Source organism: Gilliamella sp. wkB195 (genome assembly GCF_001690445.1).
Classification (GTDB): domain Bacteria; phylum Pseudomonadota; class Gammaproteobacteria; order Enterobacterales; family Orbaceae; genus Gilliamella; species Gilliamella apicola_E.
In genome coordinates, this window is the sequence record NZ_LZGP01000018.1 from 1 (window position 1) to 57,671 (window position 57,671).

Annotated in this window: 60 protein-coding genes and 1 riboswitch; of the genes, 33 read left to right on the forward strand and 27 right to left on the reverse strand. The window is 37.0% G+C overall.

The window, feature by feature from the left end:
* The first annotated feature begins 217 nt into the window (after positions 1-217).
* From allC to allD, 5 genes are all read left to right on the forward strand, one after another.
* The gene (gene allC, locus A9G08_RS04885) at positions 218-1,444 is read left to right on the forward strand and encodes an allantoate deiminase (RefSeq protein WP_065562616.1); all 1,227 of its coding nucleotides are present in this window, start codon (positions 218-220) and stop codon (positions 1,442-1,444) included.
* Positions 1,445-1,456: 12 nt separating this feature from the next.
* Positions 1,457-2,677, forward strand: coding sequence for an MFS transporter (locus A9G08_RS04890; protein WP_065562617.1), 1,221 nt, complete (start codon positions 1,457-1,459; stop codon positions 2,675-2,677).
* Positions 2,678-2,786: 109 nt separating this feature from the next.
* Positions 2,787-3,566 carry a (S)-ureidoglycine aminohydrolase gene (allE, locus tag A9G08_RS04895; protein ID WP_065562618.1) on the forward strand — a complete coding sequence of 260 codons (780 nt, stop codon included), beginning with the start codon at positions 2,787-2,789 and terminating at the stop codon, positions 3,564-3,566.
* Between the two features lie 20 nt (positions 3,567-3,586).
* Positions 3,587-4,483, forward strand: a complete 897-nt coding sequence (locus A9G08_RS04900; RefSeq protein WP_065562619.1) for a carbamate kinase — start codon at positions 3,587-3,589, stop codon at positions 4,481-4,483.
* 23 nt (positions 4,484-4,506) lie between these two features.
* A complete protein-coding gene (gene allD / locus A9G08_RS04905; protein ID WP_065562620.1) occupies positions 4,507-5,556 on the forward strand; it encodes an ureidoglycolate dehydrogenase in 1,050 nt (349 codons plus the stop codon).
* A 166-nt stretch (positions 5,557-5,722) separates the two neighbouring features.
* Here allD and A9G08_RS04910 read toward each other — a convergent pair whose 3' ends face one another.
* Positions 5,723-7,075, reverse strand: coding sequence for a hypothetical protein (locus A9G08_RS04910; RefSeq protein ID WP_065562621.1), 1,353 nt, complete (start codon positions 7,073-7,075; stop codon positions 5,723-5,725).
* Between the two features lie 1,068 nt (positions 7,076-8,143).
* Here A9G08_RS04910 and A9G08_RS04915 point away from each other — a divergent pair.
* Entirely contained in the window at positions 8,144-8,557 is a 414-nt protein-coding gene (locus tag A9G08_RS04915; protein WP_065562622.1) for a hypothetical protein, read from the forward strand.
* Positions 8,558-8,799: 242 nt separating this feature from the next.
* Positions 8,800-9,792, forward strand: coding sequence for an aspartate--ammonia ligase (gene asnA / locus A9G08_RS04920; RefSeq protein WP_065562623.1), 993 nt, complete (start codon positions 8,800-8,802; stop codon positions 9,790-9,792).
* 46 nt (positions 9,793-9,838) lie between these two features.
* On the opposite strand, the gene tenA is transcribed toward asnA, so the two are convergent.
* The 5 genes from tenA to A9G08_RS04945 all read right to left on the reverse strand — a co-directional run bounded on the left by tenA (position 9,839) and on the right by A9G08_RS04945 (position 13,902).
* A complete protein-coding gene (gene tenA / locus A9G08_RS04925; protein ID WP_065562624.1) occupies positions 9,839-10,483 on the reverse strand; it encodes a thiaminase II in 645 nt (214 codons plus the stop codon).
* Between the two features lie 51 nt (positions 10,484-10,534).
* Positions 10,535-10,623, reverse strand: a riboswitch (TPP riboswitch).
* Positions 10,624-10,659: 36 nt separating this feature from the next.
* Positions 10,660-11,064: a DUF1161 domain-containing protein gene (locus tag A9G08_RS04930; protein WP_065562625.1), complete on the reverse strand. Its 405-nt coding sequence runs from the start codon at positions 11,062-11,064 to the stop codon at positions 10,660-10,662.
* A 135-nt stretch (positions 11,065-11,199) separates the two neighbouring features.
* Positions 11,200-11,433: a hypothetical protein gene (locus A9G08_RS04935; RefSeq protein WP_065562626.1), complete on the reverse strand. Its 234-nt coding sequence runs from the start codon at positions 11,431-11,433 to the stop codon at positions 11,200-11,202.
* A gap of 402 nt (positions 11,434-11,835) precedes the next feature.
* Positions 11,836-12,099, reverse strand: a complete 264-nt coding sequence (locus A9G08_RS04940) for a SemiSWEET family transporter (protein WP_081299490.1) — start codon at positions 12,097-12,099, stop codon at positions 11,836-11,838.
* Between the two features lie 399 nt (positions 12,100-12,498).
* Complete coding sequence (locus A9G08_RS04945; protein ID WP_065562627.1) at positions 12,499-13,902, reverse strand: aminotransferase-like domain-containing protein; 1,404 nt, start codon at positions 13,900-13,902, stop codon at positions 12,499-12,501.
* Between the two features lie 109 nt (positions 13,903-14,011).
* On the opposite strand from A9G08_RS04945, the gene pdxS reads away from it, so the two are divergent.
* The 3 genes from pdxS to A9G08_RS04960 all read left to right on the forward strand — a co-directional run bounded on the left by pdxS (position 14,012) and on the right by A9G08_RS04960 (position 16,205).
* Positions 14,012-14,896 (forward strand): pyridoxal 5'-phosphate synthase lyase subunit PdxS, encoded by an 885-nt coding sequence (gene pdxS, locus A9G08_RS04950; RefSeq protein ID WP_176701519.1) that lies wholly within the window; start codon positions 14,012-14,014, stop codon positions 14,894-14,896.
* Positions 14,896-15,477, forward strand: a complete 582-nt coding sequence (gene pdxT / locus A9G08_RS04955; protein ID WP_065562629.1) for a pyridoxal 5'-phosphate synthase glutaminase subunit PdxT — start codon at positions 14,896-14,898, stop codon at positions 15,475-15,477. Before pdxS ends, pdxT begins: the two co-directional genes overlap by 1 nt.
* Positions 15,478-15,803: 326 nt before the next feature.
* On the forward strand, positions 15,804-16,205 hold the full coding sequence (locus A9G08_RS04960) for a GFA family protein (RefSeq protein WP_081299491.1): 402 nt from the start codon (positions 15,804-15,806) through the stop codon (positions 16,203-16,205).
* Between the two features lie 56 nt (positions 16,206-16,261).
* Here the strand turns inward: A9G08_RS04960 and A9G08_RS04965 are convergent, their stop codons facing one another.
* From A9G08_RS04965 to nlpD, 6 genes are all read right to left on the reverse strand, one after another.
* Positions 16,262-16,702 (reverse strand): pyridoxamine 5'-phosphate oxidase family protein, encoded by a 441-nt coding sequence (locus tag A9G08_RS04965; protein ID WP_065562630.1) that lies wholly within the window; start codon positions 16,700-16,702, stop codon positions 16,262-16,264.
* 4 nt (positions 16,703-16,706) lie between these two features.
* Positions 16,707-17,294, reverse strand: coding sequence for a UbiX family flavin prenyltransferase (locus A9G08_RS04970; RefSeq protein WP_065562631.1), 588 nt, complete (start codon positions 17,292-17,294; stop codon positions 16,707-16,709).
* A gap of 129 nt (positions 17,295-17,423) precedes the next feature.
* On the reverse strand, positions 17,424-18,632 hold the full coding sequence (locus A9G08_RS04975) for an aldose 1-epimerase family protein (RefSeq protein WP_065562632.1): 1,209 nt from the start codon (positions 18,630-18,632) through the stop codon (positions 17,424-17,426).
* Between the two features lie 59 nt (positions 18,633-18,691).
* Positions 18,692-19,267: a thymidine kinase gene (locus A9G08_RS04980; protein ID WP_065562633.1), complete on the reverse strand. Its 576-nt coding sequence runs from the start codon at positions 19,265-19,267 to the stop codon at positions 18,692-18,694.
* Between the two features lie 88 nt (positions 19,268-19,355).
* Positions 19,356-20,108, reverse strand: coding sequence for a 2,3-diphosphoglycerate-dependent phosphoglycerate mutase (gene gpmA, locus A9G08_RS04985; RefSeq protein WP_065562634.1), 753 nt, complete (start codon positions 20,106-20,108; stop codon positions 19,356-19,358).
* A gap of 112 nt (positions 20,109-20,220) precedes the next feature.
* The gene (gene nlpD, locus A9G08_RS04990; protein ID WP_255305724.1) at positions 20,221-21,240 is read right to left on the reverse strand and encodes a murein hydrolase activator NlpD; all 1,020 of its coding nucleotides are present in this window, start codon (positions 21,238-21,240) and stop codon (positions 20,221-20,223) included.
* 371 nt (positions 21,241-21,611) lie between these two features.
* Here nlpD and rsmI point away from each other — a divergent pair, with 371 nt between their 5' ends.
* The 3 genes from rsmI (at position 21,612) to moeA (ending at position 25,034) form a co-directional block, all read left to right on the forward strand.
* Positions 21,612-22,439 carry a 16S rRNA (cytidine(1402)-2'-O)-methyltransferase gene (gene rsmI, locus A9G08_RS04995; RefSeq protein WP_065562636.1) on the forward strand — a complete coding sequence of 276 codons (828 nt, stop codon included), beginning with the start codon at positions 21,612-21,614 and terminating at the stop codon, positions 22,437-22,439.
* Between the two features lie 158 nt (positions 22,440-22,597).
* Complete coding sequence (ychF, locus tag A9G08_RS05000) at positions 22,598-23,689, forward strand: redox-regulated ATPase YchF (protein WP_065562637.1); 1,092 nt, start codon at positions 22,598-22,600, stop codon at positions 23,687-23,689.
* 118 nt (positions 23,690-23,807) lie between these two features.
* Complete coding sequence (moeA, locus tag A9G08_RS05005) at positions 23,808-25,034, forward strand: molybdopterin molybdotransferase MoeA (protein ID WP_065562638.1); 1,227 nt, start codon at positions 23,808-23,810, stop codon at positions 25,032-25,034.
* Here moeA and A9G08_RS05010 read toward each other — a convergent pair.
* Genes A9G08_RS05010 through folB form a run of 4 tightly spaced genes read right to left on the reverse strand, consistent with a single transcriptional unit; the run spans position 25,026 to position 27,093 of the window.
* A complete protein-coding gene (locus A9G08_RS05010; RefSeq protein ID WP_065562639.1) occupies positions 25,026-25,454 on the reverse strand; it encodes an EamA family transporter in 429 nt (142 codons plus the stop codon). The two genes, moeA and A9G08_RS05010, sit on opposite strands and share 9 nt — an antisense overlap.
* Before the next feature lies 1 nt (position 25,455).
* A complete protein-coding gene (locus A9G08_RS05015; RefSeq protein WP_141673930.1) occupies positions 25,456-25,665 on the reverse strand; it encodes a hypothetical protein in 210 nt (69 codons plus the stop codon).
* Positions 25,666-25,704: 39 nt separating this feature from the next.
* Entirely contained in the window at positions 25,705-26,712 is a 1,008-nt protein-coding gene (locus tag A9G08_RS05020) for an MBL fold metallo-hydrolase (protein ID WP_065562641.1), read from the reverse strand.
* Positions 26,713-26,724: 12 nt separating this feature from the next.
* On the reverse strand, positions 26,725-27,093 hold the full coding sequence (gene folB / locus A9G08_RS05025; RefSeq protein WP_065562642.1) for a dihydroneopterin aldolase: 369 nt from the start codon (positions 27,091-27,093) through the stop codon (positions 26,725-26,727).
* Positions 27,094-27,191: 98 nt separating this feature from the next.
* On the opposite strand from folB, the gene rsmE reads away from it, so the two are divergent.
* The 7 genes from rsmE (at position 27,192) to nifJ (ending at position 35,505) form a co-directional block, all read left to right on the forward strand.
* Positions 27,192-27,917, forward strand: a complete 726-nt coding sequence (gene rsmE, locus A9G08_RS05030; RefSeq protein ID WP_065562643.1) for a 16S rRNA (uracil(1498)-N(3))-methyltransferase — start codon at positions 27,192-27,194, stop codon at positions 27,915-27,917.
* A 198-nt stretch (positions 27,918-28,115) separates the two neighbouring features.
* Positions 28,116-29,072 carry a glutathione synthase gene (gene gshB, locus A9G08_RS05035; protein ID WP_065562644.1) on the forward strand — a complete coding sequence of 319 codons (957 nt, stop codon included), beginning with the start codon at positions 28,116-28,118 and terminating at the stop codon, positions 29,070-29,072.
* 4 nt (positions 29,073-29,076) lie between these two features.
* Entirely contained in the window at positions 29,077-29,529 is a 453-nt protein-coding gene (locus A9G08_RS05040; RefSeq protein WP_065562645.1) for a GNAT family N-acetyltransferase, read from the forward strand.
* 20 nt (positions 29,530-29,549) lie between these two features.
* Positions 29,550-30,107 (forward strand): YqgE/AlgH family protein, encoded by a 558-nt coding sequence (locus A9G08_RS05045; RefSeq protein WP_065562646.1) that lies wholly within the window; start codon positions 29,550-29,552, stop codon positions 30,105-30,107.
* Positions 30,108-30,110: 3 nt separating this feature from the next.
* A complete protein-coding gene (ruvX, locus tag A9G08_RS05050; protein WP_065562647.1) occupies positions 30,111-30,530 on the forward strand; it encodes a Holliday junction resolvase RuvX in 420 nt (139 codons plus the stop codon).
* 90 nt (positions 30,531-30,620) lie between these two features.
* The gene (purM, locus tag A9G08_RS05055) at positions 30,621-31,658 is read left to right on the forward strand and encodes a phosphoribosylformylglycinamidine cyclo-ligase (protein ID WP_065562648.1); all 1,038 of its coding nucleotides are present in this window, start codon (positions 30,621-30,623) and stop codon (positions 31,656-31,658) included.
* Positions 31,659-31,968: 310 nt separating this feature from the next.
* Complete coding sequence (gene nifJ, locus A9G08_RS05060) at positions 31,969-35,505, forward strand: pyruvate:ferredoxin (flavodoxin) oxidoreductase (RefSeq protein ID WP_065562649.1); 3,537 nt, start codon at positions 31,969-31,971, stop codon at positions 35,503-35,505.
* A gap of 122 nt (positions 35,506-35,627) precedes the next feature.
* On the opposite strand, the gene A9G08_RS05065 is transcribed toward nifJ, so the two are convergent.
* The 4 genes from A9G08_RS05065 to zapB all read right to left on the reverse strand — a co-directional run bounded on the left by A9G08_RS05065 (position 35,628) and on the right by zapB (position 39,082).
* Positions 35,628-36,152, reverse strand: coding sequence for a C40 family peptidase (locus A9G08_RS05065; RefSeq protein WP_081299493.1), 525 nt, complete (start codon positions 36,150-36,152; stop codon positions 35,628-35,630).
* Positions 36,100-37,458: a DUF3482 domain-containing protein gene (locus A9G08_RS05070; protein WP_065562650.1), complete on the reverse strand. Its 1,359-nt coding sequence runs from the start codon at positions 37,456-37,458 to the stop codon at positions 36,100-36,102. Before A9G08_RS05070 ends, A9G08_RS05065 begins: the two co-directional genes overlap by 53 nt.
* A 1-nt stretch (position 37,459) precedes the next feature.
* The gene (locus A9G08_RS05075) at positions 37,460-38,761 is read right to left on the reverse strand and encodes a DUF2868 domain-containing protein (protein ID WP_065562651.1); all 1,302 of its coding nucleotides are present in this window, start codon (positions 38,759-38,761) and stop codon (positions 37,460-37,462) included.
* 75 nt (positions 38,762-38,836) lie between these two features.
* The gene (gene zapB, locus A9G08_RS05080) at positions 38,837-39,082 is read right to left on the reverse strand and encodes a cell division protein ZapB (RefSeq protein WP_065562652.1); all 246 of its coding nucleotides are present in this window, start codon (positions 39,080-39,082) and stop codon (positions 38,837-38,839) included.
* A 100-nt stretch (positions 39,083-39,182) separates the two neighbouring features.
* Here zapB and tpiA point away from each other — a divergent pair, with 100 nt between their 5' ends.
* Positions 39,183-39,947: a triose-phosphate isomerase gene (tpiA, locus tag A9G08_RS05085; protein WP_065562653.1), complete on the forward strand. Its 765-nt coding sequence runs from the start codon at positions 39,183-39,185 to the stop codon at positions 39,945-39,947.
* Between the two features lie 54 nt (positions 39,948-40,001).
* Here the strand turns inward: tpiA and A9G08_RS05090 are convergent, their stop codons facing one another.
* Positions 40,002-40,229, reverse strand: coding sequence for a helix-turn-helix domain-containing protein (locus A9G08_RS05090; RefSeq protein WP_065562654.1), 228 nt, complete (start codon positions 40,227-40,229; stop codon positions 40,002-40,004).
* A gap of 155 nt (positions 40,230-40,384) precedes the next feature.
* Here A9G08_RS05090 and A9G08_RS05095 point away from each other — a divergent pair, with 155 nt between their 5' ends.
* The 8 genes from A9G08_RS05095 to A9G08_RS05130 all read left to right on the forward strand — a co-directional run bounded on the left by A9G08_RS05095 (position 40,385) and on the right by A9G08_RS05130 (position 48,506).
* The gene (locus A9G08_RS05095; RefSeq protein WP_065562655.1) at positions 40,385-41,071 is read left to right on the forward strand and encodes a LexA family transcriptional regulator; all 687 of its coding nucleotides are present in this window, start codon (positions 40,385-40,387) and stop codon (positions 41,069-41,071) included.
* A 218-nt stretch (positions 41,072-41,289) separates the two neighbouring features.
* Positions 41,290-42,408: a tRNA 2-thiouridine(34) synthase MnmA gene (mnmA, locus tag A9G08_RS05100; protein ID WP_065562656.1), complete on the forward strand. Its 1,119-nt coding sequence runs from the start codon at positions 41,290-41,292 to the stop codon at positions 42,406-42,408.
* Position 42,409: 1 nt separating this feature from the next.
* Positions 42,410-43,060, forward strand: coding sequence for a high frequency lysogenization protein HflD (gene hflD, locus A9G08_RS05105; protein WP_065562657.1), 651 nt, complete (start codon positions 42,410-42,412; stop codon positions 43,058-43,060).
* Positions 43,061-43,088: 28 nt separating this feature from the next.
* Positions 43,089-44,456 (forward strand): adenylosuccinate lyase, encoded by a 1,368-nt coding sequence (gene purB, locus A9G08_RS05110; RefSeq protein WP_065562658.1) that lies wholly within the window; start codon positions 43,089-43,091, stop codon positions 44,454-44,456.
* Between the two features lie 112 nt (positions 44,457-44,568).
* Positions 44,569-45,498: a hydroxymethylbilane synthase gene (gene hemC / locus A9G08_RS05115; RefSeq protein ID WP_065562659.1), complete on the forward strand. Its 930-nt coding sequence runs from the start codon at positions 44,569-44,571 to the stop codon at positions 45,496-45,498.
* Positions 45,498-46,238 carry a uroporphyrinogen-III synthase gene (locus tag A9G08_RS05120; protein ID WP_065562660.1) on the forward strand — a complete coding sequence of 247 codons (741 nt, stop codon included), beginning with the start codon at positions 45,498-45,500 and terminating at the stop codon, positions 46,236-46,238. Before hemC ends, A9G08_RS05120 begins: the two co-directional genes overlap by 1 nt.
* 8 nt (positions 46,239-46,246) lie before the next feature.
* Positions 46,247-47,602 (forward strand): uroporphyrinogen-III C-methyltransferase, encoded by a 1,356-nt coding sequence (locus tag A9G08_RS05125; protein WP_065562661.1) that lies wholly within the window; start codon positions 46,247-46,249, stop codon positions 47,600-47,602.
* Positions 47,603-47,612: 10 nt separating this feature from the next.
* Positions 47,613-48,506: a heme biosynthesis HemY N-terminal domain-containing protein gene (locus tag A9G08_RS05130; RefSeq protein WP_065562662.1), complete on the forward strand. Its 894-nt coding sequence runs from the start codon at positions 47,613-47,615 to the stop codon at positions 48,504-48,506.
* A gap of 39 nt (positions 48,507-48,545) precedes the next feature.
* Here the strand turns inward: A9G08_RS05130 and A9G08_RS05135 are convergent, their stop codons facing one another.
* Together A9G08_RS05135 and A9G08_RS05140 are read right to left on the reverse strand one after the other, a co-directional pair.
* Complete coding sequence (locus A9G08_RS05135) at positions 48,546-48,869, reverse strand: AzlD domain-containing protein (RefSeq protein WP_065562663.1); 324 nt, start codon at positions 48,867-48,869, stop codon at positions 48,546-48,548.
* A complete protein-coding gene (locus tag A9G08_RS05140) occupies positions 48,866-49,561 on the reverse strand; it encodes an AzlC family ABC transporter permease (RefSeq protein WP_065562664.1) in 696 nt (231 codons plus the stop codon). Before A9G08_RS05140 ends, A9G08_RS05135 begins: the two co-directional genes overlap by 4 nt.
* A gap of 170 nt (positions 49,562-49,731) precedes the next feature.
* On the opposite strand from A9G08_RS05140, the gene gmk reads away from it, so the two are divergent.
* Positions 49,732-50,361: a guanylate kinase gene (gene gmk, locus A9G08_RS05145; protein WP_065562665.1), complete on the forward strand. Its 630-nt coding sequence runs from the start codon at positions 49,732-49,734 to the stop codon at positions 50,359-50,361.
* Positions 50,362-50,405: 44 nt separating this feature from the next.
* On the opposite strand, the gene gloA is transcribed toward gmk, so the two are convergent.
* Together gloA and A9G08_RS05155 are read right to left on the reverse strand one after the other, a co-directional pair.
* Entirely contained in the window at positions 50,406-50,813 is a 408-nt protein-coding gene (gene gloA, locus A9G08_RS05150) for a lactoylglutathione lyase (protein WP_065562666.1), read from the reverse strand.
* A gap of 222 nt (positions 50,814-51,035) precedes the next feature.
* Positions 51,036-51,530, reverse strand: coding sequence for a glycine zipper 2TM domain-containing protein (locus tag A9G08_RS05155; RefSeq protein WP_065562667.1), 495 nt, complete (start codon positions 51,528-51,530; stop codon positions 51,036-51,038).
* Positions 51,531-51,693: 163 nt separating this feature from the next.
* Between A9G08_RS05155 and A9G08_RS11655 the strand changes: the two genes are divergently transcribed.
* From A9G08_RS11655 to pgm, 3 genes are read left to right on the forward strand one after another with little or no spacing between them, the layout of a single operon-like run.
* Positions 51,694-51,867, forward strand: coding sequence for a hypothetical protein (locus A9G08_RS11655; RefSeq protein WP_176701518.1), 174 nt, complete (start codon positions 51,694-51,696; stop codon positions 51,865-51,867).
* 21 nt (positions 51,868-51,888) lie between these two features.
* Positions 51,889-52,401 carry a hypothetical protein gene (locus tag A9G08_RS05160; RefSeq protein WP_065562668.1) on the forward strand — a complete coding sequence of 171 codons (513 nt, stop codon included), beginning with the start codon at positions 51,889-51,891 and terminating at the stop codon, positions 52,399-52,401.
* 57 nt (positions 52,402-52,458) lie between these two features.
* Entirely contained in the window at positions 52,459-54,090 is a 1,632-nt protein-coding gene (pgm, locus tag A9G08_RS05165; RefSeq protein WP_065562669.1) for a phosphoglucomutase (alpha-D-glucose-1,6-bisphosphate-dependent), read from the forward strand.
* Between the two features lie 255 nt (positions 54,091-54,345).
* Here the strand turns inward: pgm and A9G08_RS05170 are convergent, their stop codons facing one another.
* Positions 54,346-55,746, reverse strand: a complete 1,401-nt coding sequence (locus tag A9G08_RS05170) for a hypothetical protein (protein WP_141673931.1) — start codon at positions 55,744-55,746, stop codon at positions 54,346-54,348.
* Positions 55,747-56,004: 258 nt separating this feature from the next.
* Positions 56,005-57,507, reverse strand: a complete 1,503-nt coding sequence (locus A9G08_RS05175) for a hypothetical protein (RefSeq protein ID WP_065562671.1) — start codon at positions 57,505-57,507, stop codon at positions 56,005-56,007.
* Positions 57,508-57,671 lie beyond the last annotated feature (164 nt).

A 57,671-nucleotide genomic window follows, 5' to 3' on the forward strand; every position in this document is an offset into this window, starting at 1 on the left:
AAAGATTGTTAAAAAATTTTTTATAATAATAACTACTTAATTTAATTAAATTTCACAAATATAAAAAAGCTAGTTTGATCACATTATTATTTGATATTAATAGTATGGTAAACAAAAAAACATTTAAAATGATCCGTAGTATCGACACGATATGTGCGGTTAACATTAAAAGCAAAATGTTAACGATGATGGAGTTTTAAATAGCAGGTAAATATTTATGAATATTTTATATGATGATGTTGCTAATGCAGTTAAATGGATATCGAGCTTTGGTGGTTTAGAACAAGGCGGAACAACTCGATTACTTTATACTGAACAATGGCTTACTGCCCAAAATGCAATTAAAGAAAAACTCTCACAAATTGGCATGAACACCTATTTTGATGATATTGGTAACTTATATGGTCGATTTGAAGGCAGTAAATATAAAGAACAAGTCATCATGTCTGGCTCGCATGTTGATACCGTTGTTAATGGTGGAAAACTTGACGGCCAACTTGGCATCATTGCCGCTATGCTTGCCATGAAATACCTAAAAGAGAACTACGGCCAACCATTACGCACCTTAGAACTTATCTCCATGGCAGAAGAAGAAGGCAGTCGCTTTCCTTATGTCTTTTGGGGAAGCAAAAACGTATTTGCCATCGCCAACAATGATGATGTTGCCGATATCGAAGACAACAATGGCATTAAATTTGTCGATGCAATGAACAACTGCGGATTTAAATTTAACACCCAAAAAGCACGCACCGATATCAAAGCCTTTTTAGAGTTACACATTGAACAAGGAGGCGTACTTGAGCGGGAAGAAAAAAGCATAGGAGTTGTAACCAGCATCGTTGGACAACGTCGTTACAATATCCGCTTAATAGGTGAAGCAAATCATGCAGGCACCACACCAATGAGTTACCGTAAAGATGCAATCTACGCTTTTAGCCGAATTTGCAACGAATCCATTAACAAAGCAATTAAAGTGGGTGATCCATTAGTATTAACCTTCGGTCATGTTGAACCAAAACCCAATGTGGTTAATGTCGTTCCGGGGGAAGTGATGTTCACAATAGACTGTCGTCACACTAACCAAGAAGAACTTAAAAGCTTTACCGAAGAGATTGAAGCTGACATGATCCGCATCGCCAAAGAACTGGGCCTTGAGATCGAAATAAATCGTTGGATGGATGAAGCCCCAATTCCAATGGATGACAAACTTATAAAAATGCTCGAAAACATCTGCAACCAAGAAAAACTAAGCTATCGCGTAATGCATAGTGGTGCCGGTCACGACTCACAAATTTTTGCACCACGAGTACCGACCGCCATGTTATTTGTACCAAGCATCAAAGGCATCAGCCACAACCCTGCTGAAGATACTAAAACCGAAGACTTAGTTGAAGGAATAAAAGCATTAACTTATGCCCTTTACCAATTGGCTTATCAAGAATAATAAGGAATTAAAATGACAGAAAAAAAAGGTGGCATACAGTACTGGCATAAAATCGTCGCTTTATTATTCCTCGGTTGGTTAGTGATGTGGATTTATCGCCCCGTATTAGCAGCGATTTTTCCTGAAATTCAACAAACTGTAGGACCACAATCAAATACTGAGCTGGGCTTAATTGCTAGCTGTTACTTTTTTTCCTACACCTTAATGCAAATTCCAGCTGGGATCTTAGTTGACAAATATGGTAAAAAAGCCGTCGTGATTCCTGGTTTCATACTCTTTACCATTGCCGCGATCATGATCGGTAATGCACACTCAATGATGATGATCTATATTGGTAGCTTACTGGCGGGTCTTGGTTGTGGCTCTTACTATGGTTCGGCTTGGTCATTATCCGCCGAAAATATTCCAGCTGAAAATCGTAGCTTCGCCTCTGCCATTATCAATACTGGCGCGGCGTTAGGTATGGGTGTTTGCTTATTATCCACCAGCTTCTTAGTTAAAGCGTTGGATATGCCATGGCAATATATGCTCTATATTATTGCGGCCCTAACACTCTGCTTAATTGCTGGATTTGCAATTATCATTAAAGAGCCATCGATTAAAAGCGTTATCGAACAAAAACAGAAAACGGAAACGGCGCCGAAAGAAAAACATAACTTCTTTAGTAGCCCAATGGTTGCTTGTTACATTATGTACTTTGCAACATGCTATGGCTATTACATGGTGGTAAGCTGGTTACCTAACTTTCTTGAAACTGAACGAGGCTTTACTGGCGGAAGCATTGGCTCTGCATCATCCTTAGTCGCATTCGCGGCTATTCCTGGCGCACTTGTCATCAGTAAAATCTCGGATAAATTTCGTGCTAAACGACTATTTTTTATTATCGTATTAGAACTGCTTTCAGCCGGAACACTATTCATGGCAGTCCAATCATCCACCATCACCTTATTATTGATGGGTTTAATCCTCTATGGATTATTTGGCAAATTTGTTGTTGAGCCGATTCTAATATCTCACGTGGCTGACATTGCCCCAAAAAGCAGTTATGGCACAGCATTTGGTGTATTTAACTTCTTTGGCATGAGTTCATCAGTGATAGCACCACCATTAACAGGATTATTAGCGGACATAACAGGAACCAAAATCACGGGGTTCTATGTGGCTATTGCAATATTAGTTATTGCAACAGCATTATTCTTTTTAATTAATTTGCGTAAACACATAACCAACTGATTCACGCAAAAGCATCGACTATTTATCGGTTTTTGATAAATAGTCGAAAAAAGTAGTACTCACGGCAAACCTTGCCTAAATCTAAAGCATATGTTCCAAGGAGATCATTATGGGATATATCAATAACAACATCGGCTACCCAAAAGACCTATTAGCGTCCCGCGCGATAATCAAACGTCATAATTTTGCCTTAATACCGCCTGATGGCTTAGTTAAAAATATCATTCCCGGCTTTGAAAATTGTGACATCACCATCTTAGCCACGCCTAAACTAGGGGCATCCTTTGTCGATTACCTTGTCACCATGCACCAAGGTGGTCAAAACTTACAAGGATTTGGGGATGATGATATTGAAGTATTCGCCTATGTGATAGAGGGTGAGGTCAACGCAAAAGCCAATGACCAATCACACCGTTTACAAACTGGTGGCTACATTTACTGCCCCGCTGGGGTTAAACTCTATTTACAAAATATGACCACTTCATCACGTTTATTCCTGTACAAACGTCGCTACACCCCTATTTCCGGTTATCAAACACGTGTGATTGCCAATCATATTCAACAACTAGAGCTCATGAATTATGAAAATATGGATAACGTATTTATACAAGACCTTCTCCCCAAAGAACTCGGTTTTGATATGAACTTCCATATTCTTACCTTCCTACCGGGTGCAAGTCATGGCTATATCGAAACCCATGTACAAGAACACGGCGCCTACTTACTTAGTGGTGAAGGTATGTACCTACTTGATAACCAGTGGATACCGGTTAAAAAAGACGACTACATCTTTATGGGAGCCTATGCGCTACAAGCGTGTTACTCTGTTGGCCAACAACCACTGAGTTATATCTACTCAAAAGATTGTCATCGGGATGTGGACATCTAAACAAAAATAAAGGACACCGTATGGAACTAATAGTTATTGCATTAGGTGGTAATGCGATTTCAAAACGAAATGAATTACTCTCTATTGACAACCAATACCAAAACATCAACAGCACGACCCAATTTATTGCCAAATTAGCCAATAAATATCGACTTGTTATTGTTCACGGCAATGGACCACAAGTTGGATTACTTGCTCTACAAAATGCCAGCTACCCAAGCGTACCCGCCTACCCGCTTGATGTCCTTGTTGCTCAAACACAAGGCATGTTAGGGTATATGATACAGCGAAGCTTACAGCAATATGTCAACCAAGTTACCTGCGTATTAACACAAGTCGAAGTAGACAGCAACGACCCATCATTCAAAGATCCAACCAAATTTATAGGTCCGGTATATCAACCTGAAGAACAACAAAAACTACAAGTCCAATATGGTTGGCAATTTAAACAAGATGGCAAATACCTAAGACGCGTTGTTGCATCCCCAAAACCGAAAAAAATTATCGAACTTAATACCATCAAAGAGCTAATTAACCAAGATACCATCGTCATCTGCAATGGTGGGGGCGGAATTCCCGTAATAAAAGATAAATCGGGTTATAAAGGTATCGAGGCGGTTATCGACAAAGATCATAGCGCTGCCCAACTGGCAATCGAACTAAAGGCTGACCACTTAATGATATTAACCGATACTGACGCCGTTTATGAAAACTGGGGCACACCTGAGCAAACCGCTCTAGGCAAGGTTGATACCAAACGAATACAACCAATGGCAATCGATGATGGTGCTATGGGACCAAAAATCAAATCCGTTATTGAATTTGTCGAACAAACTGGCAATACCGCCTATATTGGCAACTTAACAGATATCGAATCGCTATTAGCACAAACAAAAGGCACTATCATCACCAAATAGCGACTATAGATAGGAGTGATAAAATGAGACTAGACAGACAAACACTACACAACTTAATTGCCAAAAAACTACATAAAGCTGGATTAACTCAAGAGCACGCCGATATTGCTGCCGATACGCTTGCATTTGCTGATGCACGAGGCATCCACTCGCATGGCGCCGTACGAGTTGAATATTATGCTGAACGCATTGCAAAAGGAGGCATGACTCACTCCCCCAATGTCACCTATAAAGAAACCGGTCCATCATCAGCAATATTAGATTTTGATAACGGATGCGGATTAGTTGCCGCTAAAGTTGGTATGGACAAAGCCATAGAAATGGCGAAGAAAAATGGCGTTGCCGTAGTCGGAATTCGTCGAATGTCACATAGTGGCTCGCTTTGTTACTTTACCGAAATGGCAGCTAAACAAAACTTAGTCGCCATATCCATGTGCCAATCTGACCCAATGGCGGTTCCTTATGGTGGCGCAGAAGAATTTTTTGGAACCAACCCAATCGCATTTGCAGCACCAACGAACGACGAAAGGATTGTCTCATTTGACATGGCAACCACTGTCCAAGCTTGGGGAAAAGTCTTATACGCCAGATCAAAAGGCGCCTCCATTCCCCCAACATGGGCGGTTGATGAACATGGTGAACCAACAACCGATCCCCACAAAGTAAACGCCCTACTACCAATAGCCGATGCCAAGGGTTATGGACTAATGATGATGGTCGATGTACTTTCAGGCATATTACTTGGCTTACCATTTGGTAAAAACGTTTCATCAATGTATGCGGATCTATCCCAAGGGCGCAACCTTGGTCATCTGCATATTGTGATCAACCCACAATACTTTGTTGGACTCGAAATCTTTAAACAAACCATGTCAGCTATGCTTGACCAACTAAAACAAACCAAACCAGCCAAAGGCAATAGTGAAATCTTCTTTCCAGGCGAAAGAAGCAAAAAACGTGAAGCCGATTACTTAAAAAATGGCATAGAGATAGTTGATGATATCTATAATTATTTAATTAGTGATGATATTCATTACAATCGTTATGATCATAAAAATAAATTTGCCGAATAATATCAAGGTTTCAAAAACCCCGCTCCTCAACTTTTTTTGAGATAAAACACCACAAAAATACCCGCCTAGGCGGGTAATTTAAACGTCGCTAAGCCACAAAATCGCTTTTTTATAGCTCAACCACTTTGACTTTTCTAGTCAGCTATCTATTTTAATTCTTTCGTTCTTACCTTATGCAAAGCCCAGAGGCGTGTGAGTAATAGCTATCTGTGGTCATCCTAGCCACTCTGCCATCAGTTATTCTTACAACAAAAAAATAAGGAAAACGACCACCACTACCATACTCATCGCTAGTCCAGAAGTACGATTTGTTGAAGCCAGCGTAATAACGGGTCATATCACCCCACTCAGTGAAAAAACCGGCACCAATATAACGCTGGTAATAATTATCACGTGAGCGAGGTCTAGCTCCAACGGAGTTGTGACAGAGCGTTTCTGAAACGCTATTAGGACAAGATGCATTTGTTAAATCCCTTACCATAGGCATACCGTAACCAAGACTTCTACACCAAGATCTCATAGAATCATAACTCCGATCACCATAACCTCGGTTGACGAACCACCGCTTTATAGTAAAACCATATTTAACAACAGGATTACCTTGACTGTCTTGACCGACCAACTCGAAGGTCTGAGGCAAAGTAGGTATAGAAATACGACCAGGATTGGCTGAATCATGCTGGGATTCGGTAGCGAAAGGACCAGTTAAAGTAACGCGTACACTTGTAGAAGTAGAATTAGACATTGTGACTGTGATCTCCCCCTGAGAAACAGGAGACCAAGACAACGCCTGATTACCCCCGCCAATAAGTAAATCAAAGTACAATCCATTAGCACCAGTAGTAGGAAAGTTTGAAGCATAGCGTGATGGGTCAGTTGATTGAGGAAGAAAACCATTATTTTGGTCCCATATCCTGGAAAGACCAGAATATGGATATGAACCTAAACTCAGACTAGGTCTGGCAAAACAAACCACCGGCGTAGCTTTAGGATTCAAGAAATAAGTCACACTACTTTCATTGAAAGCTCGACTATTAGGAACCCCATAACGTGTGGATAATGTACCACCAGTACTGGATAATGTAACGCGATAAGGTGCCTTACAAATCTCTGGCACAGTACTACGTGATACAGCTTGATTGTTTTTATCAACGATAGATAAACTTAAACGACCAGTAGCACTAACGCCAGAATCTCCATCATCATCACCCCAATAATTATTAGGTGGACCGATAAGAGTACTTAAATCGACTGAATTTGTATCAGTAGGAACGAACATACGAATATCAGCAAAACTCTGACCCGCAGCCGGCAAGGCGATTGGTGCTGAAGAAGATGAAGTATTGGTTGAAGGTGTATATTTAATTCCGTTAGATAGCGTAATCCCAAGCAGACCGTTAGCATCAACCGCACGTGTACGACCACCGTCGAAAGTCAGATACGGTGCACTACCCTGTATCGCATTCCTAGTTGTCTGTGATGTCAATGCGTGACCAGAAAAAGGAAGGAAAAGAGCCACGAAAAAAACAATCTGCCGGGATAATTTGGAAAAGCTGAAGGATCGAAAACAGGATCTGAAAGAGGATCCGGAAAACGATCGGAAAAAAGATCGAGAGGAGGATCGCGGGAGCGATCGCGCGAAAATTCGCGGAATTTCACTTGATTGCGTGGAAAAACAAGTTTCAGTGAAAAATTTAAGCTGAGAGCTGGACTTAGACGAATTTAAAAGATAGGTTGGCCAGGTTGCCTGTTGCCTGTTGCCTGTTGAAAATTATAATGCATTTTGGACTACCCTGTCAAGTAATTTTTTGATTAATTTGCAATTTTACACGTTTCTGTCAAATTTTAGCCCATTAGCTAAAACCGTGTAAAAAGTATAGTGATTGGAAAAACACGATGCAACACTTTTTTTCACTCACTTGCGTTAACTTTCGTAAAGAGGTTCTAAAATGGTTCTAGTTTATAATTATTTAACTGCTGTTTTAATTAGAGATATTGTGATTACAAATCTTTAAAATTAGAGCGATTGATCCTCGAAAATTTTATTTTAGGGCTTTAAATTAGAAATTTAGTGATTTTGATATTTTAATAATTTTTTAAGTGAAATTGAGAACCTCAAAAACCCCGCTCCTCAACTTTTTTGATGGAAAAACACGATAACTAAAGAGTGCCATATTTAGAACGGAATTATTTATTTTAGGCAACATTGCAAAACAAAATTTAGAACCCCAAAAACCCCGCTCCTCAACTTTTTTTGCGATAGAAACCTCAAAAATAAACCCGCGGGTAATTCAAACGTCGCTAAGCCGCTCAATCGCTTATTACGATTTCTTCGACTATTTAATTTTTAAATACATATCCTCTCCCTTTACGAAAGGATTTTATGCAATAACTTATCTGATCATATTTCATCCATTCGTAAGTCTGAATTTTTTCTATATGATAGTTATGATCTCTTACTACATTTCTATTTTAATTAGTTTTTAATAGTTTTATAATCAATCCCCTCAACTTATTAAAATCTTCGATTTTTAATAAAAACAATGTGTTAATTAAGAGTAAATTTTCAACGCAAGGGAGTATTAACATGAATGATGGGTTAAAGCTAGAAAAAATAAAAGCCTTATTTGAAAAACTTGAATTACCTGATTTTAATAGCTCATCAGTAATTTATGGTTCTATCCACCCAAAACTTTGGAGATTTGCACTTTTTCAGGGCGCAGCCGCTTTTGATATTAAACACTACCTTATTTATTTTAAGTCCGATGAAATTATTTTAATTGGCTTAACTCTCGCTGGAGATTTAACGAATGATGTTATTCGAATCCCGGTGACGTCAATTTCAAATTTCAAGTTCAAAAAAGGCTGGATTACCAGCAAACTTGAATTTACTTTGGCTGAAAACAAAAGGTATCCATTTATAGTACCTAATTTTGTGTTCATCGCAAAATGGCAAAAGCCAAATTTAACCCATATTGTTTCCACCTATTTTAATCAATAATTAACTCAATTATCTTTTACCTATATGATGAAACATAATTACCTAATATATTGTATTATTGGGTAATTTAATTTCATTTTTTACGTTTAATGTGTGATGCAGTCCTTGCCCATATCGGGAATCTGTGAATTTAATTATAGTGCTTAGCGCTTTATAAAAAGTCCGTATATGTTCTAACTTGCATATTTCTGTTTTCTAGTTTAATTTATCGTCACTAACCCATTCACTTTTTGAGATGAGACATGACGATATCATTTAAAGAGCAGCAACAACGGATCAATTTTGTTAAACAATTTTTTGCTGAGCAATTAGCTAATAATTTATCACTAATTGAAGTTCAAGCCCCACTTTTGAGTCAAATTGGTGATGGTGTTCAGGATAATTTATCTGGGACTGAGAAGGCGGTTCAGGTTAATATTAAGAGTATTCCTGATGCACAATTTGAAGTGGTTCATTCACTCGCTAAATGGAAACGTAAAATCTTGAGCCAACATAATTTTCCAGTTGGTGAAGGTATTTATACCAATATGAAAGCACTTCGCCCTGATGAAGATAAGCTCTCCCCTATTCACTCTGTTTATGTCGATCAATGGGATTGGGAAAAAGTGATTCGTCCTGAAGATCGGAATCTAGCTTATTTAAAACAGACGGTAGAGAAGATTTATAGTGCTATTAAGGCTACAGAAAAAGTGGTTTCAGAAAAATATCATCTTTCTTGTTTTTTACCAGAGTCGATCACTTTTATGGATAGTGAGCAGTTATTAAAACGTTATCCTAATTTGTCACCAAAAGAGCGCGAAAACGCGATTACTAAGGAGTTAGGCGCAGTATTTTTAATCGGTATTGGCGGTGATTTGTCAAATAAAGAAAAACACGATGTGCGCGCCCCTGATTATGATGATTGGAGTAGCGATAATGAGATGGGGTCTAAAGGATTAAATGGTGATATTTTAGTTTGGAATCCAGTTTTAAATAGTGGTTTTGAAATTTCGTCAATGGGTATTCGCGTCGATCCTGAGACGTTAAAGCGTCAATTAAAATTAACCAATAATGAAGATCGTCTCCAATATGCTTGGCATAAGGCATTAGCTAATGGTGATTTTTTACAGACAATTGGTGGCGGGATTGGACAATCTCGACTAACTATGTTGCTTTTACAACAACATCATATTGGGCAAGTCCAAGCAAGTGTTTGGGATGATGTAACCAAGCAAAACTATCAACAACTTTTATAATTCATGCTCAGCATGTTTTATCTAAAATGGTAAAGCATGCTATTTACTAGTCACTTTTATCCAATGCCATTTGCCAAAAATTTATTTCCAATTGCGTCGCTTGCTTAAATATTTGGCTTAATTGTTTAAATCGGTTTTCACTAATATTAAGTAATTGTCCTTCTATCCAAGCAATTTCTTTTTGTACTGCTTGTTGAAACTCCTTACTAGCATACATCTCAATCCAAGAGCGATATGGGTTGTTTTCGTCCCAACCTTGAATCCAATTGGCAATCATGCCATACCCAATTAAACAGGGCGCCATCGCTATGTGTATATCTAATATATCGCCTTGTAATCCTATATCAAGCACATAACGTGTATAATCGCTATTGGCTTTGGCTTCCTTTAATGTGCTTAGTTCATATTCAGATATGTGCCATTTTTTGCAATATTCAATATGCAGATCGAGTTCAACTTCAACAATGATTTTTAAACTCTCTAATGATTGACGAATTTGAGCAATGTCGTGACTTTTATATACTGCAAGTCCCCAAGCTCGGGAAAAGTTGATTAAAAAAAGATAATCTTGTTTCAGGTAGTATTGAAAACAGGTTAAGTGTAATGTGCCTTTTCCTAATTGTTGAACAAAATCATGTTGAATATAGTGTTTCCACTCGCTTGATTCAATCAGTGAGTTAAATGATGGCATAATGACTCCTTTTTGACAAATTCGCTATAAGGAGTTAAACAGATTTCTATAATAGACGTGTTTTAAACTCCCTTCGTCGGTATTAACCGAATCAGGTTCAACGGGTATAATCTCAGCCTATAGCACCCCGGTTAAACAAATTATAAAATTTATAAAATGGTTACTTAAATTTCCGTTTATTCTGCTTTTTGTTCAGTTTCCTGAGATTCTGTAGAAGTCGGCTCTGGAGTTTGAACTTTTTCTACTGGTGCCGAAGCTGGCGTTTGAACTGGAGCGTTACTAGGGCTGTAGCACTCGACGGGTTGTGGTGTGATTTCAACAGGTGTTTCAGGCTCATCTTTAACTGATTTTGATGATGGTGTACGAATATAAACAATGCTTTGTTTACCTCGATCACATGATCCAACGATTTTACCTTCAATATTTTGTTCATCTTGAGGAACAAGTTTTAATTGGAAGCTATTTTCATTAACACCGTTATTTTTAATTTTTTCGGCGATATTTGCACTAATTTCGTCACAATTGGACGCAGATGCAATAACTGGGAGACCTAATAATAACACTACTGCTAACTTTTTCATGATCTTTCCTTAAGATTATCGAGTAACTGATGCATTATAAAACGATTGTTTAAACTGTCCATATCGTTTTGAATAACGCTGCAAATAAATTTTATCAATAGATTTGAAAAAGCTAGCTTAGTATAGATTTTTTAGTTAATTCTGCTCTTGGTGTTGGTTTTCAAGTAATTTTAATTTATCTAGAACCCATGAGCGAATATCGGATAATTCGGCTTCAGATAATTGATTTACAAAGTCTCTTTTTGCGTGGAGTTGTTTGCGATCTTCTTCAGTCAAAACCACACCTTTTAAATTTAATAATACCTCTTTACGGTACATTGAGTAGATAAAATCTTTTATCAAATCATCGGAAAGATTAATATCAGCCATGGTGATTTCCTTATTTTATAAAACTCATTTGTTAATCATCAAATTTAGTTAATCTTTGTATAAATAACATTCTGATAGATTTTGAAGATGAATCCAGCCTAAAAAATAGGCTGACTTTTACTATAGTCTAATCACTATTAGATAACAATAGTAAATCGATAAATTAGATTAATCGATTAAATTATTCACTTTATTATTTGATAAGTATTTAACAAACCTGTTGATAACTCCATAACAATATAATAATTAATAAGTTATATGCAAGGTTAATTTTTAATCTTCTCTGATTTCTCAATTTTTGAGTAACAATTATCTAGCCTATTTCATAAGAATTGTGATTATAAAAAAATACAGCATATATTATGCTGTATAAAGAAAATATAAGGGAGTTAAAACAAGAATTTATAAAGCAGTAATAAACGCGGTTAAACCAAATAATACCCCTGGAAAATTAGCTATTGCAATTGGCCAATCCTTTTTTTGTCGTAATAAGCCATAACAGACCCATAATGAGCAGTTAATTGCTGCCGCTAAAGGTTGAGTTGGATTAGCTTTAAATCCATGAAGATTGTCGATAATTTGTGGGATATACGATACGTACATTCCTAATGATGCAAGTGTTGCGATAACACCCAAATAGTGAAAAGCTTTTGGAGAAAGATTCAAAATCAGCCTACCTGCTTATATATGAAAGGAGCAAATAATCTAACATATATAGCAAGTGAGTTAAATATTGGTGTACCGTGGTTTCAGATAATATTTTGTAAATAAAATGATAAGATTTTTTATGTGAATCTATTTTAAGTAATCGGATATGGTTTTTAATAATAAATGTTATTGCTACGAATGCCTTATATCAAACGCAAATTGTTATATCATATAATATAGCTAATAAGGCATAAAAACCGCGATTTTTTGATAGTTTTGTGATTATTTAGCTGAGATTCAATCCAATAATGAGATTTGAAGTTTACCGATTAACCCTACCTTGTTTGTCTAGGCAGTTATGATCTATTTATTAACGCCAAATACCTGTTAGAACAATCAATAAAAACTTAGTTCGCTTTATCTCATCAAATCTTTTGCAAAATGACCATAACTTAAACGTATAGCGCCAACTCGATCCCCAAAGTCAGTGCCTTGTGACACTATTATATGCTTTGCTAGTAATTGATTTAAAATAGCCAACTCTTGTGCCTGACTGCTAACGGGCAAATGGGCATATAGATGAAAACCGCCTGTGGGTATCTGGTAATTGATGTCACCTTTAAAATAGTCATCAAGCCAATCTATTAGTTGGTTAGCCTTCTGTTTTAATTGCTGGCGTAACCATTCTTGATGGGATTGGTAGTGATGAGTCAAATATTCTTCAGCTAAAAGTTGCGGTAATATACTTAATCCCGAGTCAATGTGATGCCTTATATTGGCTAGTTTTTCGATAATTTCTTTCGGTGCAATCATCCAACCAATACGTATATTGCGACCAATATATTTGGATAATGATCCTAAATAGATAACTTGATTACTGGTATCATATTTTTTTATCGGGTCGATATGACTCTTTTGATCAAAAGCTAACCCACTATAAGCATCATCCTCAACAATACCAATACACTGCTTTCGACAAAATGCCAATATCTGTTTTTTTCGATGATTACTCATCACACATCCCGTTGGATTTTGAAATATTGGATTTAGAAATAACCATTTAATTTGCCGTTCTAAACTGACTTTTTGTAAACTCTCTAAGGTTATCCCTTCAGCATCACACTCAATACCATATAACCGCAAGCCTGCTGCTTGAAATAGTGGTAATGAATAGAAATATGAAGGTGATTCAATGCCTATTGCATCGCCAGGTTTTAATAATCCTTGAGTAATTAAAAAGAGGGATTGCTGCGTTCCTGAGGTTATTAAAATTTGATCGGTATCAACCATCATACCAAATTGGTTCAACATATAATTGGCGATCTGCACTTTGAGTGTAGGTAGACCCAATTGCAATATGTCGCTTTGCTTTTCATAAGCAACCATTTCATGAGAGGTGATATTGGGTAACATTAATTTGGGCATCATATGAGTTGGTAAATCACCATTAGCCAAATCACAGATGTTCGCCATTTGCTGACGAGTCTGAAATACTTTTTGTTGATATACACTTTTGCGATTTTGATAGAAATGGGCTGGCAGTCGCCAGTTAATGGTGGAGTAAGCTTGAAGCCCCCATTTTTGATCATTAATAAAGGTTCCACTACCCTGCTTACGAACCAATACATTACGTTCAGTTAAGATATCTAGCGCATGGACAATAGTGGAGCGGTTAACGTGCAGATTTTTAGCCAACTCTCGCTCTGATGGTAATCTCTCACCCGCTATTAATACCCCTTGTTCAATGTAATTTTCAATCAACTGGATCACTTTTTTAAATAGTGCTCCGTCAAAAGCCGCTAATTTTTGTTTATTCCACATCGTCTATCAGTTTTTTGATTTATGCATAATTGGATGGGTTAATTATAGTCCAATTGGCTGTTTATTGTAGCAATTTTATTTTGAATAATACTTTATTTAATTAGGAGTAATCATGAAAACAGGTACACAAACAGTAAAACGTGGCATGGCACAGATGCAAAAAGGCGGTGTGATTATGGATGTAGTTAATGCCGAACAAGCAAAAATTGCTGAGCAAGCAGGTGCAGTGGCTGTAATGGCTTTAGAACGTGTTCCCTCTGATATACGCGCTGCTGGAGGCGTAGCACGAATGGCTGATCCAACAATCGTTGAAGAAGTGATGAAAGCAGTTACCATACCTGTTATGGCAAAAGCGCGAATCGGTCATATCGTTGAGGCACGCATTTTAGAGTCCATGGGCGTAGATTATATTGATGAAAGCGAAGTGCTGACACCAGCGGATGAACAATATCATTTATTGAAAGATGAATTTACCGTACCTTTTGTTTGTGGTTGTCGTGACTTAGGCGAAGCACTGCGTCGAATTGGTGAAGGTGCTTCGATGCTACGCACCAAAGGTGAACCAGGAACAGGTAATATTGTAGAAGCAGTAAGGCATATACGTCGAGTGAATGAACAAATTCGTTTAGTTGTTGGTAAATCAAAAGATGAGTTGATGACATTTGCTAAAGAGATTGGTGCACCTTATGAGTTGATATTACAAATCAAACAACTGGGTAAACTACCGGTTGTTAATTTTGCTGCTGGTGGCATTGCTACGCCTGCTGATGCTGCATTGATGATGCAACTTGGTGCCGATGGTGTGTTTGTTGGTTCAGGTATTTTTAAATCGCAAAATCCGGAAAAATTCGCTAAAGCAATCGTTCAAGCAACAACATATTTTGACGATTATCCAAGATTAGCTGAACTTTCAAAAGGATTAGGTGGAGCGATGAAAGGTATCGAAATTAGTAAATTAAGCGAATCTGAAAGAATGCAGGAGCGAGGTTGGTAATGAGCTCAAAAGCAAGTAAAACCATTGGTGTGCTTAATTTACAAGGCGCAGTGACTGAACATTTAAATATGCTTGCAACTATTGATTTAGTCATCCCAATTGCAGTAAAAAAGCCCGAGCAATTGAGTCAAGTTGATGGTTTAATTATTCCGGGTGGTGAATCAACAGCAATAAGTCGTTTAATTCGGCAAAATGGCTTATTTGAACCAATCCAAGAGTTTGCCAAGCAAGGTAAAGGGATCTTTGGTACCTGCGCGGGTTTGGTGCTTTGCGGTAATGAAACAAGCCATAGCGAAGTTGAACAACTGGGTTTGATGGATATTGTGGTTGAACGTAATGGATTTGGTCGGCAAATTGCTAGCTTTGAGACGATGTTAGATATTGCACCTATTGGCAAGCAAGTTCCAGCTGTTTTTATCCGAGCGCCCTATATTGCTAAGGCGGGCAAGCAAGTCACACAACTTGCTTTTATTGATAATCATTGCGTAATGGCAGAGCAAGATAATATTTTAGTCTGCTCATTCCATCCCGAACTAACGACCGATAACCGCATAATGCGCTATTTTATTGAAAAATGCTGACTGTTTTTCTCTTATATAAAAAGATATTCGATTATAGGCACTAATTATTGGTGCCTTTTTCTCCTCAAAAACCCCGCTCCTCAACTTTTTTTCTATTTTTTAAGTTATTCCTAACTTATTTCTGATTTTAATGTATTTGAAGGGAATAAATCGGATAAATAAGTAAATTTAGTTTATTTGATTATTGGCACTAATTATTGGTGCTTTTTTTCCTCAAAAACCCCGCTCCTCAACTTTTTTTATCTATTTTTTAAATTACTTGTAATTTATTTTTATCTGTCTTTATAATGTGTTAACAAATGATAAATAAAAAAGGTAAATAAATTATGATGACAGGAAGTTGTTTATGTGGCAAGGTTGTCTATCAACTAAATAATGAGATTAAAACAATTGTGTATTGTCATTGCTCGCGTTGTCGCAAACAAACAGGTTCGGCTTTTAATGCTGCAACAGCCATTAACAAGGAAGATTTAACTTTTATTAATGGCGAAGAAAAGATAAAAATTTTTTCATGCTCAGGCGTTAATCGCCATTTTTGTGGTCAATGTGGTTCACACCTTTTTTCTAGTCGTGATAATGATAATCATAGTTATCGATTACGTATTGGCCTAATTAATGAACCAATTAATGCAGAAAAGCGTATTCATATTTATACCGGTTCAAAAGCGAATTGGGATATTATTTGTGATGGTTATCCTGAATTCGAAGAAGGAATCCCCCCAAAATAATTCGATGTTAATATCATTCGCTGGATGATGTTTATTTTCGAAAGCTAAGTCTGCTTTTAAAGGCCTTCATTACGTTGCCAATGGGTTTTATGCGCAAAACCCATTAGGTTATTTGTCATCTTGATTTGTTGCAATTGAATAGACCAAATCGGTGCTTTCATCACTCTGGCAAAAGGAAAGGCATGATAATAAAGTTTATAAGCATGACTTGCTTGATTCTCAGCAAGCAATTGAGCGTTGCCCGTAAATTGTATCCCTTGAATTTTGGCAATCGATTTTGGACTAATGCTAATCGTGCCAGCAACATTAGGATTTTTTAGCATCGCTTGTGCGTGTTGGGTTTTCAATTCTGATAAGAAATATAAGCACCAATTAACTTCATCAAATACATAAAATGCGTTGCATGACCAAGGTTGGTTTTCTGCTAATATTAGGCTCAAACTTAACACATGTTGCTGTTTAATAAATTGCACGATTTTATGGTCAGATGATTTCATTATTTTATTCAAATTTTTGATTAAGACTCATATCCTCACCCCAGCGCGGTAAACTAGGTACATCAATATCAAACAGATCAAGCGCTCTGGCAACACTATGAGTGATAATATCATCGACACTTTCAATATGTTGATATAACGCAGGAACAGGTGGAAAAATAATTCCCCCCATTAATGTCACCGCTTCCATATTTTTAATGTGTCCTAGATGTAATGGGGCTTCTCGTGTCATTAACACTAAGCGACGACGCTCTTTTAAAACGACATCAGCAGCGCGTGTTAATAAATTATCAGATAGACCATGAGCTATTGCTGCCAGTGTTCGCATCGAGCAAGGTGCAACTAACATGCCCATTGTTTTATATGACCCACTAGCAATTGCAGCGCCAATATTGTCAACCGAATAGACCATATCGGCTAAAGATTCTAATTGTGCTAACTGGGATTTAGAATGTTCGTAATTCCCGGTTATTTTAGCCGCTTTTGATATGACAAGATGGGTTTGAATGTCCATTGGTTTTAGGAGTTCTAAAGCTTTTATACCATAAGCAAAGCCTGTTGCGCCACTTATACCAACTATCATTCTTCTCATATTGATTCCTACAGTCAAATTTCTGAATTTATTTTAACTTAGATTAGTGCGTTAAGGTATGGGAATTTTTTTAATCGCGGAGTGAAAGTCACCGCTAACCTTTTTGTTAGCGGTGGAATTTGATATAACTTATTCTTTAGCCATTGGTTGTTCAACTACTTTTGTAGTTTGTTTACCTTGGATGGTTTTAATTTTGTCACCATAAGTTTTTACAGCTTCTTTATTTGATAATAAGCTATATGTTAGCTTAAAGTCAGCGCTTTTACCTGGTTCTAATTGAGGAACACGTTTTTGTTCACGTTCAATAGTAACTGGATAGGCAAAGCTTGTACCTGGCTCAATACCGGTCACGTAACCTTGTTTAAGCGTATCGGTGTTTTTCCATAATGTAAGCACTGGTAACTGTTTAGTATTAAATGAAATACCAACCCCTTTATCACCTGCTTTGTTAGCCAACATCACTTGAGTTTGATTTTTTGAATCCGCATAAGGGAAGATGTTATAAACCATTTCGTCAAAGTTTTTTGTTGGTCCTAAATAGGTTTGCCAATTTTTAAGGCCGGTAGCCGCATAATCATTGAATGGTGAAACTTCTTTAACAGGTGCAACAAATTTTGCCCCTTCTTCAAGGATTGGTGTACCAAAATTGCTGTGATAGATAATTTGATAATCACGCGGGTAATCACCTTGGTTAGTCACAGTATCGTGAACAGTAAACTCTTTAGTTCCTGGTACATGAGAAATTCTAACCCAAGTTTCTAAATTGCTTTTTTTGAAAGCTTTTTCTTTGATAAGACCACTAACGGTAATGGTGTATGGTGCTTCGTCTTCAATATCAACAAACAGTTTTGAAACAGGTGTATTTTGCGCACGTCCATGAAGGGTATACATCATTCCATCAGCTTGTACTGCATGACCTGTCCATTCAAAACCACAACGAACCATCATTTCATTAAAACCATCTAACCAACCATTACCACCACGGCTTTCTAAGTTGATATTATTTGGATGAACGATTTCTTCAACCGGGGAATCCCAACCTAAACGGACTCCATCACCTTCAACTGAAAGGATACCTAGACCACGAGTTGGGCTTAATTTAATAGTCAATCCATCACTTTTAATAGTTAAAACTTCAACATCATTTTGAAGCCCACCTCTAAGAACTGTATTTCTTAAATAAAAATTCGGTGCACCTTTTGCATGCTGATCACTTGATACTACCCAGCCACCTTTTCTAATTTGAATGTCGGTGTCAGTAATAATATAATGTGTAGCATTGGCAGAATAGGAGATTGCTCCAAGCGCTAGAGCTAACGTAAGATTTCTAATTTTCATGAGATTAATTCCTTATAATTATAATTAAAATATATATCCATCATAAGCAAGGATATGCGTTAATTGGGTCTTACCTTCCCTGCTTTCCAGTGTTTTCGACAAACTGAATGGTATTCACTATCACCAAGATGAATTGAATTACCAAATTTAACGATTTGTCCGTTTTCACCTTCTAACAGAATCATTGTCGCTTTTTTACCGCACCAGCATACGGTTTTAAGTTCTCTATAATTATCAGCAATTTCTAATAATGTTTTCGAACCTTCAAACAAATGTCCCATATAATCGGTCTTTAATCCAAAAAACATCATTGGAACGCCAAACTCATCGCATACGTCTGACAACTTCCATATGGTATTGGACGATAAAAATTGACTTTCATCAATCAAAATACACGCATAGTTATTTTGTTTGATCTGTTCAATAATACCATCAACAGTATTATCATCAAGTTGTAATGCTTTTTTACGTAATCCAAGTCGAGATACAATCTCAACTGCGGAGTCGCGAGTATCGACCGATGATTTAAGTAATAATGTCTGCATATTATTACTTAAATAGTTATGATCTATTTGTAGTAATTCAGTGGATTTTCCGGCATTCATTACGCCATAAATATAGTAAATTTTAGACAAAATTTGCGTCTCAAAAAGTTAAATAGTAATTATCAGTAACACTAAAAGTAAAAGGTAAGTCTCTCGACTTACCTTTTTGATGAATAAATTATTTGGCTTTACCTTGGTTTGCTACCGCTGCTTGTTTAGCTGCGATTTCATCAGCATTACCTAAGTAGTAATGTTTAACAACTTTCATATTGTCATCAAATTCATAAACTAATGGTACGCCAGTTGGAATGTTAACATCGATAATGTCATCATCACTGATATTGTCTAAATGCTTAACTAGAGCACGAAGAGAGTTACCGTGAGCTGCAATAATAACACGTTCACCTTTTGCAACACGTGGTGCAATAGTTGATTCCCAATAAGGAAGTACACGTTTAATTGTTAATGCTAGGCTTTCAGTTAATGGTAATTCTGATTCTGGTAATTTGCTATATCGTGAATCGTGACCAGGGAAGCGCTCATCTGATTTTTCAAGTGCAGGAGGAGTGATAGCAAAACCACGACGCCATAATTTAACTTGATCATCACCATATTTAGCAGCAGTTTCAGCTTTATTTAAACCTTGTAACGCACCATAATGACGTTCGTTTAATTTCCAGTTCTTTTCAACCGGTAACCATGCTTGATCAACTTCATCAAGGATGTGCCATAATGTATGAATTGCGCGTTTTAAAACTGAAGTATATGCATAGTCAAATGTAAAGCCTTCTTGTTTTAGTAATTTACCTGCTTCAGCAGCTTCTTTGTTACCTTTGTCAGATAAATCAACATCAGTCCAACCACAAAAACGGTTTTCTTGATTCCAAACGCTTTCTCCGTGACGAATAAGAACTAATTTTTTTACTGCCATGAATATAACTCCTTAGTTACGTAAAATAAAATGGTTAAATGAATTGGACTTTCGTTAAAAATGCACGTTTGATTAAGTGCATTTTTAACGTTTTAATCGTTTTAAACACTTATTATTTAGATAAGTATTTTAATGGATCGACTGATTGCGCTTTATAACGAATTTCAAAGTGTAGCCGTACTGATGAAGTTCCCGTTGCGCCCATTGTCGCAATTTGTTCACCTGCTCGAACATTTTGTTGTTCTTTAACCAAAATAGTTTGGTTATGCGCATACGCCGTTAAATAGTCATCATTGTGTTTTACAATGATTAAGTTACCATAACCTGGTAATGCATTACCAGAATAAACCACTCGACCATCCGCTGCTGCAACGACTTTAGCGCCTAATGAACCAGCAATATCTATACCTTTAGTGGCATTAGAAAATTTTTCAATGATCTTACCTTGTGCCGGCCATTGCCATGTAATATTGGCAACATTCGATGTTGAGCTAGATGGCGATGGCGATGTGGTTGAAGCCGGTTCAGTTACAGTTTCAGTAGTTTCAACTGTATTGGTTGGTTTATTAGTACCAGATGTAGTAGTTGTTGTAGTAGTTACTGTTGTTACAACTGGTTTTGTTGAACTAGTCTGAGCAGGAGTATTCGTTGACGTGGTTTTTTTAGTTTCAACGATCGTTGTGCCACCGCTAACATCAAGCACTTGACCTACACTAACAGCAAAAGGTTCTTTGATATTATTTTTAGCAGCTAATGCTCGATAATCATTACCGGTTACCCAAGCAATATAAAACAGTGTATCGCCTCGTTTGACGGTGTAAGTATCACCTTGATAGCCACCTTTTGGAATATCATTATAATCACGATTATAGACAATACGTTCATTAGATGTCACAACACCTTGACTAGTTGAACCGCTAGTCGAATTACGAGATGCTGGCGCCGATGGTGTATAAGTTGATGTAGATGATGGCGCTCGATTACCTTTGGAAATAATTTCAGGCGGTTTTGTGTAAACCGAGGAGGTAGAAGATCTCGATGAATCAGATATATCTTCGATATCAGCTGGATTTGTCTGCGTACAAGCAGAAATCATCAAACTTAAACAACTTAATGTGAGAATTTTTTTCACAATAACACCTTTCATTTATATATATAGTTTTAATACGAACATTTTATCGTTTTTATAACAAAAAGCTATTATATTAATTACCAGCAAGCTAAATCAATAAAATCACAGCTAAAATAGCATTTTTATTGCTTAAAAACTGTAAATTCGGCAAATTTTACAGTTTATGTTGCTTATTGTAAGTTATTTAGGCGATTTTTAGATGAAATCTGTCACCAAATTGAGTATAAAATGATTGCTAAAATTTGGTTTAATAAATGCCCTATTATTCGTCTATGTTTTATTGATTAAGACTTTTTTCGGCACTAGGAGTATGTACATTAAATTTGGTATAGTATATTTAAGACTTAAAAATTTACAGTGATCCCAAAATAATGACTTTATATATTGTAGCAACACCTATTGGTAATTTAGATGATATTACCCTTCGCGCGATTAATACACTTAAGCAAGTTGACTTAATTGCGGCTGAAGATACCCGTCATAGTGGGCTGCTTTTGCAACATTTGGGGATTAAAGCCAAATTGTTCGCCTTACATGATCATAATGAGCAAGAAAAATCACAACTATTAATTGAAAAACTTAAATCAGGATTATCAATAGCGTTAATATCTGATGCAGGCACACCATTAATTAATGACCCCGGTTATCATTTAGTGAAAGCTTGCCGTGAAAATAATATTAATGTAGTACCCATCCCTGGTGCATGTGCGGCCATTGCGGCACTCTCAGTGGCTGGATTACCTTCCGATAGATTTAGTTATGAGGGATTTTTACCGGCTAAAACAAAAGCTCGACAAGATTATCTCACTACGTTAATTGATGAACCACGAACTATGATTTTTTACGAATCAACGCATCGACTTTTAGATACCTTGCATGATATGCAAACCATTTGGGGAAGCGATAGACAGATTGTGTTAGCTAAAGAGCTGACCAAAACATGGGAAACCATCGTCCATTTTTCCATAAAAGATCTGATTGAATGGTTAGAAGAAGATAGTAACCGACAAAAAGGCGAATTCGTTTTAATTGCCGAAGGTGTGAGTAAAACGGATGATGTGATTGATGCAAAAGCAATTAATACACTAAAACTGTTATTAAATGAGCTACCTTTAAAAAAAGCCGCTGCGATTACTGCTGAAATTTATGGAGTGAAAAAAAATCAATTATATCAGCTCGGATTAACCTTTCAAAATTAGCTAACAATCATACTGTTAATAAAACTATTTTGAGATTAAGCATAGTATCGTTTTAAGTGTTGATTTCGATCTTCTTATATCATCAACATTAGCACAATTAGTGCAATTTAGTATATAATCATTGTTTAAGATTTTTATAACACAAGGTAATAAACAATATGGGATTTAAATGTGGAATTGTCGGTCTACCAAATGTGGGTAAATCAACGCTTTTTAATGCACTAACTAAAGCTGGGATTGAAGCGGCTAACTTTCCGTTTTGTACCATCGAACCTAATACAGGCGTAGTGCCAATGCCCGATCCGCGTTTAGATCAATTAGCGGAAATTGTTAAGCCGCAACGAACATTACCAACGACCATGGAATTTGTTGATATCGCAGGTTTAGTAAAAGGTGCATCTAAAGGTGAAGGACTTGGTAACCAATTCTTAGCTAATATTCGTGAAACCGAAGCAATTGGCCATGTTGTTCGTTGTTTTGAAAACGAAAACATTGTTCATGTTGCAGGTAAAATCGATCCAGCTGAAGATATCGAAATTATTAACACAGAACTTGCGTTAGCCGATCTTGAAGCCTGTGAACGCGCTATTACCCGTTTACAAAAACGAGCCAAAGGTGGTGATAAAGACGCTAAATATGAACTTGAGATTCTTGAAAAGTGCCTTCCTCACCTTGAACAAGGTAAAAAATTATTACTTTTAGATTTAAGTAAAGAAGAACTAGATGCGATTAAATATCTTAGTTTCTTAACGTTAAAACCCACTATGTACATTGCGAATGTCAATGAAGATGGTTTTGAAAACAATCCGTTTTTAGATAAAGTGAAAGCCATCGCTGAACAAGAAAAAGCTGTCGTAGTACCAGTTTGTGCAGCTATTGAGGCAGAACTTGCTGAGCTTGATGATGCTGATCGTGATGAATTTATGCAAGATCTTGGTTTAACCGAACCGGGTCTAAATAGAGTTATCCGCGCGGGTTATAGTTTACTTAACTTACAAACTTATTTTACTGCTGGCGTTAAGGAAGTTCGTGCTTGGACTATCTCGGTTGGTGATACTGCACCTCAAGCTGCGGGGAAAATTCACACCGATTTTGAAAAAGGATTTATCCGTGCACAAACCATTGCCTTTGATGATTTTATCAAATATGGTGGTGAACAAGGTGCTAAAGAAGCAGGAAAAATGCGTTCAGAAGGAAAAGATTATGTCGTGCAAGATGGCGATATTATGAATTTCTTATTTAATGTATAATCAAGTTTTAATGGGTGCAGTTTAATACCGCACCCTATTTATTTCAATTTTGTAAAATTAATAACTCGCCAATATCACTCTTCCCTGAATGGATAATCAATTATAAGGAGCTTCATTTATGTTATTAACCTTTGAGCAAGCTAAAAAAAATATACTTGAAGCATCATCATTATACAATCAACTTTCAAGTGAAAAAGTTGCATTATTTGACGCCTTAGATTGTGTTACTGCTGAACCGGTTATTTCTCCAATTAATGTACCAAGTTTTAACAATTCGGCTATGGATGGTTATGCGGTAAGGTTAGCTGATATCAATCAATCGAAATTATTACCTTTAGCCGGTACTATTTTTGCTGGAGATGATATCTCAAATCTGAATTGGCCTTCAGGGAGTTGCTTACGCATTATGACTGGCGCGCCTGTTCCTGAACAAGCTGATGCTGTGGTGATGCAAGAAGAGACAGAGCAAACAGAGTCAGGTATTAATTTTTTAGGTGATATTAAATTAGGTAGCAATATTCGTTGTATCGGCGAAGATGTTAAACAAGATTCGGTGGTGGTGACTAAAGGTACACGTTTAACCATTCCAACACTATCAAGTTTAGCCACGCTTGGTATAACTGAATTAGTCGTCTATAAAAAAATAAAAGTCGCTATCTTTTCAACCGGAAATGAATTAACCGATATTGGTGATCCGCTAACAAACAAAAGTGCAATTTATGATAGTAATCGATTTACGCTAAAATTATTATTATCTAAATTAAATTGCCAAATTATCGATTTAGGTATTATTGCCGATGATCCGAACCGAATTAAGCAATCACTTGAAACAGCGTCTAAACTTGCTGATTTAGTGATTACAAGCGGTGGCGTTTCTGTTGGTGATGCAGATTATACAAAAACAGCTTTAGAAACACTGGGTAAAATTAATTTCTGGAAAATTGCTATAAAACCCGGTAAGCCGTTTGCTTTTGGAAAGATAGGTGATGCGTTGTTTTGTGGATTACCCGGCAATCCAGTTTCGACATTGGTCACTTTCTATCAGTTAGTTCAGCCTTTGATTTTAGCACTGTCAGGAGAGCATTTAACCTCTAACAATCTGTCATTTAAAGTTAAAGCAGCAACGAATCTTAAAAAAAGTGTTGGCCGATTAGATTTTCAACGCGGTGTGTTGCAAGTTAATTCTGAAGGTGAATTAGAAGTTGCTTCAACTGGTCAACAAGGCTCACATCTAACTCAGTCGTTTAATCATGCCAACTGCTTTATCATCCTTGAGCAAGAAAGAGGCAATGTTGCTAAAGGTGAATATGTGACAGTTGAGCTGTTTAATAATTTATTAAAATAGCGCAACTAAAACAGCACCTGCAGCAATCATGGCAACACCAATGGCTGAAAGAAATGAAATTTTTTCGCCAAAGATAATAACAGCAAAAATTACGGCAAAAACAACGCTAAGTTTATCAATCGGGGCAACTTGCGAGACTTTACCTTCTTTAATTGCCATGAAGTAGAATAACCAAGATAATGCTCCAGCGACTCCACTCAATGCGATAATAAGTAATGCTTTCTTATCGTTAAAGAACGTGTTAATTAGATTTAGCTTTCCTTGCACGGCAACCACGCCAACTAAAAAAATCGCCATAACAATAGCCCGTATTGCTGTTGCAGTATTGGCATCAAGGTGTTGTAAACCAATTTTACCTAAAATTGCAACACAGGCAGCGGTAATTGCCGATAGCAAAGCATAAACAAGCCAAGCGCTCATATTAATACCTATCTATTTGGAATAAGTACTGTTGATTGTTTGAATTTTTTTGGCATTGTTCTGATTTATTCATCACCCCTCGGCAATCTTCAAGCACACCGTGAGCTTTTGACCAATGGTACTGTTTGCCTTCATCATTTTTACCACCACAAGCTGTTAAACTTAAACTTAGTGTAAGGCAAGTTAGTGCGATAATTACTGGTTTCATCATATCCCCTCGCAAATATTTAGTTATCCTATAATTTATTCATTATTCTAATGCATTATTAAACTGATTGATAGCAAAGCTATCACCTATTTTTATTACGTGAAAAGCACGACCTTTCTTCAAAGAATTTAATAAAAACGGTGGTTCATCTAACGATTCATCAGCTAATTCAAAAGCTCCCCAATGAATGGCGATCGCTGATTGGCAATTTAATTCATCATACAGTTGCAATGCTTGTTGAGGGTCGATGTGCTGTGATTGCATAAACCAACGCGGTGCATATGCGCCGATGGGGATTAAGGCTAGATCGATTTGCTTAAACCTTTCGCCAATTTTCTTTAAACTGGTTGAATAGCCGGTATCCCCCATAAAGTAGATATTTTTTGATAACGGCGAGTCATCATTCTGCATTATCCAACCACACCATAATGATTTGTTGACATCAAAAGCACCACGATTACTCCAATGCTTTGCTGGTGTCGCAGTAAACGTTATTCCACCAATATTAGAAGATTGCCACCAGTCCAACTCAATAACTTGCTTCGCTCCCCATTTTAATAGTTTGGTTTTGAGCCCTAGGGGAACTAAAATAGTCATTTGTGGAAAACGTTTTACCAGTTGCCTTATACTATTAAAATCAAGATGGTCATAATGGCTATGCGATATCAAAACTACATCAATCGTTGGTAATTTATCGATAGTAATAGCGGGTTTAGTTCGTCGTTTGGGGCCAATAAATTGGAACGGCGAGACTCGGTTGGAAAAAACCGGATCGGTTAATATCCATTTATTATTAAGTCTTATTAACGTAGTTGAATGCCCTATCCACCAGACTCTATCACCTTCTAAATTTAAATCAATTGAGCTACACCAAGTTTGGTTAAATACTTGATATCCCGCTTTTGGGGGTAAGACCTTACGTTTAAGGCGCCAACGTAAAGCGTCAGTCAATTTAATTGAAAAAGGCTCACTATTTTTAAAAGCTCTATGATGTAAATTATCACTTCGCTCATTAAGGGCTTTATCTAGCGTTTCGTTTTTTTTATTCATTAATTTGTTGAGTTAATTAATACTACGTTCAATAATCACAGCAACATTACCTGCATTAGCAATCGCATCTGGTTTTGAAACTTTGATTTTTAACCATTGAACTGAAAATTGTTCAATAACTAACTGTGCAACTCGTTCAGCTACCGTTTCAATAAGCTCAAATTTATTTGCTTCAATAAATGATGTTATTGATTGTGAAACAACGAAATAGTCTAAGCAAAATTCTACATTATCACTCTTTCCTGCTGGCTTATTATCCCAAGCCATTTCTAAATCAAGGACTAGCTTCTGTTTGATGTTTTTTTCCCAATCATAAACACCAATTGTGGTATAAACTGTTAGAGATTCAATTAATACTCTATCTTTAATCGTTAATGTCATATTCAATTCCAAGCATTGATATTGTTTAAAATAGAGATTACCGAATCTTATTAAATTACGCTATAATTTATTTCAAATAATAGTGAATAAAAGATGATATGACTCGAATTTTTCAACCCTACACCATCAACCAAAATAGCCTAATTACCTTGGACGATAATGCTTTTAATCACCTGATCCGTGTATTAAGAATGAAGCCTGGCGAATCAGTGACCTTGTTTGACGGCTCTAACCAAATTACCCCAGCAGTGATCCATGAAGTAAACAAAAAAAACGTTGTTGTAAAAACAGCAACGACTGTTTTTGATGATCGAGAATCACCTTTAAACATTCATTTAGGCCAAGTTATTTCTCGTGGTGATAAAATGGAGTTTACTATTCAAAAATCAGTTGAATTAGGAGTAAGCACCATTACCCCACTACTTTCTGAACGCTGTGGCGTAAAGCTCGATCAAGAAAGGCTTGAAAAAAAGGTTCAACAATGGCAAAAAATTGTTATTTCTGCCTGTGAACAATGTGGGCGTAACATCATTCCTACCATAAACTCGGTAATGAAATTAGAAAATTGGTGTGCAAGTTTAACTGATAGCTTAAAACTCAACTTACATCCAAAAGCAGAAAAAGGCATAAATCAACTGTCGTCTGAGGATAAAAACATTAGTTTATTAATTGGACCAGAAGGTGGGCTATCTAACGAAGAAATTCAGATGACGCATCAATATCAGTTTACAGATATTTTACTCGGTCCACGAGTTTTACGAACTGAAACAGCTGCACTAACAGCCATAACCGCCCTTCAAGTTCGTTTAGGTGATTTAGGTTAATCACCCAAAATGAATGAGTTAACAATTGATTGCTTTGCTTATTAATCGGTAACGAGTATGATAGTTCAAAACTTGATTTTTATTGCTAAAACCACGCTCGGCCTTGTTTTCTCATAAGCGATATTAAATAGGTAGAAAAGTGTGCAAGTCATCAACAGCAAATTCAATGCAATCAGATAAAATCAGTAAGGAGTCAACATGATTAAACTTGGTATTGTTATGGACCCCATCAGCCATATCAAATTAAAAAAAGATACCAGCTTTGCTATGCTGCTTGAAGCACAAAAGCGAGGTTATCAACTCTATTATATGGAGATGAATGATCTATTTTTACGTAATGGTGAAGCAAGTGCAACCACTCGTATACTAACAGTTCATAACAATAGTGAACATTGGTTTGATTTTGGTGACGAACAAACAATAGCATTAAGTGAACTCGATGTGATACTAATGCGTAAAGATCCGCCTTTTGATACCGAATTTATCTATGCGACTTATATTTTAGAACGCGCTGAAGATAAAGGCGTATTAGTGGTTAATAAGCCACAAAGCTTACGTGATTGTAATGAAAAATTATTTACTGCTTGGTTTGCTGATTTTACGCCGGAAACTTTAGTTACTCGCCAAACATCACAAATTAAGGCTTTCCACCAACAATTTCATGACATTATTTTGAAACCACTTGATGGTATGGGCGGTTCGTCAATTTTTAGAATCAAACAAGATGATCCCAATGTGTCAGTGATAATTGAAACACTTACCGAGCATAATACTCGTTACTGTATGGCACAAAATTTTATCCCAGCAATAAAAGATGGTGATAAACGTATTTTAGTTGTCGATGGTGTTCCGGTTCCTTATTGTTTGGCGCGGATACCTCAAAAAGGTGAAACACGTGGAAACTTAGCCGCTGGCGGACATGGTGAAGTAAGAGCTTTAAGTGATAGTGATTGGAAAATTGCCAACAGTATTGGACCAACATTAAAACAAAAAGGACTTTTATTTGTCGGACTTGATGTAATTGGGGATAAATTAACTGAAATTAACGTCACTAGTCCAACTTGTGTACGAGAAATTGAAAATGCCCATCCAGATTTATCAATCACGGGGCTTTTAATGGACGCGATTGAATCAAGATTAAATAAGAAGAGTTAAAAAAATGATTAGAGAATACCAACCAAAAGATTTAGAAGCCATTATGAAGATATGGCTACAAGGTAATGAACAAGCTCACAACTTTATTGATCTTGAATTTTTTAAACAGAACTACGATATAGTTAAAATGTTGATTCCAATGTCAACTATCTATGTTCAAGATCTTAATGGCGTAGTAGGTTTTATAGGTTTAACTGAGAATTATATTTCTGGACTCTTTGTTGAAGAAGGTTTTCGTCATCAAGGAACTGGAGCTGCGCTAGTTGAAAAAGCAAAACAGCGTCACAATGAATTATTGGTACATGTGTATAAACAAAATAGTGATGCGATTAACTTTTACTTATCACAGGATTTTGAAATTATTGGTGAATCAATTAACGAAGAAACCAATCATCCAGAAGTATTAATGCGTTGTAATGTAGAACATAAAGTCAAAATTGGTAAATGTGCATTATAATTTAACAACAATGTGAGCGTATGAATTTAAAAAATCATTTTATTATTGCAATGCCAACACTACATGATTCAGTATTTAGTCGTTCTGTGGTGTATATCTGTGAACATAATCGTGATGGTGCAATGGGTATTATTTTGAATAAGCCTATTATAGATCTCAATGTTGAAACCGTATTGTCCCGTCTTGAAATCACTGCATCAAAAAGTTGTGCTGAACTTGAGCATCCAGTATTTTGTGGTGGACCACTTGCCGAGGAGCAAGGTTTTATTTTACACACGCCTCATAAGGGGTTTGCATCAAGTATACAGATTTCTGATGATGTGATGATAACCACATCACTTGACGCATTGAAATCGATTGGCTCTCCAGAACAACCAAAAGATATCTTTCTAGCACTGGGTTACTCAAGTTGGCAATCATTACAACTTGAAAGTGAAGTAGCCAAAAATGACTGGTTAGTTACCGAAGCAGATCCACAAATTATTTTTGAAGTGGCTATTGAGGATCGTTGGAAAAAAGCGGCTGAATCATTGGGCATTAATATCAGTACTATTTCTCACCAAATGGGTAATGCATAGACAATGGCAACTATTATTGCATTTGATTTTGGTACTGCAAGTATTGGTGCAGCTATTGGTCAGGACATCACCAAAACCGCTAACCCACTTTGTTCATTTAAAGCTCGTGATGGCATACCTAATTGGCAAGCGATTGAAAAAGTACTTAATGAATGGAAACCCGATTATTTAGTGGTTGGACTACCACTAAATATGGATGGCACAGAACAACCTTTAACCGCTAGAGCTCGCAAATTTGCTAACCGTTTGCATGGTATGTTTGGTTATCAAGTACATCTACAAGATGAACGATTATCCACAGTTGAGGCTAAATCACACATTTTTGCTTCACGTGGTTATCGGGCACTTGAAAAAGGTCATGTTGATGCAACTTCTGCCATTATTATTTTAGAGAGTTGGTTTGAGAACAATGAATCTCTTTAATTAATAAGTTATTTTATTAATAATTAGTCGCCAATAAATTTCATCCTTGCTAAAATATCAAACAATTTTTCTACTGTAAGGACTGCTCCCGTGTCAAATAACAAATCTCTTAGCTATAAAGATGCCGGTGTCGATATCGATGCAGGCAATGAACTGGTAAATCGCATTAAATCTGTTGTAAAAGAGACCAAACGTCCTGAGGTTATGGGTGGACTAGGTGGTTTTGGTGCATTATGTGCAATTCCGCAAAAATATAAGCAACCTATTTTAGTATCAGGTACTGATGGTGTTGGCACAAAATTACGTCTGGCAATGGATTTAAACCGCCATGAATCAATTGGTATTGATTTAGTTGCAATGTGTGTTAATGATTTGATTGTTCAAGGTGCGGAGCCGTTATTCTTCTTAGATTACTATGCAACAGGCAAACTTAATGTTGATGTTGCAGCAACAGTCGTTACAGGTATCGCTGAAGGTTGTAAACAATCAGGCTGCGCTTTAGTTGGTGGTGAAACAGCTGAAATGCCAGGAATGTATCACGGTGATGATTATGACTTAGCCGGCTTTTGTGTTGGCGTAGTTGAAAAAGCAGAAATGATTGATGGGAGTAAAGTACAAGATGGTGACGCTTTAATTGCTCTAGCATCAAGTGGCGCCCACTCTAATGGCTACTCTTTAGTTCGAAAAATAATTGAAGTGAGTGGTGTAAATCCAGCTACTGAACAATTAGATGGAAAACCATTAGCTGATCATCTACTTGCTCCAACCAAAATTTATGTCAAATCTGTTCTCGATTTGATTTCCAAAATCGAAGTTCATGCAATTGCCCATATTACTGGTGGTGGCTTTTGGGAAAACATCCCTCGTGTTTTACCGGATAACACTCAAGCGATTATTGATGAATCAAGCTGGCAATGGCCGTCAATCTTCAATTGGTTACAACAAGCAGGTAATGTCAGTCGCCAGGAAATGTATCGTACTTTCAACTGTGGCGTTGGTTTAATCATCGCTTTACCAAAACAGTTAGCTGACCAAGCCATCAATTTGCTTAATGAGCATGGTGAAAAAGCCTGGCTACTAGGTGAAATAAAAACATCATCATCAACTGAGCGTGTAATTATTAAATAATACTATTCGTTTATATTATCCAACTGTTTGGATAATATAAACTTTTTATCCAATCAATACTATTGATACTACTCATTGGTAAGCTTTCAAAAAATCTTCAACTTAAATAACTTGTCAAGTTAGCTTAATCATCAACTTTTGGAATTCGATTTACCAATGATAATTCGCTTGGTCATGATTAAAAACAGATAGTCATAACGGAAAAATTTAACACAAAAATAACTAAAAGCTATCTTACTTTCTGGTACAATAGTCAAAAAAATATAATAACTAAGTAATGTCATAAAACGATAAAATACAAGGTTTTTTAATGATAATATCAGATGCTAATAGTGCGGTGTCATCTGTCGCATATCGTGCAAACGAAGTCATTGCTATTTATCCAATTACACCGAGTTCATCAATGGCTGAGCAAGCCAGCACATGGGCAGAATTTAATAAGCCCAACGTATTTGGTGATACCCCAAAAGTAGTTGAGATGCAATCCGAAGCTGGCGCAATCTCGACCGTGCATGGCGCATTAATGACTGGCGCACTAGCAACATCATTTACCTCATCACAAGGTTTACTATTAATGATTCCTTCGCTATACAAAATAGCGGGAGAATTAACACCATTTGTTTTACACGTTGCTGCTCGTACCGTTGCAACTCATGCATTATCTATTTTTGGTGACCATTCAGATGTCATGTCAATCAGGCAAACTGGTTTCGCCATGCTTTGTTCTAGCTCAGTACAAGAAGCTCAAGATTTAGCGTTAATTTCACAAATAGCAACACTCAATAGTCGTATACCATTTGTCCACTTTTTTGATGGATTTAGAACCTCACATGAGGTCAATAAAATTTACCCAATCAGTGATGAACAAATTCGTAACTTACTACCTAATCAAGCTATTGAAGCTTTCCGTGCTCGCGCATTAACACCAGATAAGCCGGTAATACGCGGAACATCAGCTAATCCTGATACCTACTTCCAATGTCGTGAAGCCATTAATCCCTATTATGAAAATGCTTACAACCATGTTGTTGATGCGATGCAGGCATTTGAAAAAGAGACAGGTAGAAAATACCAGCCTTTCGAATATTATGGCGCAGAAGATGCGCAACGTATTATTGTCATTATGGGATCGGGGGTCAGTACCACCAAAGAAGTGGTTGATCATCTAATCAAAAATGATGAAAAAGTTGGCGTAGTCATCGTCAGATTATACCGCCCTTTTTCAGCAAAACATCTGCTTGATATTATTCCTCAAACCGTAAAAAAAATCGCGGTGATGGATCGCACCAAAGAACCAGGCGCTCAAGCAGAACCACTTTATTTAGATGTAATGACAGCATTTGCTGAAAGTTTTTCTCGCGGTGAACGTAGCCATTTACCACAAATTATTGGTGGTCGTTATGGTCTATCTTCGAAAGAGTTCGATCCTCGCTCGGTATTAGCTATTTTTAATGAATTAGCAACTGAGAAGCCAAAACCTCGATTTACTGTTGGTATTTACGATGACATAACTGGATTATCATTACCATTACCAGAACAATCAATACCACAAAAATCGGCACTTGAAGCATTATTTTATGGTTTGGGAAGTGATGGAACCGTATCTGCAACAAAAAATAATATTAAAATTATTGGTGATAACTCACCATTTTATGTTCAAGGTTATTTTGTTTATGACTCGAAAAAGGCAGGCGGTTTAACCACCTCTCATCTTAGAGTCAACCTCGAACCAATTGACTCACCGTATTTAATCACCAGTGCTCATTTTATTGGTTGTCATCAAGATCAGTTTATCGACAAATACCAAATTGTTGAAAGATTAAAAGACGATGGTATCTTCTTGCTTAATACACCTTATAGTAAGAATGAAATCTGGCATAGATTACCTAAAGAAGTGCAAGTTCAATTAATCAAGAAAAGAGCGCACTTTTATATTATTAACGCGGCTAAAATTGCTCGAGAATGTAACTTAGGGGCAAGAATAAACACCGTAATGCAAGCCGCTTTCTTCCATTTATCTGAAATATTTAAAAATGATTTCAGTATCACTCAACTGAAAGAAGTTATTGCCAAAAGTTATAGCAGTAAAGGGCAAGATATTGTTGAAAATAACTGGAAAGCGCTTGATTTAGCCATCGCATCACTTGAACAAATTCCATTAAGTTGTGTTGATGAAAGTAGCCCATTGCGCCCATCAGTCGTACCAAGCAATGCGCCTGATTTTGTTAAAATGGTTACTGCAACAATGTTAGCCGGCTTAGGTGATACTTTACCCGTTTCGGCGTTCCCGCCCGATGGAACATGGCCAGTTGGCACCACTAAATGGGAAAAACGCAATATTGCGGAAGAAATTCCAATTTGGAAACCCGAACTTTGTACCCAATGTAACCATTGTGTAGTAGCTTGTCCTCATGCGGCTATTCGAGCCAAAGTGGTTAGTGAAATAGTTAATGCACCAGAATCGTTAAGCTCACTAGAAGTGAAAGCGCGAGATATGAAAGGTCAACGCTACGTATTACAAGTTGCGCCTGAAGATTGTACTGGATGTAATTTGTGTGTTGAAGTTTGTCCTTCACGTGACCGCAATAACTTTGATATCAAAGCTATCAATATGCAGTCGCGCATTGATAATCTTGAAACACAGCGGACTAATTATGAGTACTTTACTGCACTACCAGATCGTGAAATAAAAACCCTCGAACGTATAGATATACGCACATCGCAACTATTAACACCATTATTTGAATATTCTGGTGCATGTGCGGGTTGTGGTGAAACACCTTACATCAAATTATTAACGCAATTATATGGTGATCATCTCGCTATTGCTAATGCCACCGGTTGTTCATCAATTTATGGGGGTAACTTACCGTCAACACCATATACCACCGATCGCAATGGCCGAGGACCCGCATGGGCAAATTCATTATTTGAAGATAATGCCGAATTCGCCCTTGGCTATCGAATTACCTATAACCAACATAAAAAACGAGCATTACGTTTGTTGGAACATATTGCAGGCGAAATTTCACCAGAAATTGTAATCAATTTACAATCTCCAGATCTTTCAATTGATGAAAAACGTACGCAAGTCAATTTACTTCGTCAACAATTAGCTCATTTAACCTCATCGGAAGCTAAAGAGCTAATACAAGATGCTGACTACTTAATTGATAAATCAGTATGGGCAATTGGTGGTGATGGTTGGGCATATGATATTGGGTTTGGTGGATTAGACCATGTAATGAGTCTCACTGAAAACGTAAATATCTTAGTTCTTGATACTCAATGTTACTCAAATACTGGTGGTCAACAATCGAAGGCTACGCCAATGGGAGCTGTATCAAAATTTGCTGATTTAGGTAAAAATAAAGCTCGTAAAGATCTAGGTGTGAGTGTGATGATGTATGGTCACGTTTATGTCGCTCAAGTTGCCTTAGGCTCACAACTAAATCAAACCCTAAAAGCTTTACAAGAAGCTGAAGCCTATAACGGCCCTTCTCTCGTTATTGCTTATAGTCCTTGTGAAGAACATGGTTATGATTTATCTAAATCTCATGAACAAATGAAAGATTTAGTAAAATCTGGTTTTTGGCCACTATACCGTTATGATCCTCGTCGTATGCAAGAAGGAAAACCGGGTCTAGTGCTAGACTCAAAAGCACCAAACAGTGAATCATTATCTGATGTGTTACTCAAAGAACAGCGATTCCGTCGTTTAGAAACACTTGAGCCAGTGATTGCTAATACCTTGCATGAACAATCTGCAAAAATGGTTAATTCCAAATTTAAATTCTTGCAGATGCTAGCAACCTATTCCGATATAGAAACGCCAGCTGACAGCTAAATCTAAAAACGGATTAATTAGTTAAATTAATCCGTTTAATCTCTTTAATGAAGATCTAATTTTGGGGAATAAAAAAAACTCTCTAAATATAGAGAGTTTTTTATTATATTTATTAAACTTTTTTAACGACCGGTCACACGACGTGTCATCCAGTAATGTTTTTTCCAGTAATCTTCATTCAGATTTGAATAGATAACACCTTTTGAAGTTGAAGCATGTAAGAATTTACCATCTGCATAATAAATACCAACATGTAATCCGCTACGACTACGTCCAGTTTTGAAGAAGACTAAATCACCCGCTTTAGGCGTGGTAACTTTATAACCTAATTTAGCTTGTTCAGCAGCACTTCTTGGAAGGGTCTTTTGTAATCTATTTTTGTAGAAGTTCATAACTAAACCAGAACAATCACTACCAGCTAAAGTAGTACCACCATAACGGTAAGGTGTTCTCTTCCATTTTGAGTAGTGCTGTTCAATTTTGGCTAACATCACAGGATCAGATTTAACTGATACTTGGCTATGACTGCTACTACAACCAAATAATACGAATAATGATAAAATTAGTGAGCTTACTAATAATCGCTTTTTAACGCTACCGCAGCTGCTGCGCAACTTCGTTAATAATCGATTGTCTTTTCTTGTCATTTCTTCTTGTTCCTTTATTCAACGTAGACCACTGCGAATAACGTCTTGCTACCTTTAAACTTTTAGGTAAAACGCCTTTTTGCCACTTATTCTCATCAAGTTTAGACAACTTAATTGGGCTAAGGTTCGCGTGGCTGCGAAAATTTAAACTCTCTTTAAGCTGAACTAATCGTAAAGAAAGAAAACAAATGATCACATCATCAACACTTAGTTTACTAAATCCAGAAAGCTGATAGCGCATTCTCGATCCATAATGCTTAGCAGTTTGCATTAAACTACCAACGGCTGCACCTATTAACGCAGCTGAACCAAATGATAATCCACCAGTTGCTAAATCAATGCTAGCACCGATTGTAGCGCCCGACACAAAACCTTTGGTCAAGTGAACCCCCATCGTTTTTAATGCATCAAGATTAAACAAGTCTGCATTATAACGGCCTTTGATTAAAGGCAAATTCTCTTCACTCTCTTGAGTTGAATCGAATTGATAGAGCTTCAATAAATCATTAATTGCTTTCTGTTCACGTTTCCTGACTTTATTTTGCATGTCAGCGACAGCTTGCTTATCATCAGATTTTGCCATTTCATAAAAAGCAGTCACATCAACTAATGCTTCTGCAATGATTTGGTTAGCTGTACGATTACGTGATTCACGAGTTTTAGCAATATTAACTAGCCAATTATCCAATATTTTTTTTGCTGGTTCAACCAATAACGCCAAGCTATTGTACAATTTTTCTTCACCGTCTAAGGGTGGAAAAACAGCGTTGAACCCAATGATAGCATGAATCCCCATTCTTGAAAGCAATCTTTTCCATTCCTTTTCATTCTGTTCCTCAGCTGAAATGAAGTTAAGTACTGCAAGAATCGGTTTATCGCTATTGGCTAAGATAGCTAATTCATCGTGATATTTAGGTAGAACGGGCTCTCGCACGTCGATCACATAGATAGCAGCATCACAATTTAACACCTGTCGGATTACTTTTGCTTCTTGATTGAAGAGGTTTTCAGCTTCTGGGCTTTGTAAAAAAATCGTTAATTTATCGACTCCATCAAGCTTACTATTTGGCGATACAAGTTGATTGATATAGTCATAAAGCGCCAAACTGTCTTCAAATCCAGGTGTATCATAAAAAGTGATGTCGGTGTTATCCGCTAGTGGAAGTTTGATTGACTCTACATGTCTAGTAGTACCTGGTTTATCAGAAACATCACCAAAATGACTATCTCTTATTAATGCACGCAAAAGTGAAGTTTTACCAAAATTTGCATGTCCAACTATCGCTAATTTCAATGAAGTTATCATATTAATTATCCTGATCTAACCAACTAGGATTAGCTAACGGTAAAGATAACGATTGCCAATTATGTAATTGTTTACCTTGATTAATAAACCATATTCGACTTTGCTGTGATTTATTCATTAATTGTTGAACAAAATTTAATACCCCGCGATCTGGTGCTCGATCAGTATCGATTGCAATTAACACTTTATACGCTGGTTTTAATTGCAAAAGATCTAATATTGCATTTCGCTGCTCACGAGTATTTAAAAATCCGTAAAAATGCCCTTCATACGGTGGATTCCAACTCTCATCTACATCCACAGCCACTAAATAGACACCACTTCCTTCTTCAATCTGTGAGATTGGTAGTTGCCATTTAGGTTCGCCTAACTTATCTTCATCCACCATTTGGGTTAAAAGTGGCTGTAATTGTTGGGATAGGATTTGAAAGTCAGGATCATCCAAATTTAATTTAATTTTTCGGCTACTCACAACCCAAGCGATGCCACAGAAAGTCATTAATAGAAATCGAACGGCTAATCCATAACAGAAAAAAACACCTAATAGCCAAATCGCCCAAGAAGAACGAATGTCACCCTCACTTAAAGCGTGTTCACTAAGCTTAATCACATCATCATTTGGAATCGGAAAACCAAACAAAGATGGAACATAACCTAAATAATGAGTTAACTTAATAATGGTATCAGAACTTAATAAAGTGGTTTTCCACTCAAAACTGTAGTGCTGAGTTGAAAATAACATCACTAAAACGAATAAAGCACTACATAAAATAACGACCCAAAAAAGATTCAGAACAAAACCAAGCAACCAACGGATTGAAGAACCAAATAAAGTGATAAAAGCCGGTACAAGCTGTTGCACGGTCTTTTTTTGATAGAGCTTTTGGGCTATCCATAACCAACAATGGATTAATAAACTACCACCAAAGCGAGAAAAGAAAAAAAATGAACTAATCCAAATAATGAGCGTAATAAAATGAACACCTAATAAACACAATAGCGCCCAATACAAATTGATTGGATTTTGACTCAAAGCGCTAAATGTTAATGAACCACCTAAAAAAATCGAAATTAACAGTAATAAACAGAAAGAAATTTTAATAGAACGTAAAATAACCTTTTGCGCAGAATATAAACCATTTTGTTTAGACAGTATCGTTGCACGTGTAATGATACGGTTAACCAAAGAGGTTGGCATAGCTTTAACTTGTCGATTAATATCTTGATCAGCAAATCGACCTGATTCGGATTCTATTAAATGAATGGTTTGAGTAAGCCATAAAGATTTTAGCTGTTCGCGCATTTAAATATCATCTTCACATTAATTAGTCGTCATAAAAGAAACGCGACCTAAGTCGCGTTAAAAAAATTGAATCATTTACTGGGTTATTTCACCAATTTTGCTTAAAAGGGTTTGAATACGTTGTTGCCAAACTTGTTGATCTTGTTTTAACTTCTCATTTTCGTCACGTAATGCTTTCATCTCATCTGAACTATCATTAATTAATTGTTCAAGTTCATGATTGCCTTGCTTTAATCTCGAAATCTCTTCTTTCAAGGTATTAATAGTGTTTACAGTGTTTTGAATTTTAGTTTCTAATTGATTCAATATTTCTAATGACATATTTTTCCTCAAGCTCAATTTATTTGGTGTATAATAAGGAGTATTATAACGAATTCATTCTGAAATCAACACCTTTTTAAATCTTAAGTTGGAGAAAATTATGCGAAAACCACTCGTAATGGGTAACTGGAAACTCAATGGAAGTATCGAAATGGCTAAAGACTTAGTTGCAGGACTAAGAGCTGAGCTATCAACTGAAGCAAACTGCGATATTGCAATTGCACCACCGACTGTGTACTTAGATTTCGTTAAACATCAATTAGGCGGCTCAACTATTCTTTTAGGCGCACAAGATGTTGGTGTTCATCTTTCAGGTGCTTATACTGGTGAAGTCTCAGCCACTATGTTAAAAGAAATCGGTGTGACTCACGTGATCATTGGTCACTCTGAACGTCGTACTTATCATAAAGAATCAGATGAATTTATCGCTCAAAAATTCGGCGTATTAAAAGAAGCTGGACTCGTTCCTGTACTATGTATTGGTGAAACAGAAGCTGAAAACGAAGCAGGTCAAACTCAAGCAGTATGTGCTCGTCAAATTGATGCAGTAATTAATGCATTAGGTGTTCAAGCATTTAATGGTGCAGTAATTGCTTATGAACCAGTTTGGGCAATTGGGACTGGAAAATCTGCAACTCCAACTCAAGCGCAAGCAGTACATAAATTTATTCGTGACCACATTGCAAAACAAGATGCCGCTGTCGCTAAACAAGTTATAATTCAATACGGTGGTTCTGTAAATGACAAAAATGCAGCAGAACTATTCACTCAACCAGATATTGATGGTGCATTAGTTGGTGGAGCTTCATTAAAAGCAGATGCTTTTGCAGCGATTGTTAGAGCAGCAGAACAAGCTAAAAAATAAGAATTAAAATAAAAAAGACGCCTATAAAAGGCGTCTTCTTTTAAACTTTGTAACTTATTTTTTAACCTTATTTTCATACCTAGATGGCCAAATTTTTTCAACAGGCACTTGCAAATATTCAGAGATAATACGTTCATATTTTGGACAATGACGATATAAAGCATTACGTAAAGTATCAGCCTGTAAACCACTTGAACGTGAAAGCGCCCTTAAATTTCCGCCTCGAATTTTAATTTCACCTACAACTCTTGATGGTGTCCAGTCTTGATCTTGTTCTCTCATTATGAGATCCTCTATTGGTTAAATTTTTTGCTATTGTAAAGATTATCGGTATTACGATTCTAGAACGATAAAAAGTTACCGGCAAAGAATAGCACATAAAAAAACGAATTAAAATAATAAAAACAAAAAAAACACCGAAAATGGAATGAAATATAATGGAAACTAAAGAAAAAAAACAAAAAACCAAAGAAAAAACACGAACACTTAACGATACTTGTATTGAAACTTTTAAAAACCGATTAACTCTCCTATTAGAAGGTCGCTCAGGCAATGCATTTGCCAGAAGTGTTGGTATGTCCGAAGCCGTAATCCGTGATTACTTAAGTGGAAAAACCTATCCATCACTCAGTCGGTTGGCTACTATCGCAGATAAATGCGATGTGTCAATTGAATGGTTAGCAACAGGTAAAGGTGAATGTCGATTACTACCTGAAACGCTAAGCCGAGGTACAGTGAATGTTCCGTTTCTTAATAAGAACGAAACCATTAACGCATTCACAATTTTAGATACGATCCCATTTGATCTCACTTTAACTAAACATCAAGGTTGTGAAGCAGGTGATCTTGCTGCTGTTTGGGCTAAAGGTGATTGTATGGAACCAACTATATCCAATCATGATATAGTCATTATTAATACAGCAAATAATAAACCAGTTGATGGTTTCCTCTATACTGTACAATATGACGATCAAATTACTATTAAACGAATTCAAAATCAAGGTTCAAATCTGTTATTGATTTCAGACAACCCAAAATACCCGACTATTACGAAAGCGAAAAATGAGCAAAAAGATTTTAAAATAATTGGTCATGTAATCTATTTATTGAAAAATCTCAATTAATATTGCCATAGCGCTTTTTTTTATTTTTACTCCACTGATGCAAATCAATGGAGTTTTTTATCACTCGATATTACATTTTTTTCTGCGAACAACATTGTAATAAAAATGTCATTAACAAAATTAAGCAATCTAATCACATTCCACATAGCATAACCTTATACATTTAGCCTTAATTATGCTAAAATCACACAAAATTTTTGCCCATTAATTTAGTTATTATGCCAAATGTAAACACTCGAAAAAAAGTCGTTGTCGGCATGTCTGGCGGCGTAGATTCTTCCGTTTCTGCTTATTTATTACAACAACAAGGCTATGATGTTGTTGGTCTATTTATGAAAAATTGGGAAGAAGATGACACTGAAGAATATTGCTCGGCAGCAATTGACCTAGCCGATGCACAAGCAGTCTGTGACAAATTAAATATCAAACTCCATACCATCAACTTTGCTGCAGAATATTGGGACAATGTCTTTGAACATTTTTTGTCTGAATACAAAGCGGGGCGAACACCAAATCCAGATATATTATGTAACAAAGAGATCAAATTTAAAGCATTTCTCGAATATGCAGCAGAAGATCTAAATGCCGATTATATTGCGACAGGTCATTATGTTCGTAAACGCGAAAATGGCGACAAAGTTGAATTACTCCGTGGAATCGACAACAACAAAGATCAGAGTTATTTTTTATATACGCTTAGTGAAGACCAAATTCGTCAAAGTTTATTTCCTGTCGGCGAACTTGAAAAACCACAAGTAAGAAAGATCGCAGAGCAACTTGGCTTAGCAACCGCAGCCAAAAAAGACTCAACAGGTATCTGTTTTATCGGAGAACGAAAATTCAGTGACTTCTTAGCGCGTTATTTACCTGCACAATCAGGCGTTATTCGAACCGTAAATGGTGAAGTTATTGGTCAACACCAAGGATTAATGTACCACACATTAGGTCAACGCAAAGGGCTTGGCATTGGTGGACTAAAACAAGCCGACGACACACCATGGTACGTCGTTGATAAAGACATTAAAAATAATGAATTAATTGTTGCTCAAGGTCATGACCATCCTGCACTATTTTCAGATGGTTTAATTGCTCAACAACTGCACTGGGTTGATCGTAAAATTGTTACCCAACCATTTCACTGCACAGTAAAAACGCGCTATCGTCAACAAGATATCTCTTGTTGTGTTACGCCACTAGGTGAAGATAAAATTGAAGTGATGTTTGACAAACCTGTTGCAGCCGTTACACCAGGACAATCAGCAGTGTTTTATCAAAATGAAGTTTGCCTTGGTGGCGGAATTATTGAGGAACGAATTATCAGCAGTAAGGAGCATTAAAGTGAACAGTAAATACCATCATATTGCCATAGCTCTTGCAGGCGCGACGCAAAGCGCAACACTTATCCCCCAGCTTGCTAATACTGGGGTTTGTAATATTACGATTTATCAAGTATCGATAAAAAGCATATTCAACACATCACCAAAAACTACTGATGATGTTTATGATGGTATAAACAATATTAAAACAGGATTAGAGACACTTATTACCCTACTCTCCTCAAATCAAAAACAGCAAGTTGAACTAATTCGTTACCTTTTTGGCACCTTAGGTATTACCAGCAAACTATTAAAAAATAGTGAAGCGTTAGATAAAATCGATCAGCGTTTACAACGAATATCCGGTCTGTATCCTGAAATGAATAATGAAACAATCGACAATCATATTGACGACCTCTCTTATTCATTAGCTGGAATCTATTCTGATATCATCAGCCCGTTAGCAACAAAAATCAAAGTGGTAGGTAAAGCTGAATATCTACAAAATTCATTAGTTCAAGCCAAAGTCAGATCTTCACTATTGAGTTGTGTTCGCTCGGCCATTTTATGGTATCAAGTGGGAGGAAGTCGCTTCCAATTCCTATTAAGTCGCAAACGAATAGCTAATGCAGCGCAAGAGTTATTAAAAGAAATTAATCAACAAAGTTATTAAATTAAAAAATAGCAACGGAGTAAAACCGATGGAATTATCTGCTCTAACCGCCCTATCACCAATTGATGGTCGTTATGGTGACAAAACAACAGAATTACGCACAATTTTTAGTGAATATGGTTTATTAAAATATCGCGTTCAAGTTGAAGTACGTTGGCTACAAAAATTAGCTAGCCAAGCAGATATTCTGGAGGTTCCAGCTTTAAGTGAGCTTGCCACTAAACACCTTAACCAAATTGTAGAAAACTTTGATGAACAAGATGCATTACGCATTAAAACCATCGAAAAAACCACAAACCATGATGTTAAAGCGGTTGAATATTTCCTAAAAGAGAAAGTAAACAGTAACGAAGAGCTACAAGCTATTAACGAATTTATCCACTTTGCCTGTACCTCAGAAGATATTAACAATCTATCTTACGCATTAATGCTAAAAACAGCGCGAGATACAGTAATCGTTCCTTATTGGAGTAAATTGATTGATATTATCACCGCTCAAGCTAAAGCTTATCGTGATCTGCCATTGCTATCAAGAACGCACGGACAACCCGCTACACCATCTACCATTGGTAAAGAGTTTGCTAATGTAGCCTACCGTTTAAAAAGACAACTTAAACAACTACAGTCAATTGAAATTCTAGGTAAAATCAATGGTGCGACAGGTAACTATAATGCACACATGGTAGCTTACCCACAAATCAATTGGCACAAATTTAGTGAAGAATTTGTCACATCATTGGGATTACAATGGAATCCATACACCACGCAAATTGAACCACATGATTATATTGCCGAATATTTTGATTGTGTTGCGCGTTTCAATACCATCATGATCGACTTTGATCGTGATGTTTGGGGTTATATTGCACTAAATCATTTCAAACAAAAAACCATCGCTGGTGAGATCGGCTCTTCCACCATGCCACACAAAGTTAACCCAATTGATTTTGAAAACTCTGAAGGTAACTTAGGTATAGCTAACGCTATTATGAGTCACTTGGGTAGCAAACTACCTATTTCTCGTTGGCAACGAGATTTAACTGACTCAACAGTATTACGTAACCTCGGTGTAGGTATTGGTTATGCGATCATCGCTTATCAATCGACCCTAAAAGGCTTAAATAAGCTTGAAGTCAATCAAGAATATCTACTTGAAGAGCTTAACCGTAATTGGGAAGTGCTAGCCGAACCAATTCAAACCGTAATGCGCCGTTATGGTATCGAAAAACCATACGAAAAATTAAAAGAACTCACTCGCGGTAAACGTGTTGATTCACAAGGAATGCAACAATTCATTGACTCGTTAGCTTTACCTGAACATGAAAAAGCACGATTAAAACAATTAACTCCGGCAAATTATATTGGTTATGCAATTCGTTTTGTCGATGAACTTTAAGCGTCACATTTAAACCGTAAAAAAATAAAAATGTCTTCATGCCTAAAGCACTCAAGACTTTAGGCAAATCGACTCAAGAGTTAAAGAAAAGATAAACAAAGATTTGAAAGGAATGGAAACACCATTGAAAATTCGCATCGCCACACGTAAAAGCCCCTTAGCACTTTGGCAGGCTAACTATGTAAAAGAACAACTGACAGCTATCCATAGCGATCTGACTGTGGAACTGCTTCCTATGGTAACCAAAGGTGATGTGCTTTTAGATAGTCCACTGTCAAAAATTGGTGGAAAAGGATTATTTGTAAAGCAACTAGAGCAAGCCATATTAAACAACGAAGCTGATATTGCTGTTCACTCAATAAAAGATATTCCAGCCCAATTCCCTGAAGGACTAACCCTATCAACCATCTGCCAACGCGATGACGTACGTGATGCACTCATATCAAACCAATATCAAAGCTTGGACGATTTACCGCAAGGTGCCATTGTTGGCACTTCAAGTCTAAGACGCCAATGTCAATTGCGAGCCAAATATCCACATCTCATCATAAAAGATTTACGTGGAAATGTAGGCTCTCGTCTAGCAAAATTAGACGATCAACAATACGATGCAATCATCCTCGCCGCTGTCGGTTTAAAGCGATTAGGATTACAAGAACGAATCAAACAATATATAACAACAGATTTAATCTTACCGGCGGTTGGGCAAGGTGCGGTTGGCATTGAAACCCGATCAAATGATGACACGATTCTTAAATTACTTGCACCTCTAGACGATAAAAACAGCCGAATTTGTATCCAAGCAGAAAGAGCAATGAATCAAGCCTTACAAGGTGGTTGCCAAGTGCCAATCGCCTGCTATAGTCAATTAACGAATGATTTATTAACTTTAACCGGGTTAGTTGGTAGTATTGATGGGAGCAAAATCATTAAAGCGACGCTAACCAAATCAGCAACCGAGCCTGAAACCTTAGGTCAACAACTGGCATCAGAATTGTTAGCCAAAGGAGCTGATAAAATTTTAGCGGAAATAATTGATTGATGATTTATATTACTCGCCCTTCCCCCGAAGGGGATAAGCTAACCCAGCAATTAAATCAAGCAAATATTCCGGCAACTCATCTCCCATTATTCAAAATCTTAGCAGGTCACGGACTAAATAACCTTCAACAACAGCTCTACCAACTTGCGCCATCAGATATCGTAATTGTGGTATCGCCACAAGTCAGCTATATGATAAAAGAACATCAACCTAATCTAAGCTTTCCTAAACATCTACGCTATTTTGCCATTGGCAAAAAGTCAGCTCAATTGTTTAGTCAACAAGCTGACGTTCACGTTGATTATCCAAGTGAGGAACATAGTGAGGGATTATTACCACTATTGACTGACTTGCAAGGCCGTTCCGTTTTAATTTTGTGTGGAAACAATGGACGGCAATTGCTCTCTCAAGAGTTGCAACAAAAAGCAAACGTGACCTCAATACAATGTTATTTTCGTCAACCAATTCAATATCCAGCCAACATACTAACTGATGATATTGCTCAACAAATCCTACTCGTAACAAGTGTCGATCACCTACTCCAACTCGACACATATTGCCAAAATAAACATAAATATGAAGCACAATTGGTGGTAACTAGCCCACGGATATTCGAAAAAGCCAAGCAACTAAATTGGCATAACGTTTTACAAATTGTTAGCGCAAATAATGAATTTTTATTTAAAACAATGATAACTCTATGTCATAATGCGGAAAATATTTCTCAAAAATCTAAATGAGGTAATTTATGCCATCTAGATATTATGGTGCCAATGCAACACTATCAAACATCAGCACCACTTCATTTAGCCAAATAAAAAAGACAGAAGCGAATAATATGATGAATATAAATAAAAAAGAGCCAAAACCTTCTAGTCCTCAACCTGAGCCATCAGTCAATACGCTAAAAGCGCCAGTATCAAAACTCTCAATACTCGCCATCGGATTAACAGTTTGCTTAGGTGGATTGATCTATTTTCAAGGTTATAGACAGCTCCAAAACCAAACACATGAAATCTCAACGCTACAAACTGAAATTGCCAATTTAAAACAAAATACCAAAGCAAATATCATTAAAGATCTTCAAAGTAATATTGATGATGCCATCAATAAACAAAACCAACAGTTTTCATTATTAACACAACGCGTTGACCGTCAATTAAGCGACAACCAAAAAGCTCAACAGCAACTTACTGAACAAGTTAATGATACCAATAAATTAAACGAGCAAAACCTAAATAGCCTAAACGAACGTTTAGCAGCCGTATCGACTCTGGATAACAACGTTTGGCTCATCTCGCAAGCAAACTACCTAGTGCATTTAGCGGGAAGAAAAATCTGGAGCGATCAAGACTACACCAGCGCCCGTTTATTACTCAAAAGTGCAGATGAAAGCTTAGCGAAAACAAATGATCCAAGCTTACTCCCTGCTCGACAAGCGATCACCAAAGATATTAACTCACTATCTCAAGTCACCTTTGTTGACGCTGATGGCATAATCCTAAAATTACTTGGTTTAACTGAATCAATAACAGAATTACCATTAGTTGGAAACTATAAAGATATCGATCTGGGCATGAATCAATATGACGATACTCTTGCTAACAACGCCAATACTTCAGCAGATAATGTCACCCATTCAACAGATGATTGGTCAGATAATTTACTTGCTAATGCTTCAACATTTATGGATAAATTCATCAAAATTGAAAAATTAGATGTAAAAGATAACCATTTTTCTGAGTGCCTAGACAAAGCTGGAAGTGACGAAAAGCAAATTGTTAAATGCCAGATCCTAAAAACACCACTTAGTGCAGAACAATCACTTTACCTGCGCGAAAATATCCGTTTCCGTCTATTAATTGCTGCTCAAGCAGTACCAAGACATCAAGAACTCATTTATCAACAAGCGCTAAATGATACCGCAATTTGGGTCAATGCGTATTTTGATGGTAATGCCCCAAGTGTAAAAGCATTCATAGATGAACTTGAAAACTTACAAAACCAACCAATCAGTAACCAAAATATACCTGATAAACTCGACAGCATTACTGAACTTGAAAAATTAATGCAAACCCGCGTTAAATCGATATTAGGTAAATAGGAGAATAATAATGTTCAAAATACTCATTATATTCCTAGTATTAGTTGGTGGATTTTTCCTTGGGCCATTGTTTGAAGGCCACCAAGGTTCTGCGGTATTCGAAGTTGCCAAATATCGTATCAGCATGTCATTTAACTCATTTATGATATTGCAAATCATTGGCTTGCTCTGCCTATACCTAATCTATAAATTATTCTCTAAAATCTTCAATACCAAATTGGGTAATTGGTTTAGATTACGATCGCCAAAAAAATCAATTAAACGTATTGAACAAGCGCAATTTTATTTATTAGAAGGTGATTACCGACAAGCAGCAAAACTATTTATGAAAAGTGCCAAAGGAGCAAAAAGTTCGACACTATCTTACTTACTTGCTGCTCAAGCACAAATTGATGATGACCAACTTATTGCCGCTAATCAATCTTTAGAGCAAGCAGCTAAAAGTTGCCAACCAAATGAATTATTTGCTTTTCAGCTTGTACAAATTCGGTTACAAATCAAAAATCACGAATATAGCTCAGCCAAAATCACAATCGAAAAACTGCTAAACGAAAAACCGCGTAACATTGAGCTCCTAAAATTAGCAGACCAGCTATATTATGAATCACAAGATTATCAAGCGGTGATAGAACTGTTACCGATCTTATACAAAACCAAAGCTTACCCTGATTCGCAACTCGATCAGTTCAAACAAGCGGCTTATATTGGTCGTATAAAACAGTTATCTACGGATATTGATCCTTTAGCTTTAATAAAATGGTGGAAAAAACAACCAAAATCTATCATTAACAATCTTGCCAATCAAAAAGCAATGGCCAACTACCTAACTCAATTAGGTCAAACGGCCGAAGCTGAAAGACTAAAAAGAAACATCATGCGATTAGAGCAAAAAGAACAATGTTGACATAAAAAACAGGGCAATCGCCCTGTTTTTTATTTATCGCTAGAGAATAAAATACCGAATCAAAGCCATACAACTCATGCCAGTAATCACCACCCACATCAGGTTTCGTGTCAATATCGCCACGATAATAGTTGGCACAGCGGCTAAACAATATTCCAAATTAAAAGAAGGAAACTCACCTTGCTTAACAATAAACAAATTTTGCACAAATAGCGCAGTTAAAATACAGATAGGCACATAAGATAGAAAACGAATCACGATTTCAGGCAATTGCAATTTTCTAACTAATAAAAATGGAATAACTCGCGGTAACCAAGTCACCACACCACTCCCCAAAATAATCAACAAACTATACAAACTCATGCCTTACGCTCCACAATAATACCCATAAAGCAGCCAGCAAAAGTACTAAATAATATTGCCATTTCTGACGATACAAATCGAAATAAAAAGACCAACACCACCGTTACAGTTAACATTGCAATAATCAGATTTCTAATGGTTTTTGTTTTATCACCAGTTAACTGCAAATATAATAAACCAATAAACATCGCAACTAATGCATAATCTAAACCAAACTGAGCAGGATTCGGCAACCACTCGCCAATCAATGCACCAACTAAACAGGATAATATCCACGCCAAATAAGCAGTAACATTCAGCCCATGCATCCAAGGCGGATTGATCGGCGTTTTATTAGCAATGGCATTCATCGCAACCGCAAAACTCTCATCGGTTAATAAGCTACCAATCCCAATATTATTTAAAAGCGAAAAACGCCGAAAAGCAGGTGCAGTAGCCATACTCATCAAAAAATGGCGTGAATTAACCAAAAAAACAGTAAATATCACAGCCGAAATCGGAGTTGCTACAATCATTAAACCCGTGATGATAAATTGCGATGCACCCGCATAAATGATAGCAGCCATCAAGGTGATTTCTAACACTGACAAATTAGAGGCTTTACCCACTACACCCGCAGCGATACCAATTCCAATATACCCCAATAAGGTGGGAATACAGGCGCGCACACCATCTTCAAACGTTAATGACATCTTTCATTCCTTACAAACTGATATCTTGAATAATTATAATGATAAAGATTAGATTGCAGACAATTAATTAGACTAAAAACAATAAGCCGCATTTTATAATCAAACTTTGCTATAATAGAGTATAACAACGCTCTATTAAAACTATTTATTATATTACGGTAAAATTATTTATGTATACAGGCACTTTATTTATCATTTCAGCACCAAGTGGTGCAGGCAAATCAAGCCTGATTCGCGCCTATTTAGCACAAACTAATCACCATCCGGCTAAAGTTTCAATCTCTCATACAACCAGAAACCTAAGACCGGGCGAAAAACAAGGTGAACACTACTATTTTGTAGACAATCAAGAATTTGAATCGCTTATAAAACAAAATGCCTTTGTTGAATATGCTCACGTCTTTGACCACTACTATGGCACATCCAAAGCTGAAATCGAACAATCATTACAGCAAGGAATAAATGTCTTTCTTGATATCGATTGGCAAGGTGCACAGCAAGTAAGACAGCAAATGCCTGAATCAAAAAGCATCTTCATTTTACCGCCATCACTAAAAGAGCTTGAAAATCGACTGATTAAACGAGGCCAAGACGACGCGAATATCATCAGCAAAAGAATGCACAAAGCTCAATCTGAAATATCGCATTATAACGAATATGACTACATCATAATAAATGATGATTTTGATGAATCATTAACAGCACTTAATGCCATTATGACAACAGCGAGTCTTGAGCAAGCAAAACAAACCATCACACACCAACAACTTATTGATGACCTGCTTGCACCAAAATACTAATAGATTTGAAAAAAATATCGCCGAAAAATCGGCGATATAACGTATTAATTACCTAACGCTTCAGACGCTTGGCTATTTTGAATTAACTCCAGCTTATAACCATCGGGATCTTCAACAAAAGCAATAATCGTCTTACCACCTTTAACCGGCCCCGCCTCACGAGTCACACGACCACCCGCTTGACGAACGTCTTCGCACATCTTAGCCACATCATCAACCCCGATAGCAATATGACCAAACGCCGTACCATGATCATATTTATCCGTTCCCCAATTATAGGTCAACTCAATCACCGAACTGTCAGACTCATCACTATAACCAACAAAAGCAAGCGAGTATTGATATTCAGGATTCTCACTTGTTCTAAGCAACTTCATTCCCATTATACGAGTATAAAAATCAATTGAAAGTTTTAGATCGCCGACGCGGATCATAGTATGTAAAATACGCATTGCAGTACTGTTCCTTATTACAATTAAACATCTAACTTGAGTTTATCTATTTGCACCAAACCAAGCAAATTTTTATGCTGACAAAATAATCAATCAAGAGAATTTAAAAATAGGAAAAATGGGAAAAAAGGAAAAAAAGGAAGAAAGGGAAGAAAAAAAATGCCTTCACGAATCATACAATAAGTGAAGGCGAACAAATCAGTAAGATTTGAAAAGGAACCTTTAATATCTTGAATTATATTTTGGTGCTGCACTAATACGTTTACCGTTAGAGATCAGTTTCACTTTTTGACCAGGATAAAACTGCTTAGCATCACCTTTTTGAACAATAACAATCGTTGAACCTTTATCTTGTTTGATTTCTAATTCAACCGCTGCAGCTTGGCTTGATTTGTTTTCAATCGCATCACCTAAAATTGCACCACCTACAGCACCGGTAGCTGCAGCTAAAATTCGCCCAGTACCATTACCAATTGTATTACCTAAAACACCCCCGATGACTGCGCCGCCTAAAGGACCCGCAACATTGCCACCATTTTTGCCATCAGAGTTAGCTTGAATCTTAACAGCTCTTACAGCAACAACTGTACCATAACTTACTTGTTGAACTTGCTTAGCTTGATCGGTTGTATAAACATCGCCAGAATAAATATCACTATTACTGCACCCAGATAAAATTGCTGCTAGTATAGTTAATGTGACGATTTTTTTCATAATTTATTCCTCATATATTGAGTATAAAATTTTATACCTCTAATAGCATAATATTCTTTTGCAAAAACGACAACATCATTTTCACAATTTTATCAATTGATAATACAAATTATAAGCAACTTAGGTTATACTCAGCTCAATAGTTAATCTACCATACAATAAGTACATGAAACGGTTATTTTTTCCTTTAATATTATCAGTTATGATAACTGCCTGTCATGATGAAAATCAAAAAACAACGACGAAAAATGAAACCGTCACTCATCAATCTAAGCTTGATTGTGTGAACCCGAATTTAAATCTTGACGCCATCGCAGCTGATGGATGTCCAGTAAAATAATTTTATAGGCAAAATAACAGCATGAAAACTATCGAAATCGACGAAGAACTTTATCAATTTATTGCAGGTCAAACTCAACATATAGGTGAAGATGCTTCAAGTATTTTAAGACGATTATTAAAGTTCAACCAATTGTCAGCAATCGAAATTGCCCCATCAGAACTCACTGAAAACAATTATTCAGTTATTGAAAACCTCATTAAAAGTGAAAGATTTACAAAAGAAAGATCTACCATCAGTCGATTTTTAACGGTATTAAACGCGCTATACAACTACAACTCAGCACTATTCTCCATTGCAGCGACCTCACTCCATGGTAGAAAGCGTCAATACCTAGCTAAAGACAAAAAAGCACTTGAAACCTCAGGTAAAAATACCAAACCACGAGAAATCATTGGCACCCCATACTGGGTCATTAGCAACACCAATACTGCTCGTAAAATACTCATTATTGAATCGATTATGAGTGACATGGGAATATCAGAAAGCATGATAAACCAAGTGACTCATGCATTCTCACCATCAAGTAAATAAAAATTCACGCAATGAACACAAAAGTGAATAAAACGAATTGTGAAAGAGGAGTAAAAAATGGATAAGCCAAGCCGTGCGGGATTGTTAGCGCAACCAACAGACCTGATTAATATTGAAACATTAAAAAACAATTACTACCAAATCAAACCAGATACAGACAATATCAGCCAACTGGTCATCTTTGGTACATCGGGTCACCGTGGTAGCTCAAACAAAGGCACCTTTAACGAAGCTCATATTCTAGCCATTGCACAAGCGGTGGCGGAATACCGCAAAGCAAACAACATCACGGGTCCTTGCTTTATTGGCCAAGATTCCCACGCCTTATCCGAACTTGCGCTAAAATCGGTATTAGAAGTCTTTATAGCTAACGAACAAACCGTGGTCATCGCACAAAACTGGGGTTACACACCAACGCCAGTAATATCGCACGCCATCTTAACTTACAATAAACAATCACAATTAGCTGACGGTATCGTTATCACGCCATCACACAACCCACCTGAAGATGGAGGAATCAAATACAACCCAACTAACGGTGGCCCTGCTGATACTGACATCACCAAACAGATCGAAAATCGCGCTAACGAACTACTCAAAGCCAACCTAAATGGTGTCAAACGCGTCACGATCGAAAAAGCGATAAAATCTGACTACCTGCATACTAAAGAATATGAAACCGATTATGTTAATGACCTGCAAAACATCGTCGATCTATCGCTTATCAAATCATCATCACTCAAAATTGGGGTTGACCCGCTGGGTGGCGCCAGTATCACCTATTGGCCACGCATTGCTGAAAAATATGGCCTAAACCTAGAAATCGTCAACAACAAAATCGACCCAACATTTAGCTTTATGCATCTTGATCATGATGAGGTGATCCGCATGGACTGCTCAAGCCGCTGGGCAATGGCAGGACTACTAAATCTAAAAGACAAATTCGATCTCGCCTTTGGCAACGACACCGATGCTGACCGCCACGGTATCGTCACCCCAAAAGGACTAATGAACCCAAATGCCTACTTATCAACCTGTGTAAACTACCTATTCCAAAATCGCCCACAATGGCACAAAGATATCGCAATCGGTAAAACACTTGTAACTAGCTCAATGATCGACCGCGTAGCTAACAGCTTAAACAAAAAATACCTTGAATATCCGGTTGGTTTCAAATGGTATGCTGATGGACTCTATCACGGCAAACTCGGATTTGCTGGTGAAGAAAGCGCAGGCGGATCATTCCTAAGAACCAACGGCAAAGTCTGGACAACTGATAAAGACGGCATCATCTTATGTCTACTTGCTGCAGAAATGACGGCCAAAATTGGCAAAAACCCACAAGAACAATACCAAGAGCTTGAAGATAAATTTGGTATCTCATACTATGGACGCATTCAAGCTTCGGCTACATTTGCTGAAAAACAAAAACTGGCAAAACTTGATGCAAGCCAATTAACCACAGACAAGCTAGCCGGTGAAGAAATAACCCAATGCCTCACTACCGCGCCAGCAAATAATGCGCCAATCGGTGGATTAAAAGTGATCACCCAAAACGGCTGGTTTGCAGCTCGCCCATCGGGAACGGAAGACGCATATAAAATCTATGCCGAAAGCTTTATCAGCAACGAACACCTTGCCACCTTACAGCAAGAAGCACAACAAATAGTGGCAAAAGCAATAAAATAGAAAGCTGATAAGTTAACGGATAAACGGGGTAATAAAGCTAAATATAATTATTTATTAGCGCCAAAAACCCCGTTCCTCAACTTTTTTTGCGATAAAAAACCGCAAAAATAAACCCGCCTAAGCGAGTAATTCAAACGTCGTTAAGCCACGAAATCGCTTTTATCTCTCAACGACGTTGACTCTTCAAGTCAGCTACGCTCTTAACGCTATCGTTTATATGCCTAAAGCCTATGGATTAAGAACAAAAAATAAAAACTAAGGCCAAACACAAATTCCCCGATTGTTGGGGTCGCCAGAATACTCAGATCCATATACAGAACCTAATATTGAGTTCACGGTAAATCGATTGCTACCATTAGCGTCACTAGTCCAAACCTCGCCGTAGTCAAAACTGGCTCCAGAGTAGCGAGACAAGTCGCTCCATTCGGAAAAAAAGCCAGCACCAATGTGACGTTGGTGGAAGTTATCAGGTGAAAAAGGAGTCGCACCAACTGAACCATCACACTCTGTGCGCGAATTGCTTCCCTGACAAGATGCATTAGTTAAATCTTTTACCTTAGGCACACGATAACCTAAACTGTTACACCAAGATAGTGTCGAAGGATAAGTGTAACTATTAGTACCACGACTGACAAACCATTGCTTTAACACAAACCCATACTTAACAACAGCGTTACCATTACTATCACGACCAATTAACTCGAATGTTTGTGGTAAAACAGGTGTTGCAATACGCTCTGGATTGTCTAAATTCCATTGGGACTCGGTTGCAAAAGGACCTGTTAATTTAACACGAACACCTGATGTAACCGGTGACTTTGTCATAGTCGCAGTGATTCCACCTTGAGAGACTTGTTCCCATGATAAATCTTCACCACCACCACCAATATCTAAATCAAAGTACAATCCATGAGCACCAGCTGTAGGAAAATTTAAATCATAAGATGATTGAGGAAGAAAGCCATCAGAAGGACTCCACATCGTAGCTGGACCACGGAAGTCATGAGAATAGTTCTCATCCATATCACCGGGTGCTAAATTAGGCCTAGCATAACAAAGCTTCGGCACAGCGTTCTTAGGATTTATCATATAAATGACATCACCGGCACCAAATTTAATACTGTTTGGAATACCATATTGTGTAGCTAATTTACCACCTGTCGTAGATAAACGAATGTAATAAGGCGCCTTACAAATATCTACCATTGCATTACGCGATACATACTTATAGTTTTTATCCCAAATAGATAAACTCAAACTACCAGTAACAGAGAAATCACCATCACCATCATCATCCTCTTCATAATTATAAGGAGAACCAATAAGCGTACTGAGTTCGACTGAATCAATATCAGTTGGAACAAACATTCCAATATCAGCAAAACTTTGATCTACAGCTGGTAACTCAATCGGTGTAATGGATGAAGGTTTAGTTGATGGCGTATATTGAGTTCCATCAGATAAAGTTATTCCTAGTAAACTATCAGTACTTATAGCTCGTGTATGACCACCATCAAACGTTAAATACGGAGCATTACCATGGATAATATTTGAAGTTTTAACTGTTAATGCATAACTGTAAAAAGAAATAGAAAGCAAAATAGTTAAAAAAATTTGCCTAAATAATAAATGAAAGGTTCGAAATAAGGATCGCACCAAAATTCGCGATCCACTATGGAGAATATTTAAAATTATACTTTTGTAAAAAATAAACATCAAAAGTTTAACTCTTTAAAACCATAACACACACCACCAATAAACACAATAAATCAATACGTTACAAACTTTTTATACTTATACTATTTTATTCATTTAGCTAAAAATGTATAAAAAATATCATTCCAAAGCCATCAAATTAACGATCCATCAGCGAATTGATTTACTTTTGCTATTGATCTACCTTAATAATAAGTTCTAACGATTAACACAAACCGCATTAGAGCTCCAACTGTCCCGATGCGCTGAACCATTCCGCAACTCTACGAGATAAGTCTTACCATCATTGTTTGGAGTACTAGTCCAGTACGTATCGCCGTAAAATTTGGCTTCGGGGTAACCGCTCATCATCCCCCATTCAGAAGCAAAGCCGCCACCAATGTAACGCTGATAAAAATTATTAGGTGAAGAAGGAGTAGCACCGACTAAACCTCTACACCAATTACCTGACTCCTTACCACGACAAGATGCATTGGTTAAATCCTTTATCTCAGCCACTTGATAACCCAGACCATTACACCAAAGTATTGCACGAGAATAAAAATTTGCCGCGGGTCCACTGTTGACGAACCATTGCTTTAATACAAATCCATATTTAACGACAGGGTTACCATTGCTATCACGACCAACTAACTCAAAAGTCTGAGGCAATCTAGGTTGGCCAATAGGAATAGGATTAGGCCCCATGCCAGTCTCGGTTGGGATAGGACCAGTGAAGGTAACGCGTACACTTGTAGCTGTAGAATTGCTCATAGTCGCTGTGATACCTTCAAGCGTAACAGGAGACCAAGACAAAGCCTGATTAACACCACCAATGATTAAATCAAAGTACATTTTGTTAGCAGCAGTAGTAGGAAAGTTTGAACTATAACGTGATGAGTCAGTTGATTGAGGAATAAAGCCATTAGCAGGATTCCACATCCAAGACGGACCAGCGAAGTCGTGAGAAATACCATTATCGCCATACTTACCATTTTTTAAGTTAGGTCTAGCAAAACAAACCACCGGAACAGCCTTAGGATTAACAGTATAAGTGACACTACTTTCATTGAAAGTACTATTAGGAGGAAGACCGTAACGCGTAGTTAATTCGCCATTAGTACTAGTTAATTTTACTTGATAAGGTGCTTTACAAATATCGAGTACGGTATTACGTGATACAGCTTGATTATTGTTATCCACGATAGATAAACTTAAACTACCCGTCGCAGAAACATCACCATCTCCATCATCATCTCCCCAATAATTATTAGGAGGACCGATAAGAGAACTTAAATCGACTGAATTAGTATTAGTTGGGACGAACATACTTATATCAGCAAAGCTTTGACCTGTAGCTGGCAAGACGATTGGGGTTGTAGGTGAAGGATTGGTTGAAGGCGTATATTGCGTGCCGTCAGATAGTGTAATCCCGAGCAAACCGTCATTATTAACCGCACGAGTACGACCGCCATCGTAAGTTAAATATGGCTCATTTCCGTGAATAGAATTCGAGGTATTAACGGTTAATGCATGGCTAAAAGAAGGAAGTAATAGTACGACAAAGATCAGCCGAAATAATTTGGATCGATGAAAAGATCGCGCTAAAATTCGTAGAATTTTGCTTGAACAGATGAAAAAATGAAGTTCTCGGAAAAATGAAAGTTGAGAGCTTAACTTTGATGAATTTAAAGTCGAACAATGGTGCAAATTGTAATGCATAACGACAACCCTGTCAAGTAACTTTATGATTTTTATATAGTTAACGCTATAGATTCTAACTACAAATCTATAACACTTGGAGATTATAGTTACGGCAAAAATACGATGCAATAGCCCTAAATAGACTTAATTGCTAACATTCGTAAAGGAGATTACAAAAAGAT

Coding starts and splice junctions, on each gene's coding strand:
- A9G08_RS04935 (WP_065562626.1), bottom strand. CDS start 11,433: ATGGCTGATATTAATCTTTCCGATGATTTGATAAAAGATTTTATCTAC.
- folB (WP_065562642.1), bottom strand. CDS start 27,093: ATGACATTAACGATTAAAGATAGAGTATTAATTGAATCTCTAACAGTT.
- A9G08_RS05140 (WP_065562664.1), bottom strand. CDS start 49,561: ATGTCATTAACGTTTGAAGATGGTGTGCGCGCCTGTATTCCCACCTTA.
- tpiA (WP_065562653.1), top strand. CDS start 39,183: ATGCGAAAACCACTCGTAATGGGTAACTGGAAACTCAATGGAAGTATC.
- moeA (WP_065562638.1), top strand. CDS start 23,808: ATGTTATTAACCTTTGAGCAAGCTAAAAAAAATATACTTGAAGCATCA.
- pgm (WP_065562669.1), top strand. CDS start 52,459: ATGGATAAGCCAAGCCGTGCGGGATTGTTAGCGCAACCAACAGACCTG.
- A9G08_RS05020 (WP_065562641.1), bottom strand. CDS start 26,712: ATGAATAAAAAAAACGAAACGCTAGATAAAGCCCTTAATGAGCGAAGT.
- A9G08_RS05015 (WP_141673930.1), bottom strand. CDS start 25,665: ATGATGAAACCAGTAATTATCGCACTAACTTGCCTTACACTAAGTTTA.
- A9G08_RS04965 (WP_065562630.1), bottom strand. CDS start 16,702: ATGAAATCATCTGACCATAAAATCGTGCAATTTATTAAACAGCAACAT.
- A9G08_RS05075 (WP_065562651.1), bottom strand. CDS start 38,761: ATGCGCGAACAGCTAAAATCTTTATGGCTTACTCAAACCATTCATTTA.
- hemC (WP_065562659.1), top strand. CDS start 44,569: ATGGAAACACCATTGAAAATTCGCATCGCCACACGTAAAAGCCCCTTA.
- purB (WP_065562658.1), top strand. CDS start 43,089: ATGGAATTATCTGCTCTAACCGCCCTATCACCAATTGATGGTCGTTAT.
- allD (WP_065562620.1), top strand. CDS start 4,507: ATGAGACTAGACAGACAAACACTACACAACTTAATTGCCAAAAAACTA.
- gmk (WP_065562665.1), top strand. CDS start 49,732: ATGTATACAGGCACTTTATTTATCATTTCAGCACCAAGTGGTGCAGGC.
- A9G08_RS05070 (WP_065562650.1), bottom strand. CDS start 37,458: ATGATAACTTCATTGAAATTAGCGATAGTTGGACATGCAAATTTTGGT.
- A9G08_RS04930 (WP_065562625.1), bottom strand. CDS start 11,064: ATGAAAAAGTTAGCAGTAGTGTTATTATTAGGTCTCCCAGTTATTGCA.
- A9G08_RS05065 (WP_081299493.1), bottom strand. CDS start 36,152: ATGACAAGAAAAGACAATCGATTATTAACGAAGTTGCGCAGCAGCTGC.
- A9G08_RS04960 (WP_081299491.1), top strand. CDS start 15,804: ATGATGACAGGAAGTTGTTTATGTGGCAAGGTTGTCTATCAACTAAAT.
- A9G08_RS05175 (WP_065562671.1), bottom strand. CDS start 57,507: ATGCATTACAATTTGCACCATTGTTCGACTTTAAATTCATCAAAGTTA.
- gpmA (WP_065562634.1), bottom strand. CDS start 20,108: ATGGCAGTAAAAAAATTAGTTCTTATTCGTCACGGAGAAAGCGTTTGG.
- A9G08_RS05010 (WP_065562639.1), bottom strand. CDS start 25,454: ATGAGCGCTTGGCTTGTTTATGCTTTGCTATCGGCAATTACCGCTGCC.
- A9G08_RS05090 (WP_065562654.1), bottom strand. CDS start 40,229: ATGAGAGAACAAGATCAAGACTGGACACCATCAAGAGTTGTAGGTGAA.
- rsmI (WP_065562636.1), top strand. CDS start 21,612: ATGACTTTATATATTGTAGCAACACCTATTGGTAATTTAGATGATATT.
- zapB (WP_065562652.1), bottom strand. CDS start 39,082: ATGTCATTAGAAATATTGAATCAATTAGAAACTAAAATTCAAAACACT.
- A9G08_RS05125 (WP_065562661.1), top strand. CDS start 46,247: ATGCCATCTAGATATTATGGTGCCAATGCAACACTATCAAACATCAGC.
- A9G08_RS04915 (WP_065562622.1), top strand. CDS start 8,144: ATGAATGATGGGTTAAAGCTAGAAAAAATAAAAGCCTTATTTGAAAAA.
- A9G08_RS04975 (WP_065562632.1), bottom strand. CDS start 18,632: ATGAAAATTAGAAATCTTACGTTAGCTCTAGCGCTTGGAGCAATCTCC.
- gloA (WP_065562666.1), bottom strand. CDS start 50,813: ATGCGTATTTTACATACTATGATCCGCGTCGGCGATCTAAAACTTTCA.
- pdxT (WP_065562629.1), top strand. CDS start 14,896: ATGAGCTCAAAAGCAAGTAAAACCATTGGTGTGCTTAATTTACAAGGC.
- A9G08_RS04945 (WP_065562627.1), bottom strand. CDS start 13,902: ATGTGGAATAAACAAAAATTAGCGGCTTTTGACGGAGCACTATTTAAA.
- A9G08_RS05120 (WP_065562660.1), top strand. CDS start 45,498: ATGATTTATATTACTCGCCCTTCCCCCGAAGGGGATAAGCTAACCCAG.
- A9G08_RS05045 (WP_065562646.1), top strand. CDS start 29,550: ATGAATTTAAAAAATCATTTTATTATTGCAATGCCAACACTACATGAT.
- rsmE (WP_065562643.1), top strand. CDS start 27,192: ATGACTCGAATTTTTCAACCCTACACCATCAACCAAAATAGCCTAATT.
- A9G08_RS05040 (WP_065562645.1), top strand. CDS start 29,077: ATGATTAGAGAATACCAACCAAAAGATTTAGAAGCCATTATGAAGATA.
- nifJ (WP_065562649.1), top strand. CDS start 31,969: ATGATAATATCAGATGCTAATAGTGCGGTGTCATCTGTCGCATATCGT.
- A9G08_RS04970 (WP_065562631.1), bottom strand. CDS start 17,294: ATGAGAAGAATGATAGTTGGTATAAGTGGCGCAACAGGCTTTGCTTAT.
- allE (WP_065562618.1), top strand. CDS start 2,787: ATGGGATATATCAATAACAACATCGGCTACCCAAAAGACCTATTAGCG.
- A9G08_RS05135 (WP_065562663.1), bottom strand. CDS start 48,869: ATGAGTTTGTATAGTTTGTTGATTATTTTGGGGAGTGGTGTGGTGACT.
- asnA (WP_065562623.1), top strand. CDS start 8,800: ATGACGATATCATTTAAAGAGCAGCAACAACGGATCAATTTTGTTAAA.
- A9G08_RS04900 (WP_065562619.1), top strand. CDS start 3,587: ATGGAACTAATAGTTATTGCATTAGGTGGTAATGCGATTTCAAAACGA.
- A9G08_RS05160 (WP_065562668.1), top strand. CDS start 51,889: ATGAAAACTATCGAAATCGACGAAGAACTTTATCAATTTATTGCAGGT.
- allC (WP_065562616.1), top strand. CDS start 218: ATGAATATTTTATATGATGATGTTGCTAATGCAGTTAAATGGATATCG.
- mnmA (WP_065562656.1), top strand. CDS start 41,290: ATGCCAAATGTAAACACTCGAAAAAAAGTCGTTGTCGGCATGTCTGGC.
- tenA (WP_065562624.1), bottom strand. CDS start 10,483: ATGCCATCATTTAACTCACTGATTGAATCAAGCGAGTGGAAACACTAT.
- A9G08_RS04890 (WP_065562617.1), top strand. CDS start 1,457: ATGACAGAAAAAAAAGGTGGCATACAGTACTGGCATAAAATCGTCGCT.
- A9G08_RS05095 (WP_065562655.1), top strand. CDS start 40,385: ATGGAAACTAAAGAAAAAAAACAAAAAACCAAAGAAAAAACACGAACA.
- A9G08_RS05130 (WP_065562662.1), top strand. CDS start 47,613: ATGTTCAAAATACTCATTATATTCCTAGTATTAGTTGGTGGATTTTTC.
- gshB (WP_065562644.1), top strand. CDS start 28,116: ATGATTAAACTTGGTATTGTTATGGACCCCATCAGCCATATCAAATTA.
- A9G08_RS11655 (WP_176701518.1), top strand. CDS start 51,694: ATGAAACGGTTATTTTTTCCTTTAATATTATCAGTTATGATAACTGCC.
- ychF (WP_065562637.1), top strand. CDS start 22,598: ATGGGATTTAAATGTGGAATTGTCGGTCTACCAAATGTGGGTAAATCA.
- ruvX (WP_065562647.1), top strand. CDS start 30,111: ATGGCAACTATTATTGCATTTGATTTTGGTACTGCAAGTATTGGTGCA.